This window comes from Gemmatimonadota bacterium, from assembly GCA_041390125.1.
In the GTDB taxonomy this organism is placed as follows: Bacteria; Gemmatimonadota; Gemmatimonadetes; order Longimicrobiales; family Gaopeijiaceae; genus JAGQIF01.
This window is the reverse complement of the sequence record JAWKQN010000014.1, coordinates 115006-172266: the sequence shown is the minus strand read 5'-3', so window position 1 is coordinate 172266 and position 57261 is coordinate 115006. Positions and strand designations below refer to the sequence as shown.

The following is a 57261-nucleotide window of genomic DNA, read 5'->3' as shown; positions in this document are numbered from 1 at the left end:
GCAACCCCGCGACCATCCAGGTGCTGCAGAAGACGTGAGCGGCATCGCCCGGAGCGCGCACGGCGTCTTCGACGCCTGCTTCGGTGGACAGGCGGCGGCCCATCCGGGCCGCCGTCTGCACGCCGCGCTCCTGGACGCGGTGGCGGATCCTGGCGAGCCGTGGGAGCGCAGACCTTCGCTCTGCCACGACGGCACGCCCCTCGTCTACTCGTTCAAGTCGGGCGGGCAGGGCGGGGGTCTGCGCATCCTGGTCGAGCCGGGTGCGCGCGCGGCACCGGTGAGCCGGCAGATCCCCGACGCGCTGAACACCGCGCGTACGTTGCTCACGCACGTCGAGGGTGAGGGCGTCGCGGAGCTGCTGCAGGAGATCGCGTCCGCGGCCTTGCCGGCGAGCCCGGAGGATCGGGACCGGCTGTGGGGCGGCATCTGGCTCGGTGCCGTGATCGGTGCCCAGCCCTCCGAGCTGCGTCTCTACGTGAACCTGCGGCACGGCACGCCGCTTCAGCGCTGGCAGCGCGTCGCGGATCTGCTGGCGCCACTGGCTCCGCGCGCGCTGGAGCCCGAGGTCGCACGCTGGATGCAGTGCCTGGCCCCGCATGCGCTCCCCGTGGGACTGGGAGTGGCCGTGCGCGGAGGACGCCTGCTGGCACTGCGCATCTATGCCGGCCACGCCGCGCCGACCCGCGCGTCCCTGACCGGGTCCTGCCGGCTGGGTGGGGAGGCCGCGTGTGTGTTGGAGGAGGTCGTCGCCGACTTCGAGCAGCGGTTCGGTGCGCTCCGTCCGCAGGCGGTGACCACCGGACACGATTTCGTGCTGGATGACGCGTCCCGGATCGTGTACTTCGGACGCTGCAAGGTGGACCTCTCGTGTCAGGCGGTGGCCGCGCCGGAGCGCTGTGCGCTGGAGGCGTGGGTGCACGGGGCGTTCGACGCGTTGACCGCGCCTGCGTCGGCGGAGATGAAAGACCGGCGCCGACCGACTCCCGCTGAGATCGCGGCGCGCACACCCTCCTCCTCCGCACCCGCTGCGTGGACGCTCGAGCGCTTCACCGCCGCGCTCCACACACACTGGGGCGGAGCGACCACCGAGTTCCTGAGTCTGGGCTTCGCCGACCAGACCCTCTCCCACGCCACGGTCTATGCCAAGCCCGGCCCTCGGCACTGACGTCGGGGTGGTGCACCGCGCCACGGACCGGTTGCTCGCGCTGCAGGAGCGCGACGGGAGCTGGCGGGACTACGATCTGGAGCCCGGCCGCTCGGACGCGTGGATCACGGCGGTGGCGGGGACCTGCCTCGCGTCCGTGTTCCCGGAGGACGAACGAGTCCACGCTGCGTGCGCGCGTGCCGCTGCGTTCCTGGAGGCGGAGCGTCGCGCCGCAGGCTGGGGCTACAACCGCAACGCTGCATGCGATGCGGATACTACCAGTTGGGTGGTCCGCTTCCTCGCACAGAGGGACCGCATCTCGCGGGCGGACGCCGAGTCGCTCCTGCGTCCCTTCTTCGATGCCGAGGGCCGGGCCCACACGTTCAATGCGGCCCGCTTCGGCAGCTGGGCCCACGCACATGAGGACGTCACCCCGAACGCCGGGCTGGCCCTGCTGGCCGCGGGTGTCCCGGTGGAGCAGCTACGCACGCTTCGCGAGACCCACCTCGCGGTCTTCCGACCCGGGACGGGCTGGACGTCCTTCTGGTGGAGCTCAGACAGCTACGCGAACGCGCTCAGCCTTGAGTTCCTGGACGCGAGCGGCGGCATCCCGGACCCCGTGCGGCACGGCCTCGTCCTCCCGGAGGGTGATCCGCCGAGCGCGTTCGAGGCGGCGCAGCGCCTGACGGTGCGCACGCTCCTGGGCCTGGACCCGGGTGACGAGATCGCCTGGCTGCACGCTGCCCAGCTTCCTGACGGATCGTGGTCGGGCGCGCCGGTCCTCCGGGTGCCGGACCAGAGCGATGGCGCGCGCTACTCGGAGCACGCGGATACGTCTGCCATCCTGACCACGGGTCTCGTGATCCGTGCGCTCCGGGGAGGCCGGACTCCGCCTGGATCCGTGGGAGAATGCGACCGATCTGCTCGGTCGTGACCCGGTGGGAGCTCCAGGTCCCCTGACTCCCTTGACCTCGACGCACAGACCATGCATGATGCATGCATGGCCACGAAGACCATCTCCCTGAAGCTCGAAGCCTACGAGCGGCTGCGTCGCGCCCGTCGCAGCCCGGATGAATCCTTCAGCGAGGTCGTCATGCGAGCGGAGTGGCCGGACGCGGCGCTGACCGGGCGCGAGCTGCTTGCCCGGGTGCGGGAGCGGGGGCCCACCTATCCGGCCGAGGCCCTCGACCAGGTCGACGCCAACGACCGGGAGGATGCGCCTCCTGGGGACAAGTGGTCCGGGCGGTGATTCTCGAGACCACGTTCCTCATCGACCTGGAGCGCGAACTCCGCCGGGGCGTCGAGGGGCCGGCGCACCGCTTTCTGGAGTCTCACGCGAAGACCCCGCTCTTCATCACCTTCACCATCGCGGGCGAGCTGGCAGCTGGGTTGCCGCCCGGCGATCGAAACCTGTGGATGGAGCTCATCCGCCCCTTCCGGATGCTCGACTGCACGCCCGAGGTGTGCTGGGAGTACGGGCAGGCGTACCGGTACCTGAAGGCCAACGGTCTGCTGATCGGGGCCAACGACCTGTGGATCGGTGCGACCGCGCTTGCCCACGGCCAGCCGGTGGTCACCCGGAACGTGCGCGAGTTCGGTCGCATCCCGGGGCTGCGGGTGGAGGCCTACGCGGAAGGTTAGCGGCCCGAGCGGATCCGCCCGGGCAGGCCGTAGCGCGCCACGCGCGTGCCCGCGCGATTGCGTCGGGCTCCGGCGCCGCTCATGCTTGCCGCCTCCCTTTTCCCGCGAGCGTCCATGCGTCCGTCCGCCCCCGAAGCCGGCATCACGATCCTGCTGGCGTTCCTGCCGGTGCTCTGCACCGCTTCGTCGATCAACGCCCAGGAGCCCACCCTGGCCATCGTGGGCGGGCGCGTGATCGACGGCTACGGCGGGCCCGTCCTCGAGAACGGCGTGGTGCTCGTGGCGGGCGAGCGCATCGTCGCGGTGGGCCCCGCGTCCGCGGTGACCATCCCGGCCGGCGTCCGGCGGGTGGACGCCAACGGCATGACCGTCCTCCCCGGCCTCTGCGACATGCACGTCCATCTCCAGCTCCTCGGCCACGGCGACTACGCGCGGTGGGACGAGCTGTACGGCGGTCGCGACGAGGAGATCATGGCCATCGGTGCGGCCCAGCTCCTCCAGGCCGGGGTGACCTGTGCGCGCGACCTGGGCGGTCCGCTGGACGAGCTGCTCGCGACGCGCCGGAAGATCGCTGCCGGCGAGATCCCGGGTCCGCGGCTCTTCATCTCGGGACCGTTCCTGCAGAAGGCGCCCTACGAGCCGTGGCAGGCGGAGTATCGGTGGGGGATCGACGGAGCGGCCGATGCGCGCGCCAAGACGCAGCGCCTGATCGATGCGGGGGTGGACGTCATCAAGCTCATCGACCAGGACCAGCTCACCCACGACGAGGTCGCGGCGGTCGTGACCACCGCGCACGCCGCCGGGAAGCCCGTGGTGGCCCATGCGCACCGCATGGACGAGATCCGCGTGGGGCTCGAACACGGCATCGACAACTTCGAGCACACGGGACTGGGGACCGCGCCGGGCTACGCGCCGGACGTGTTGCAGGCGCTGCGCGAGCGGAACTCCGCGCTCTGGTGGACGCCCACCATCTCGCCGCTGTACGTGATGCAGTACACGGGCGAGGTCTTCCCGGAGCGGTTGGATGATCCGTCCTGGCGCGCGGGGATGCCGTCCGAGATGGCGGACGAGATCCGCGCTTCGCTGGAGCACATTCCGTGGCTGCCGTACTACGCGCTCTTCCCCAGCCGGATCCCGCGCCTTCCGGACAAGTTCGCCGAGCTGCGCGAGACCGGCGTGCGGATGCTGATCGGCACCGACTCCGGCATCCCCAGCATGTTCCACACGGACAGCACCTGGCGGGAGATGGTGAAGTGGGTGGAGCTCGGCGTGCCGCCGATGGAGGTGATCCAGTCCGCGACCCTGTGGCCCGGCCGCTTCTTCCGGCGCGATGACCTGGGGACGCTGGCCCCGGGGAGTCTCGCCGACATCATCGCCGTGCGGGGGGACCCGCTCACGGACATGACGGTGCTGCGTTCGGTGGACGTGGTGGTGCGGGGAGGGGAGGTGGTGCGGGCGCCGCGCTGATGGGGTGCAGCGAACGAAGGCAAGGTGGCCCTAGGCCTCTCTCGCCTCGGCGCTGGCGCGTTCGAGCAGGTCGGCAACACCGAGTCGCGAGGCCCATTCGTCGAGCCGGGCACCATCCAATCCGGCACCTTGGACGCGGAGGATCGCGACGACGTCGCGCCATTGCCGTTCCGAGGCTTCGCCGCCGCGGCGATACCACTCGAGCTTGCGCAGGATCGTGTGTTCCGCGGTGTCAACGAACAGCCAGGCCGTCGGTTCGGCGGAGACTTGCAGCGGCTGCCGCATCCGGAGCCGCTCACGATCGAAGGCATCCGACCCGACGATGAAGACATCGATCTTCATGACGGTGTCGAGATGGATCAGGTTGAACGCGCCGCCGACACGCAGAGCCTGCTGGATGGCGACTTCGCTGAAGTAGTAGGAATCCCCCAGCGACTGCAACAGCGGACCGGCCTGCTGCGGCTGCAGATCCGCTACGATGTCGATGTCATTCGTCGAACGTGGTTCGCCGTGTGCCGAGCTGGCCAGGGACCCGGCTACGAGATAGGAAACCCCAAGTCGATCGAGAACCGCGGTGAAGGCGAGGGCAACCGCTATGGGGTCGAACGCGCCGTGCCCACTCACCGAGAGAGGAACGCATGAGGGAAGCAGAGATCGAAGACCTGCGCCCCCAGACGCTGACGCGCCAGGCGCAGCCGAAGCCGGTCGTCGTCCTCGCCCGGATGTCGCGACCGAAGGCCCGCCAAGGCCATGCGCTCGGCCGCACGTGTAAGTGCGCTCACGCGTCCCAGCTTCTCCGCGGGAGTCATCCCACGATAGAGCTGACTCATGTGGCCGAGCGTGTCGCGGTCCGTGTCGTCGGTCGTAGACCTCATTCGGGTACGATAGCGAGCCGATCCCGCCTCGGTCGAGTGTGCAGGACCGGGGCCGTTCGGCGCCGAGGGTCTCCGAGAAGCATGGATTCGGCCCAGCGCCCCGTCTCACCGCCGTCCACCAGCGCTGCGACCCCGCTTTGCCCAGGGGCTGTCCGGCCACCGGCAGGTGACCGATGCGTTCCTGCTGGCCCTGGTGGCTCAACAGGACGGGACCCTCGTGACGTTCGATCGGGGGCCTACACCCCCACCACGCTCAGGCCCATCGCTCGCGCCGCCGTACCCAGCGCCCGATCGTGCGTGGCCATGACGAGGTCGATCCGGTTCTCCTCGCGCCAGAGCAGGGCCGTGGCCAGGTGGATGGCGTCCAGCGTGCCCAGGGTGGTGGGCAGCGGTAGGGACGCACGGGCCAGCACGCCCCGGCTGGGATCGACGACGTGCATGGACTCGAAGAGCCGGTAGAGGGCGCTGCGCCTTTCCGCGAGCAGCTCATCGCCCAATCCTTCGAGGAGTCGGAGCCGATCCAGTGTGCGCAGGCACTCGACCTCCGCGAGAGCGCTGACCACTCCCGCCTCGATGTGCGTCCACTCGGGAAGGCGGTCCCGCTGCCCCAGCACCACGCGGAGCAGGACGGAGGCATCCACGTACGCGATCACCGCGTACCGCGCTCCTCCCTGAGAAGCTCGACGATGTCCCGCTCCACCGGCACCGGCTCCGGCAAGGGCACGTCCTTCAAGGCCGGGGCTCCCGCGAGCGGCTCCCGGACCGAGAGCCCCCGCCGCTGCTCGTAGGGCACCAGTCGCGCGACGGGTCGATCTCTCGCAACCACCGTGATGGACCGTCCTCCCCGCACCCGCCGGAGGAAGTGGCTGAGGCGGGCCTTGAGCTCTGCGACACCGGCTTCTTCGTCCATGACCATAAGATGGTCATGAGTGGTCATAAGGGACAGGCCGACTCCTGAACATGCCGGACCGGCCGGGGCGATGCGATGGCAGCAAGTGATCACCAGCCCTCGGTCCGTCGAGGGGATTTCACCTTGCAATCTCGGTATGTAGTGTCGAAATTTCATGGTAAGTCCCACAGGACTCCCCGAGGCCCGCCCGTCATGCTCCTTCCTCGTACGCGCCATGTCGCGGCCATCGCTGAGCTCCTGGAGCAGTTTCCGGTCGTTGCGATCACCGGAGCCCGGCAGGTGGGCAAGACCACCCTCGCCTCCATCCTCGAGCGCCACGCTCCCACGACCCCGGTCACCTGCTTCGACCTGGAGGATCCTCGGGACCGGTCGCGCCTGTCCGATCCGATCCTCGCCCTGGAGCCTCTGCGCGGTCTCGTGGTGCTGGACGAGATCCAGCGACTCCCGGACGTCTTCTCCGTGCTCCGGGTCCTGGCGGATCGGCCGAACGCTCCCGCGCGCTTCCTCGTGCTCGGAAGCGCGGGGCCCGCGCTCCTGCGCCAGGCGTCCGAGTCCCTTGCGGGGCGGATCGCCTATCACGAGCTGGGGCCGCTCGCCCTGGACGAGATCGACGCCGCAGACGCCGAGCGCCTGTGGATCCGAGGGGGCTTCCCCAGGTCCTTCCTCGCCGATTCCGAAGCCCACAGCGTTCGGTGGCGACGCGAGTTCGTGCGGACCTTCACCGAGCGCGACCTTCCGCAGTTGGGCGTGGGTGTCCCTTCGGAGACGATGCGCCGCTTCTGGACCATGCTGGCCCACATGCACGGCCATGTGCTCAATGCGTCGGCCATCGGTCGATCCTTCGGCGTATCGGATACCACCGTGCGTCGCTACCTGGACACCCTCGCTTCCGCGTTGGTCGTGCGGGTCTTGCCGCCCTGGCATGAGAACCTGCGCAAGCGACAGGTCAGGGCACCCAAGGTGTTCATCGCCGATACAGGCGTCCTGCATGCGCTGCTGGGGCTCGAATCTCGCGAGGCGATCGAGGGGCATCCGCAGGTCGGCGCCTCCTGGGAATCGTTCGCCCTCTGCAACGTCATGGAGCGGCTGGGGACCCGCTGGGGAGAGGACGCATTCTTCTGGGGCACGCACGGAGGCGCCGAGATCGACTTGGTGGTGATCCGTGGACCTCGACGGGTCGGGTTCGAGGTCAAGCGCACCACCGCGCCCACCGTCACGCCCTCCATGCGGATCGCGCTGGACGACCTCGGGCTGGAGCGCATCGACGTCCTCCACGCCGGCACCGACACCTATCCGCTGGGGGAACGGATCCGCGCGGTTTCGACCTACCGGATCTGGGAGGACGTGGAGGGGCTGTAGAAGCGGAGCGTCCGGACCGCTATCTGGGCACCAGGAACGACCCCGGAATCCCCTCATCCAACGTCACCAGGCGGGCGGAGCGGTGGGACGCCAGCGCCGAAAGATGGCCGTCGGTCGTCGCCGCGGGCGTGTCCGCCCATGCGGACAGCGCATCGACGCCCACCTCATCCGTCAGGCGCACGAAGGGCGGCCGCGTGACGCCGCGTATTTGCTCGAGCAGATGGCGCGCGGTTGCCACGTCCGGAGCGAGCCGAGCCTGCGGTGCGATCCGGACGAAGCCGAGCTCGGTGATGGAGCACGTGGCGAGCACATCGTCCTCTCCCAGCGTAGCGACCCAAGCCGCGACCCGATCGTGGTGGACGTGCGCCATGAACCCGAGCGCAATGAGGGCGTTCACGTCGAGCAGATGGGTCACGGGAAGTCCGCCATGAGCGCTCGGATCTGCTCCGATGACACGAGGCCGGGCCCCGGCGGGCCCTTCATGACGGGGAGCCCGGTCACCGGGTCCTCGGCGATCCGATAGTCGCCGGCAAGGTCGGACGGCGCGGCCGCCGCGGCGCGACGGCGCAGGAATTCCGACACCGTCAGGCCCTCGCGGCGGGCCAGCTCCCGGATGCGCGCCGCCTCGCGCGCCGACACCTTGAACGAGATCGTGGGCATGGTATTACGATAATACCACGCTGAGATCGGTGTCGAGCGCAGGGGCGGTCGGGGGATGCCTCCAGGGGGCCACGGCACGTACGTGCGCCTGGGCTCCACCAACCGCGCGGCAGACGCTGCCCTCAGGGCCGAGCTCTCGCGGCGTGTGGGTGCCGAGGGCTTCGACGAGGAGCCATTGACGGACCTGGACTCCGAAGCCATCGACTTCGGAGCTGCTTCGCAGTGTTTTGCCGAGCTCCGGGCGTTGAAGAAACAAGACCTGGAAACGCTGGGACTGGTCCGGCGGGTTCACAGGCGTACCGTGCCGACCGTCGGGGGCATCCTCCTCTTTGGTCGAGAGCGGCTCGACCGCTTTCCCGACGCCCACCTCCAGGCAGGTCGCTTCGCGGGGACGGATCGGACGACGCTGGCGGACCGGGCCGACCTGACCGGGTATCCGGTGCTGGCGATCGAAGAGGCGGTCGGGTTTGTGGAGCGGAACACGCGGCTGGGCATGACGGTGGGTCGCGTTCGCCGCCGCGACGTACCCGAGGTGCCGCCCGCGGCCTTACGCGAGGCCCTGATCAACGCCTTCGTCCACGCCGACTATGCGCAGCGCGGCGCTCCGATCCGCTTGGCGGTGTTCGATGACAGGGTCGAGGTTGAGAATCCGGGTATCCTGCTCCCGGGCCTCACGCTGGGCGACCTGCGCGACGGCGTCTCGCGCCTCCGCAACCGGGTCGTCGCCCGGGTGTTCAAGGAGCTGGGCCTGGTCGAGCAATGGGGCACCGGCGTGCAGCGAATGATCGCCGCCTGTACGTCGGCAGGCCTCCCCGAACCTGAGTTCGTAGAGCTTGGCTTCCGCTTCCGCGTCACGATCCGGACGGAACGCATCACGGAGCCAGAGCTGGACCCGGTCGAAGACCGGATCATGACGTTCATCCGAGAAGGAGAAGGACGTTCGACGGCCAACATTGCGAAGAAGGTCGGGCTTTCGACGCGCGCCACTCAACACCGCCTGGCCGCGCTGGCCGAGAGAGGCCTCATTGTGGTCGTCGGTTCCGGCCCGCGTGATCCCCGCCGCCGTTGGTTCGCAGCTGCAAAGGAAGGACAGTGATGAGCGGAAGCGGGTCGATTCCGGCTTCGCCTACTCCGCGGGACCGGGAAGTCTGGTTGAGGCGCTTCCCCGACGGCCCCGGCCTACCGCACAAGCCCCGTCTCCGAACCGCACCAGCCGCCCGCCGCGGGCTTCCACCTCCGGCCGCACCACCCGATCCAGGTCGAAGGACTGCCCGATCTCCCGGCCGTTCAGCACGACGTCAAGGTCCTGGGTGAGGAGGGGTTCGACCTCGTCCATCGCCTGGACGATGGCGTCCCAGATCCACCGCACGGGATTGCCGAAGACCCCGCCGCCGATCAGGGTCAGGACCACGCGTCTGCACCGGCCCTGGACCGCAGTGAGGAGCGTGCCGACGTAGGCCGCCGGCAGGAGCACCCGGGCGGCGCGCTCGAACCCGTCCGGGCCGAAGGCCCGAGCGCCACCGTATAGCCCTCCCGCCACGGTGGAGGTCAGGACCTGCGTGATGATGGGCGATGGACCATCCGGCAGCCCGCCGTCCCAGTCGGCGCCGAGCACCACCTCGGCCTCGCGGTGCACGCCGATGCGGATGCGATCCTGGTTCTGGGCCAACGCCTCCACGTAGGCCTGGGCGTCCATGCTCCCGGGTCCTTGGAGGTAGCCACCGCGCACACCGGAATCGGCTGCGACGTCGCCCAGCAGGTCGATCTGGGGACCGGCTGTGGTCTGCACGAAGCGGGAGCCGTCCGGACCTGGCGCCCGGTAGTGCCGGAGCAGGGCAGCCGGGAAGGCCCCGATGGCGGCCCGCGGTCCCTGGGTGGGATCGGTGAGGTACGTGTGGACCGGCGTCACGTAGGGGCCGGACGACTCCAGGCAGTTGAACTGCGACGCGACCTGGAACAGGCACCCCTCCGGCGCCGTGGCCTGCAACCAGCCGATGTCCGTGAGCGGACTGGACCCCTCGAGCACGAAGAAGCGGAGACGGCCGGGGCGGGGCTGCCGTTCCAGGGCGCTGAGCCGCGTCCGCAGCTCGGCGATGGACGGCGCCTCCAGGCGGCCGGCCCGCCAGGTGCCGGCGCTGACCTGCAGGGTGGCGGTCCCGTCCTCGTCGAAGGCGAAGCTGCCGGTGGGGTCACGGGCTACGTCTGCCTCCGCACGGGCGACGAGGGAGCGGTCGCCGCCGTGGCGGAGGGTTGGGAGTTGGGAGAGCGCGTCGAGTGCGGCGCGTTGGGCGCCGGGGTCGGAGTCGGCGAGGAGGAGGTGGGAGAGGAAGGCGGGCATGGGGGGGCTCCACGGAAGTGAGGGCGGCGATCGAGGCTGGCGCAAGATTGCCGCCACGCGCCGCCGACGGTGGAGGGGGAGGGACAGCATGACGGGATGTCGCGTCCTGTCATCCGGTCGCCCCTGGTGCGGTACGAGCCATCCGCGTCGCGGTCATCCCCAGCCGGAGGCCGCCACAGCGAGCAGTGGTCACCCAGTCATCAAGGGCATCAACGCCCAGCCGCGTAAGGTCACCAAGAAGCGCGGCGCCTCCGCAACGATGATAGGGTGCCCTATCTCGCCATCCCTGAAGGCCAGCGAGCGCTGGACCCCGTCCAGTGCAGTCCTGGCCGGGCCGACCTCAACCACCTCGCCTTCTTGTTTCCGGGCCGGGTGTGGGTTTCGCGGTCATTTGCACAGGATTCCGACAGTGCCGGTCGAAAGTATGAGGGGCCGGCCCCAACATGCACATCTATCTAGCGCCGTCCAATGAACTTCTGAAGCCGTCGTCGGTCGGGCCGATAGACTGTCTTCACAACCGAGCCATCGGTGATGACCGACGTACCAGTAATCTCTCAAGAAGTTGATCTCCCGCTTGCGTCTCCGAATCTCGCGGTCCGCATCCCCATTCGTGAGGGTGATAGCCTCACAGCCTTCCGTACCACAATCAAGAACCAACCGAACGTCTTCGGATCGGAAGCCACGCTGTGCCATCCTCACTCGAGCGTGAAGGCTTAGGTATGGCGCTCCAGGCACGACTGTCAGTCTCTTGCTCATTGCAGGCTAGCCGGGTCGATCGGTGAGGGTAGATCTTCGCTCGCGAAGCGCCGCTCACAGTTGGCTAGGACCATCTGCAGGAACTCCACTCCACCCAGTTGCACAGCTTCACGAAGAAGGCTGACCTCGCCAGAGGTAACCCCTATCGCCCGGATCTCCGCAGTGTCGTCGTGCACCGGGAAATCCACGACTCCTGTCTCCCCGGAGAGCCCGTCCTCATAGCACATGCCCGGATCGCAGAGTTGCTTCGCCATTCGTTCGGCGAGCGCTGCGAATGCGAACGTGGTGGGCCGCCCTGTGTTGACGATCTGAGCGCCCGCTCTACAGCCGCCAGTCGGATGAGGTGGAGGGCGTCCATGAGTGCGGCGGCGTCCTCTACGAGGCTCCGCTGCTCCTTCGACAGTCGAGTGCTGAAAGTCATCGACTCCCTCCAGTCCCCCGGATTCAGACTAGATCGGTCCTTCGTACTCGGCCTTCCGGCTCACGTTGCCCCCCCGCGGACGTCGCTGTGCATTGTGATGCATAGTACTGCAGCATGGACGTCAAGAGCCCCTATCCCTAGCCAGTCCGGTGGGGCTAGGCAACGTCATCCGGGGTGCGGTTCGATTTCGGGCCGGGACGTATCAGCCGCCGACTAGAGGTCATCTGGAGAGGGAGGCCGAGTCTGTGCGTGCACGCGTGGAAGCACGCCCTTGGGAAGCGACGGTCGCGGGAAGCGTCGAACTCCAACATGCGAATGAAGAACCGTGTGGGTGGGGATCGCCATCCAAGAGGCCGAGGGTTGCATAGCCGGTCTGCGGACGGCGGTGTGCCGCTCGGCAGTGCGACGGAGTTGGCGGGTGATCTCGATGGGCGCTCGGTTCTGGGAGGGCAGCTGCACTGGGCGACCCAGTCCAGATCCGGATTGTATCACCTCACTTCAGGAGAAAACGTCCACCGACGTCCAGCCCCCTTCACAGCCCCTCCCACGGCCCCGCTGGACCCTTCCCCACCCAAGTCGCGGCAGGCAGCCGCACCTGCCCGCGGACCGTGACCTCTACTACGCCGGACGGGGGCCATCGAAACTGCTCGAAGGGCAGGAAGGTTCCGGCCCCCGTGGGCTCTTCTTGCCCCCGGAGCAGCGCGGAGACCCGAGTTAACCGACAGAGTTCGGACTGCGGGCGACTCAGAAGCAGGTCCGCGGTCCGACACCGGAGCAGAACCGGCTCGGACGCGTACCGGGCGAAATGCCGAAGCCCGCGTAGTCGATGGGGCCCGTCCCCTTCGTCCCACAGAAGAAGACTCCGGAGCGTTGAGCTGTGGACCAGGTCCTCAAAGGACCACGCGCCTCCCAGGACGACGTTGCCCCGATGAAGCGGGTCCTGATCCCCGCAGCACCACGGTCTTCCTGTTGATCTCCACCGCCAGCGACCGCGGCGCGGATGCGTGGTTAGGAACCAGGCCTGCGAGCCGCAAAGTGTGTTGGCCGGATCCAACACCCGCGTCCGCTGGATCCGCGGCAGGTTCCTCCGAGCGGTCAGGTGGTAGAGGTATGGCCGTAGCCGGATGAGGGCGCGGGGTTCTTCGAGCGGCAGGGGACGTCCCTCGGGTCTGGGGGCAGGACGAATTGCCGACAATGCGGCTGATTGGCTTCGGCGGCAACCGGCGGACGCCGCGCCCGGCGCGGTGGCGGCCGAGAAGCTCGAGCAGCGGGCGCGACGCCAAACCTCCCTGTCTCACCGCCCCCTACCCGCCCGACGAATGGACCCCGCTGCCATCCAGCGCCCGCCGTGGCACAATTCCGCCCCGGCCCCTGCTGGCCTGAACACCCGACGCCGCTGGAGCGGCCCATCCCGCCAACCCCCAGACCCATGCCCTGAGGCCCCACCTCTGAAGCCTGTCTCGATCACGGCGGTCGCCACCTGGGAAGACCGCTACCGGGTGGGCGCGGCCCTCCTGAGGCCGACGACCGCTCGGGCGCACGGCGACTTTCCACCACCTGGTCCGCGACCTGATGGAGCCTCCGGAAGATGGGTGCGGGACTGGCCCTGGAGGGAGTTGGTAGAGGAATGGCCCAAGGGCGCTCGAGGAGGCAGGAAGAGGGGAGGATAATGCGTCATACAAAGGGAGGATGTGCTGCTTGCTGAGCCCGGCGGCTCACAAGGTAACGCTGGCACCCACCTGCGCGTCCTGCCAGTACTGTGGATGCATAGTGCGCTTGGCACGGCTCGAGAGCCACGTCGCCAAGAGGTGCCCAAAGGCGCCGCTCCATGTGCGCGGGCTCGACGCCCCACCCCATCAGCAGCCAGACGGGCACGATTCGAGAAGAAGGCGGCTCGACGATCGAACTCCGGAGGACCGAGTGGGAACGCGTTCAGCACCTGTCGCTTCTGTGAAGCACCGGTGACGTATCGCCGATGTCTGGCTCCTGCAACTCTGACTTACAGGCGAGCCTCACCGGCGATCCGCTCGTCCCGTCGCCCCGTCATCCGCCCTTCGGAAGCGGGAAGGAAAGTCCACTAATGAACGACCAATGACGAGACTGAAGTTCGAATGTATGATCTCGCGCCTCCAAGGCGGCTCACCTGGCGCCCTCGTCCCGGTAGCTCGCAGCCGCCCCGCGGGCGCCGGGCTGGCAATTCGCGGGTGGGATAGGGGCAAGGCTGGACCGATGGCCCCCCTCCATCCGGCGGAATGGCGCGATGTCCCTGAGCGCCTTTTGGTTGCCCGCCCCCGTTACGAAACTGGGTCTCGCAAGCCTACAGGGGCCAGCGATGCCTGACCGTCCTCGCTCGTCACCGCCCGGAAGGTCCCTCAGGAGACGGGCTGCCAACTGTGGATGAGCCAGGAGGTTCACAGTCCCTTGGCCTTCCCTGGCCTCGCGGCTCCGGGAGTTCGCCCGAGAGCGCGACTGGGAGCAGTTCCATACTCCCAAGAACCTCTCCATGGCACTCGCCGTCGAGGCCGCTGAGCTCATGGAGTTGTTCCAATGGGCGGAGGGTGGCCACACCGAACTGTCCGACGATGAGAGGGCTCGGGCTTCACAGGAGATGGCCGATGTCCTGATCTACCTTGTCCGGATGGCCGACGTTCTCGATGTCGATCTCATCGCGGCCGCGGCTATGAAGATCGCGGCCAATGCCTTGAAGTATCCAGCCGACCGCGTGCGTGGTCGCTCGCAGAAATACGATCGCTACGAGCTATGAAGAACATCTTCGTGTTTACGGCAGGCAACGCTGACGCTCGATCCCATCTTGATGATTCCATCATCAACTCGATTCCGTCCGACTTGGTGTATGCCCTGGCACCGGAGTCGCGCACGGACATGCTGCGGAAGATCGAAGCCGAGGTTGGAGGCTTCTACGCGTGGGGCGCCGAACCCGGCCCGCAGAACCAGAGTCGATGGCACTCCATGTATCCAGAGGACCTGGTCTTCTGCGTCTACGAGAACCGCTATCACTTCGTCGCAAGGGTGATGGGAAAGATGCGCAACGCCACACTGGCGGAGCGCATCTGGGGGCGGAACGAATCATCGGGTCAGACGTGGGAGTTTATGTACTTCCTCACGAAGCCAGAGGCCGTCTCTCGATCGGTCGACGAGCTCTCGGACGTCCTTAACAACCGTTATATGGGCTTCACGCGTATCGGCGAAGATCGAACGGCCGCGATTTTCAGTCAGTACGGGTCCCTGGAGGCCTTTGTGGCTCAGCGCGTCCGGTCGAGCCGGGAGGTCGGCCCACGGGACGACCTCTTCCCGGTCCTGAGGCGGTACCTGAGAGACCACATCGTCTTTCGCAGTCCCGCGCAAGGGAGCCGCTACCTGGTGGATTCCATCCAAGACGGCCGTGCGAGACTTCTTCGCCTGGATGGGGGCGAGGAAGACCATGTGGACCTGAGTCACTACGCCGCGCTCAGGAAGTCGCTCGAACCGGATGTCGCGCTGCCGCTGAGGGACCTGCCCGGTAGCCGCATACGAAAGGTGGCCATGGCACAGGCCGAGAGCCTCGCGTTGACCGCGGACGGTGCGAGCATCGTCGTTGTGGACGACGCCGATGCCGCGTTGGCCCTTCTGGTGGCTGCGGTGCGGGAGCTGTCCGTCTCGAAGCAGGGAGGCGAGGAGCGGATCTACAAGCCTGCCATGCTCGCCGCGGTCCTGGAGGGCATACACGAGGGCCATGTGAAGAACAACCGGATCACGTTCGATGCGATCGTGCCCCAGTTCCTGAAGCGAGCCGGGGGATCGGCGTCGGCGGTTTCGCGGCAGCAGGCCGCTTATGCCTTCTTCCACCTTGCGAGTGAGCCCTTCTGGATGCTCGCATACCGTGACAGAGCCCACGCGACTGCCCCGGCTCCTGGGGCCGTCACGCCCTCCTACCTGATGAACAGCATCTCTCATGCGACGCTCAAAGGCATCTTCTGGAACCTGCTGCAGAAGCCGGAGGCACGGGCCGCGGTGATGGCCGAACTGGAGTCAAGATGGCTTGGCCGAGCTCCTTCGACAGAGGAGGAGGAGCCAGGCCCCGACCTTGCGGCTGTAGTGCATGAGTTTGCAGGTGGCCTGACTCGATGTGGTCTCGGCTTTGGGGCGCGCCACCAGGAGCTGGTGCGGACGTTCATCGTGAGTCTCGCGACCAAGCGGTTCGCCCTGCTGACGGGGCTTTCGGGTTCTGGAAAGACGCAGATCGCGTTGCGATTCGGGGAGTGGCTGGGCGGAGGGCCGCGGGTGCTGGTGGAGCCCGTCAGGCCCGACTGGACTGGACCGGAGCCACTGCTCGGCTACGAAGATGGTCTCCGCAGCCGCGATGCATCGGGCCGCCCGGCGTGGATGGCCCCTCGCCCCCTCCGCTTCATGCTCTCGGCGGCTCGGGATCCTGGCCGCCCCCACCTGTTGATTCTGGACGAGATGAACCTGGCGCATGTGGAACGCTACTTTGCCGACGTGTTGTCGGGAATGGAGTCGGAGGCGCCGTGCATCCCCAACCTGGAGCGGGACGAGGAAGGGGTATGGCGCCCGGTGTCGGACGGGTCCGAGCGCATCCCTGTTCCCCCGAATCTGCTGGTGGTCGGGACCGTCAACGTGGACGAGACCACCTACATGTTTTCGCCGAAGGTCCTGGATCGGGCGAACACCTTCGAGTTCCGCGTGCTCACGGAGGATCTGCAGCCGTCGTCTCAGAGGCCCCGACCATGCGAACCGACTCTGGACCGCCTCGTGGCGGCCTTTCTCTCTGCCACGGCCCGTCCCGCCCCACCGGCCGAACCGGAGTTCTACGACGCGCTCCGCAGTGTCCATCGACTGCTTCTGGAAGGCGGATTCGAGTTCGGCCATCGCGTGTTCTTCGAAGCCGGAAGGTTCGCGGGTCTGTGGGCCGCCGCTGGTGGTGAGGGGTGGCACGCGGCGTTGGACCTGCAGATCCTCCAGAAGGTCCTTCCGCGGCTGCACGGGGCCCGGCGAAGGCTCGAGCCCACGCTCTGCGCGCTCGGCGAGTTCTGTGCGACAGGGAGCTTCGAGGAAGGGGCCGTGCGGGCGGGCCGTGCCGCGTTCGATCCCCTCGAAGTCGGGTCGGACGCGGCGATCTATCCCCGCTCTTTGGACAAGGTCCAGCGCATGACCGCAATCCTGCGGGCTCAGCAGTTTGCGAGCTTCACCGGATGACAATCGGGGTATCGACGGTCACCGTTCCGTTGAGGGAAGCGGATGGCCGGGAACTCGGAAGCTTGACCATCTCGCAGCTACCCCGCACGTCGTCCCGCGGTGGCCCCCCCTCTCTCCTGGACCTGCGGGGCTCGTCCTCCCAGGAGCCTGGATGCGCGCCTGTCCAGCTTCTGGAGGGTGCGGAGTATGTGTTCCACATCCGCACAGCCGACGCGGATGCTACGGTTTCTACGAATCTCCCTGAGGTCTTCGAATGTGACTCGGCGGATGGCCGTCGAGGCCGCCTCCGCCCACGATCGTACACCGGGACCCTGACGGCCCGTGTTCAGATTGGAGAACGGCGTCGCGCTGAAGTGTCCCTCGAGGTCCGCTCACGGAAGCTCGACTACCTGTCCCAGTACCGTTGGATGCTTCGAGACGTCGCGGACGTGGCCGGAGAGTTGGTGCTGTCCTCCTTCGCGCCCGCGGCTACCCCATTGTCGCAGGATCCTGCCCTGGATTCCGAGACGCTCTACCTGCGCATCGCGTTCCTGCGCGCGCTGATCGAATCGGAGGAGTTTCAGTCCGCGGTCGCTCTCGTGATCGCGCGTCCATACCACGTTTGGAGGATCGAGGAGCAGGACAGGCCGCCTGGCGCTGGAGTACCTGGTGCAGGCGGACTGGCGAGGCAGATCGCGCGCCCAGGCCCCCGTGCGCCGTCTGGTTCCGGGGCAGACGGTGACTCTCCGACTTGGCTGCCACGGCTGATGACCGTGCACCGGCACGAATCGACCCTGGACAACCTCCCGAATCGGTTCATTGTCTTCGCCCTTGGGCGCTTTCTCGAGATCTGTCGGCAGTTCAGAGAGGCATTGGACCGACGCCCCGATACTCCGTCGCGCCGTCGCGGGGCAGAGGAGAGTCGGGCGCTCGAGGCCTATCTCGAGCAAGTGCTGGCAGCGGAGTCGTTCCGCGGGGTCGGGGCCCTCGATCGATATGTCGGCGCGAACCAGGTCCTGGAGAAGCGAGATGGCTATCGCCAGGTGAGGGCGGCTACGGAGCAGGTCGATCTCGCCGCGCGACTCAGCTGGGGAGCGGTCGCCGAGAGCTACGGCGCGGGGCAGCGGGACGTAGCTACTCTGTACGAGTACTGGGTCTACCTGAAGTTGGTAGAGCTTCTCAACTCCCTCTGCGATGCCGGTTCGAGGCTCGAAGACCTGGTCGAAGTCTCCGCTGACAAGGTGGAGCTGGATCTGCGTCGAGGCGTTCCCAAGGTCTTCAGGGGAGCTTCGTACCGGCTGGGTCGCCGTCTCGATGTGGAGTTCTGGTTCAATCGCAGGTTCGGACCGGGCGTTGAGGGCTCATGGACGACTCCCTACGTCCCGACTACTCCCTTCGCATCTCCGTATCGGACGCCGGCTCCCCCCGGCCTCCCAAGGTCCTGTGGATCTTCTTCGACGCCAAGTACCGGATCGATTCGATCAAGGAAGTCTTTTCCGCTGGAGATGATGCGGAGGAGTCGGAGGGCGTGGTTGTGGCGGATGCGCAGGCCGTGACCGGCCGCGCGGTGCGGAGCGACTTGTTGAAGATGCACGCCTACCGCGACGCGATTCGAAGGTCCGCTGGAGCATACGTCCTCTATCCGGGCACCGAAGACGCGGAGGTCTTTCGAGCCTACCACGAGCTCCTTCCCGGACTCGGTGCGTTCGCACTCCGCCCCACGGAGGATGGTTCGGCGCAAGGCGGAGACATCGTGCGGGCCTTCATCGACGACGTTCTCGACCACGCCGCGTCCCAGTTGTCACAGCATGAGCGGGCAAGCTACTGGGAAGGGGTCTCCTATGCCCGGGACAACACCGTGGCGGCGCCTCGAGACGCACTACCCATCCTGAGTCGACCTCCGGCGGACACGCCGGTGCTCCTGGGCTATGTGAAGAGCGCAGCCCACCTGGAGTGGATCCTCTCCGCCGGTCTCTACAACATGCGCGCCGACGGTAGGACAGGGTCGATCGGCCTCACAGGTCCCGAGCTGGGAGTAGAGTTGGTGGTGCTGTACGGGAGCCCGCTAGCGGAGAGTCGACTGCTGACCGTCTCCGGTCCCGCGGCCGTCATGACGCAAGACCAACTGCGTGCGACGGGGTATCCTAACCCGCAGGGCAAACTGTATTTTTGTCTGCCGGTGGCTCGACCGCAGGCTCTCGTCGCACCACTCCCGGGCGCCGGCATCAGGCAAGTTGTGCGGCGTGTAGGCGAGGCGAAGGCTGTTGGTGCACCGCTAGTTGTAAGCTGGAAGGATCTGCTAGAATAGCCAGTCCTGCTCATGCCAACCCATGCGGACCCCTCTCGTGCTCTGCAGCGAGTTGGCTGGATCTACCGGGGGGCAGAGAAGCGGAAGCGTGGTGCACAGCCGGCCAAAGTTTTTGCTACCCCACTCGGCTCGTCGCCAGCCGGTACTCGCTCAAGAGGTGGTCCGCCAGTAGCGCGATATCCTTCGAGGTGTTCTGGATCTCGTTCCATCGCCGCCGCTCACCATTCCGGAACTGCCAGTAGCCATCCATCCAGGCACACGAATCCTCCAGCGGCGCGAGTTCCCCCGAGAAGGCCTCGCGATCAGGCAATCCTTGCCGCCGAAAGCCTTCAGCGATGGAATCCATCAGCATTCCCATGGAAACGATCCCGGCACCGTGGGTGAGTCGGGACCGCCGGGGCACTTCCTCCCAAGCCTCAGGGAAAAGGTCGCTAACGCTCCACCAGAAGTCTTTGACGACCTTCAACATCTTCTTCGGTTCACCGGCGCCCGTGTGCGGATCGCGTAGCCAATAAAGGATGCCGTCCGTCAAGCTGTTCTCTAGCATTCGCAGCACTGAGTTGTCGCGGACGACCCCATCGATCGACGTCGGCGTGCGAATCTTCCGGTGAAACGGCGACTTCCTATCTTGGTTCAATTCTGCCAACAGCGCTGCAGGGAACCGCTTTTTCCCAAGGGTCGACGGGAGCCGCGTCTTTGTCATTGGCAACAGTTCATAGATCAGGCCCTTGGGCAGCGGCTTGGTGGCATTCACAAGGATGAACTGCTCTCTTTGCTCCTCATCGCTCCGCGCCACGAAACCGATCACAAAGACCGGAAAGGCATCCAACGCGGAGCGCTCGATGGCTGCGGCACGTTGCTGTCCATCGACGATCCAACCGGGTCGAACATCATTGGCGCTCTTGGCAACGGGCACAACGAGTGTTCCGTGCCTTCCAACGGCGCCGCGGGGGCGCCGGCCGCGGCTGGGCTCGAAGTGTACCGAAGTATCAAAAGCCACGACGATAGCGTTGGGCAAGATCGGCTCTGAAGACTCCAAGTACTTCTGAATCTCCGTTATGTGGGCCTGAACCTCTGGGCGTTGGTAGCCACGAAGCTCCGCGTCGCCTTCGCGGCGGATACGCGAGACGGACGCGACCTTCGGAAGATCTTTGCCGTCCATCGCAAAGGAATACAACGGCCTAGCGCCGCTCTGGCGCAACTCGATCGCGGGGAGTCGGAGCGTCCTCGGCTGGCGTGTGAGTGGCTTACTTGGCACGGCGCATCCGCACAGTCTTGGGTGTGAGTGGAGCCACCGCGTCTGCCAGAGAGCGGTAGAACTGATGGAGGTTGTGGAAGCCCCGCCGGCGATTCCGCTCGGCGCCGCGGAAGAGGATGACGTGTATGCCCAAAGCCTCGCAGATCTCACAATCGCAGCGCTTCCAGGGGCGCTCCATGAGGACTTGCCTGTACTGAGCCTCTCGATCTGAGTTGGGGTCGAAAAGGGCCTCATACTCAAGCACCGCAGCTAGGGTGTCGGTCACCGGAGCAGCGTCTCGATCGAAGTCATTCAAGAGCGCGAGCACCCGCTGTTCGAGTCGCCGCGCTGAATCGGACCGCACCTCACCGGCCAAGACCCGGCGCTTCAGTTTCGGGTTTCCGTCAACTTGGGGGACGCGGATGGCCGGGAAGGTTCGGTCTCCCAGGTAGTAGTTCTTGTCCTTGTCCTTGAAGGCGCGCATGAGCGGTGCCGTACTATCGAAGGAAGTCGCGCCAAGCCTAGCAAAGTCCCTGATCACGTCGAGGCGGGTGACGCCCAGTAGGTGGAGCTTGGTGTCCTTATGGCGTACCTTGCTCACCGCCTTCAAGACGTCCAAGATCTCGGGCGTCTTCAGGGGCACCAGTCCGCCGATGCCCACCGTGCGGTACCCCATCTTCTGTAGCTCAGAGACGGAATGGGCAATGGACCTCGGACTCCATCCTTGAGCTACGCCAACGGGTTGGAAGCGGGGGCGATCTGAGTGGCACAACCTGAGAAACTCTCCCGCCGCCTCGATCGTGATCTCCTGCCGGCGCTTCCACTTCTCGACCTCAGACCCGAGGTCGGGCAGCGGGATCACCGAATCAAAGTCGGGTCGAAAGACTGGTATTACATGGTCAACCGACAGACCGTAGTCGAAGCCGGCACTCTCGTAGAACTCGAACACCTCAGCAGCCGTGAAAGGGGGATGCGTCTCCTTCCAATAGCTGAAAGCGCCGCAGTCTCCAAACGTTTCGAGCCGGGGTGAAGCTTGCAGACGGAAGAACTCCCGAACACCGCACCGAAGGAAGCGCTGCCGCTGGGCGATCGAATACTTCCCTGTTCCAACCCCGTAGCCGCTCACGATCGCCATGGAGACGAGCAAGCCGTCGTATGGCGGAGTGGCGAAGATCTCGTGCGGGTAGAGATCGTCCCGCTGACGGACTCGAGTCGGTGACCGCTCCTCGGTGACCAAGTCGAATGAAGGGTCCACGAAGTCCTGGCTGTCGGGGAAGAAGAACTTCATGCCTCGACCCCGGCACGAGCGAGGCTTGGCGACAGGCGCTCTTCCGCGGCAGCCTGCTCATAGAGGCTTCGGAAGCGCCCTTGCTCGCAGGCCCGGCCCAAGTCCCTCCACTGACGCAGCAACGGCGTGGCGCGAGCCGAGGGATTCCTCTGCAGGGCTTCGCGGATGAAGCTAAGGATCTCACCATCGGGTGCGGGCGTGCGCTCGTAGCGTGGAAGCGTGTCGCCTCTGAGAAGCTCGGCAACGCGCCGCCGCAGGGTCGGTAGAGAGAGGTCGTCGCCGGAAAGAGCTTCGGTCGCCACCCTAATGCTGAGGCTGACCTCGGAACCCCCTACCATCGACTGTGCCCGGCTGTCGAGAGCGATCGAGGCACTGCTCCATGACGACAAGGAGTTGGGGAGGCTGGGAGCAAAGATCGCTACACCGCGGCCCCGACGTTGACACAGCAGCCGCTCCAGATCCTCGCCAACAGCTTGGAGGTACCGGTGAGACGCTGCGATTGCGATAAGGTCATCAGGGTAGCACTGCCCCAACTGCTCAAGGCTCCGCGGCGCGCCACCGGGAAGCGGTCGGTCGGCAAGCAGACGCCACCAGGCGGCAGTGGCGCCGCGCGAAGGAGGCGGGCATACATAATCGGGGCTATTGGGGGTGAAGGTGGCATCGTACGCAGGTACGGGTGTATCAACGGTGATCAGCCCTAGGCCGGCGGAGAGCACCCACCCCGAACGAGAGTCCGGGGGGCCGGCCTTCAGGGCCGACAAGAACGCAACCCAATGCTCGCCGGCGTAGAGGGACCGGGCCGCCCACCGAGGCGCTTTGACCTCCTCAAGTCGGGCCCACCATTCGCCGGCGCGCTCCTCCATACCGACGGACCGCAGCTCGCGAATCCGACACCTCTCGGTTGCCGCACGCTTCTTGCGGTTGGTACAGGACGTGACAAGCTGCACGCGCACCCGGCTATCGCTCCGGCCTGCTCCAGCGGATCTCTGCGAACGCGCTGTGGTTGTGAATGCTCTCCAGGTTCTCGGCTGCGACGGAGAACCAAGCTACTCGGGCGTCGTCCCGGATCCGGCCAGCGACCTCCCTTACCAAGTCCTCCACGAACCGAGGGTTATCGTAGGCTTGCATGGTCACGTGGCGCTCGTCCGGCCGCTTGAGGAGAGGGTAGACCGGCGCAGAGGCCGAGGACTCGACCCAGTCAATAACCTCCTCGATCCAGACAAGGTCCTCGAGTGACGACGAAGTGGTCCCCACCTCCACGGTCACGTAACCTCGCTGGTTGTGAGCTCCGTAATCGCTGATCTCTTTTGAGCAAGGACACAGGGTCGAAACAGGTACGGTCGTGCGTAGAGAGAATGCCTCCCCCTTGGCGTCCACCCGCCCACGAAACGCGCACGCATAGTCCATCATGGCTGACCGCCCCGTCACTGGGGCACGTCGCTCAACGAAGTATGGGAAAGCCACTTCGATCTGAGCGGCTTCTGCCGACAGGCGGGCCCGAAGCTCCTCCAGGAGACCGGGGAGCGTCCGGATCGTCATCTCACCGCGGTGGTGCTCAAAGACCTCAATGAAGCGAGACATGTGTGTCCCGCGTTGATCGTGGGGAAGGCTAACGGCGAGCGTGATCTGGCCGACGGTCTGCTGTCTCCCGGCATGACGATCCAAGACAGAGATTGGGTCTGACAAACCGCTCACACCCACCCGGTCAATGTGAAGGCCTCGTGTGTCGGATTCCGCCTGAACGTCGTGCAGGAGCGCTGCCGCGGACGAGGTAGCTGGAGTCATTGTGGGCCTCTGTAGGTGCAGCCTGACGTGCAGGTCTCACGGACGACGACGCGCGAGAGGTTGGGTAGGGTCCTTTCTAGTTGAGTCCAGATCCACATCGCAATGTTCTCGCTTGTGGGATTCTCTAGACCCTCGATGTCGTTCAGGTACTGGTGGTCCAGCTTCTGCTCCAGGTGCTTGAAGGCGGCCTTGATGTCGGCGAAGTCGAGGACCCAGCCCAGTGTCGAGTCAACCGGGCCGTCGACGTAGATCCGAGCCCGGAAGCTATGACCATGGAGACGTGCGCACTTGTGGTCGTCGGGGAGGTTCGGCAAGCGATGCGCGGCTTCGAATGTGAAGTCCTTCCAGATCTCCATTTTCCCGCCTATGAGATGCCGAGGGCCTTATGGGTTTGCACGCTCAATCTCCACTGGGGAGACCGCAGACAATACTGGATCGCCTGGGCAGTGTTGGCCGCCACATCCGGACCGTCCATCGGCTGAAGAAAGAAATGCTCGAACTCGAGATGCTCGAACGCCTCTGGCATGGCGCCGGGTTGCGGGAAGACCAATTTCAGCTCACTGCCACAGACGAGCTGCAAGGGGGCCCCGGCTTTTGGGCTGACGCAGATCCAATCGAGCCCAGGAGGAGCGGCCTGCGTGCCGTTTGTCTCAACAGCAATGGTGAAGTCTTCTTGGTGGAGAGCTTCGAGAAGGGGGGCGTCCACCTGGAGGAGGGGCTCGCCCCCCGTACAAACGACGAATCTGTGCTGACTATCGGTGGTTCCAGCCTTCCACACTCTGAGAACGGCCTCGACGACCTCAGCGGCGGTCGAGAATCGGCCCCCGTTCGGGCCGTCCGTCCCGATGAAGTCGGTATCGCAGAATTGACAGACTGCCTTGTGCCGATCGCGCTCGCGGCCCGTCCACAGGTTACACCCTGAGAACCTGAGAAAGACGGCTGAGCGCCCTGTGTGGGCGCCCTCTCCCTGCAGGGTGTAATAGATCTCCTTGACCGAATACATCAGAGGGCGATCCGGCTCGTCTCGTTGGGGAGGTAGGTAGCGGGATCAACAAGCCCCGCTTCGGCGAAACCTCGGAGCCGAAGCAGGCAGGAATCGCAGAGGCCACAGGCGACCCCGTCGTCCGTTGGGTCGTAGCACGACACGGTTAGGCCGTAGTCGACGCCCAGCCGGGAGCCCAGTTGGACGATCTCCGATTTCCGGAGAGAGATGAGAGGCGTGTGAAGCTTGAAACGAGCCCCCTCCACGCCCGCCTTGGTAGCCAGGTTGGCCAGGTGCTCAAACGCGGAGATGAACTCCGGGCGGCAATCGGGATAGCCGCTGTAGTCGAGGGCGTTTACTCCAAGAAACACATCCATCGCGCCGAGAACTTCCGCCCAAGCGAGGGCAAACGAGAGGAAGATCGTGTTGCGGGCCGGGACATACGTGACCGGGATGCCCTCACTGATCACCTCCAAGCCCCTGCCCTTGGGCACGGGGATGTCAGCGGTCAACGCCGACCCCCCGAAGAGTCGTAGGTCAATCGGGGCGATGACATGGTCAGCGGCTCCAAGCGCCGCAGCCACCCGAGCGGCGGCGCGAAGTTCGACGGCATGCCGCTGCCCGTAGCGAAAGCTAAGGGCAAAGGGGACATAGCCTTGGCTCTTGGCTACCGCCAGCGTGGTCGTGGAATCCAAGCCCCCACTGAGGAGAACGACGGCCTTTCGATCGGTCATGGGCGCGCCCCGCTCGTCTTGAATAGTCCAAGTTGCGATGGATCAACACTTTCGATCGGTTCAAGGCGATTGGCGTAGGCCTTGGCACGCTCAAGCTCCGCAGCCGTGAATAACACCTCGCGTCCCCTGAACTTCCGCCCCTGAGGGATCTTTCCCTCACTTCGCCAGCGCCAGAGCGTCTCGCGGCGAATTCCAAGTTCTTCCGCTACTTCATTTTGCGAGTAGTAGAGGACGTCTTCGACCGATAGTGGCATGATGCGCGACCCGTGTGGCAACCAGTCCTCACTTCCGGTCACATGATGCAACTCGGGGCCCTCGCGGCGCAACTAACCGTAGAACCAGAGGGAGTAAGTGCGGGCCTAGGCTCATGTCCCCACCAACTCCGGTCCTGCCGGGTCCCACTGCCGGACGGCCCCGTGTCGCCCGTCGCACAGCATCCGTTGGGCATTGTTTGGAGGGACGCCGGCGCGGCCCAGCAGGCTATTGCGCATCATCGTCCTCGTCCGCACGATTCGGCCGGACCTTCGTGGAATCCTCCGCATCGCACGCTAACGCGACACCTGCTCGGGAGTTCGAGTGAATGCGAGTTTTTACCTACGACGTCCTTGCCTTTCGACAACGCGCTGCAGCACCGATTCAAGTTGCTTTCGTGGCACACGCTGGTGAGGTACTGACGTGGGCGGGGATTCCGAGGAAGTCGGACGAACTCTTGAGCGGCTACCAGCGCTTCTTGGACGAGCGTCGGGTCGATTCGGACATCGTTCCGTTCTTTCAGGATGCGGAGAACTGCAGCCCCACGGCGGTTATCCTAGCCCTGCGACGACAAGCGAGTCTTGGGTCCTGTCGGCTGGAGCCTGCCGACGTCGCACCGGAGACCGTCGTTATGGCGAAGCTGACGGTGAGCTTGGACGAGGACCGACTAGAAACCGCAGACGTATTCACGGCTGCTCAGGCGTATGTGCGGGATCGCTTTGCTGCGGCAGGCGAAGCGGGCGAGGGGAGCTCTGACGCCGACGACGAGGCAGACGAAGACGAAGAGGATTCGGAAGATTCCGAGGATGGCGAGGAGCAAGACGCCCCTATTACCCATTTGGGAACTGTCACGTTGCAGCGTATGAGAGAACTGCTGGACGATGAATCGAATTGGAGCAACGACGGCTTCCGCAAGGCGATCGGCGACTTTGTGAAGCCGGCATTCCTCATCGACGGACAGCATCGTATCGCTGCTGCTGCCCGTTTTGGCGAGAAAGGGCTCCCCTTCATGGTATGCGGGCTATTCGATCCGCCCTGGGAAGAACAAGTCTTCCAGTTCACCGTCGTCAACCTCAAACCCAAGCGCATACCGCCCGCCCTGATCACCTCTATTGCCGGACTTAGTCTAACAAGAGGCGAACAGGATAAGGTTGAGGAGCGCCTTGCCAGAGCCGGCGTACCCATGGCCGAGGTGACGATCATGAGCCTCGTCGCCTACGATGGCGCCAGCCCCTTCGCTGAGAAGCTGGACATGGCTGTCGGCGGCCGGAATCGCAACCCGGATCTGCTGGGCTACGGAGCGATAAAGCGGCTCGCGAAAGTCTGGTACCGTGCGTCTAGGGTGTCCCTCACAACGATAGCGAAGCGCCTATACGCAACCAATAGTGCAAGCACGGCCCGGAAGCGCTGGCGAGACGATCGGACGTGGTTTGAGTTCTTCTGCGCCTTCTGGTCAGCAATCAACGGCCACTACCCTGCAGATCTCTGGGAGAAGTCATCGGGGAGCCGCCTTATGAGAGGGGCTCACCTCTGGGCCCTGCAGGAGGTCCTGCTCGGAGCAGCGGACGGGCAAGTGGTATCGGTCTGGGACGTTTCCGGAGAGCCAGATGAAGACGCCCGCAAGGCTCGCCTGATGGAGAAATTGCTGGAGGTGCTGCATCAGACCCTCCCATATTTTCCTGAAGAGCTGTGGCGCTCGGCCTGGGCACGCAGCAGTCAGGACACAAACGCAGGTCGGGAAGAGCTCGTAGAGTTCTTTCAGGAGTTTGTTACGGAAGGCAAGAAGAGTGGGCGCGTGTGGAAGGGGTGGCGAGCTAGTACATGGATCCAGCCATCCGCGGATGAATGAGTGCCCCGTCAAGCCGATCGGCCGAACTGCACGCGCTCGTGCGGGACACCTTACTTGGAGGACGCTACTTCTTGTCAGGTGTTCACAACCTATCGGATTCGACTGGAGCACTGTTAAGTGCCGTCACCCAATGGTGCCAAGCGGGAGGGCGCTCGGTCGACGAGGTGCTGGCAAGCGTTGAACCGTGCCTTCGGCAAAGCATTCTAATGAGCCTTCTTCCGGCTCGCGGCGTGGATCCGGACTACAGGGGCAGCTTGGATGTTGCTATCGACGACCACCTGCGAAATCTCGGCTTGGCTTTGACGCGCCCTGAGAAAGACGTTCTGAGAGACATCTGCATTAGCGTCCGGAAATTGCACGGCCTCAGCCGCAAGGAGGCTCGAGGGAAGACAGCGTCGCTCGGGAACATCCGCGCTTTGGGTCTATACCGTCGGCTGGCAAAAGAGCAGAACGAGAGGTGCCTCTGGTGTGGAGTCAGCCTTGATGCGCCAGGGGTCTGCGTGACCTTAGAGCACGTCGCTCCCAAGCATCTGGGAGACGACACTAAAGGCAACTGGGCCCTGGCTTGTGCTACATGCAACCAAGGGAAGGGAGAGAGCTTGGCATGGGCGGCTTCGAAGAACGCCTTTGACTACCTCGAGCGATCTGAACTGGGCTCACCGCATAGCATCGGCCAGCGGCAACGCTGGTCGGTGATAATGCGACAGCGTTCCTGCGACAGGTGTGCGGGGACAGCACGAAGCCACGAGTTGTGGGTGTATCGCCGTGTCAGCACTGGGTTGGCGGTGCCGTCGAACTGCTCGGTGAGTTGCTCAGGATGCGCCGCCAATTACGCCCTAGACTTGCTTCTCCCGTTGTGGGCTACGAGTGAGTCGGAGCGCGGCTTGCCACTGCGGCGGTGAACGTCCGGCATCGGCACTTCTGGTTGGATGGCCGCAGCCGCGGCGTTGCGGCTGATCCTGCGAGTGCGGCGGCCAGGAGTGGGATGCTGGCGGGCACGTGATCGTCGGGGACGGCGGAACGTCGATGGGCGCCCTCTTGAGGTGGCTCTGGCTGTGAAACCGAGGACGTTGTTTCGAGGGGCGCGAAGGGCGGACGGAAGGCGAGACCGGAGTGCTCCCGGTGATGGTTGTGATAGCGTTGTGAGCGGCGGAGCGCACGAGTCCCCCCCTAGGACCAAGGGCAAGGCGGAAGCTTTATCCAGACTGGGCTCCGAGAGTTGGCCCCGCCGCCGCTTTGCGGACCGCGAGCGCATATGGGGGATGCGGAGACGAGAGAGCGTGTGGGCGCAGGCCGGCGGCCAGATAGCACGAGCCGTTGTCGCTCATGACGCCCTCGATCCCGGTCACGGTGGGTAGGCCCCGAAGCCTCTAGACATCGGGACGGCCGGTTTGTCCTCGTCGGCGGAGCCCGAAGCGTCCCTGGTAGCTGGGCCCAACCACGGCCGGGTTGGGCTCCGGTCGCCCTGACGGGCGATCCTCGCTCGGCTCGCGTAAGACCACCTGCGGCCCTATCAGGGAGGCCCAGACCGGCGCATCGCCCCGAACCGGCGACCCGTTCGCTTCGCTCACCGGTCGCCAGCCCGCACCCGGCCTTCCGGACATGAGAAAACGCCCAGAGGCCTGATGGCCCCTGGACGTTTCCCAATCGGGACGGCCGGATTCGAACCGGCGACCCCCTGAACCCCATTCAGGTGCGCTACCGGACTGCGCCACGTCCCGTAAACATCAGCACAAAAGAGACTTACACACCGCTCACCCGAGTTCGGAGGCGCGCCCCGAACCTGGCAGGAGGTCCGATATCAGCGGCCGGGCGGCGGGGCCCACAAGATAGGGCCCGGGGCATTCGGCGGGTAGTCCAAACCCTGCGGGAGGCCGGGCGAGCCCCAGGCGGGAAGGGGCGAATCCCCGGCGATGTTCGTGGTTCATGAACTTTGGACACCGCTCAGGCCGCTCCCCGCGACGTCCCAGCCCCGCCTGAGCCGGACCTCCTCGCGAGTCGGGGATCGGGCGCCGCGTCACGACGGAGCAGAAGGGCCGACCGTCCCCTCGGGAGCCTCTGCCGCCCTTGCGCATCATTTCACGTCATGAAATAATATCCACCACGACGTGAAACATCGCGCAGATCGCTGGGTCCGGGTGAACGAGCATGACGCCAGAGCCCTCTTTCCTCCCCCGGCTCGCCTCCGAAGCCATGGAGCGCTCCCTCCGGGTCTTCCCGGTCACGGTGCTGATGGGGCCCCGCCAGACCGGAAAGACCACGCTGGCGCGGCACCTCTCGGCGGGGACGGATCGGCTCTACCTGACCCTGGATGATCTGGAGGTCCGCGAGCAGGCCCGCACCGATCCGGCGGGCCTCCTGGCGCGAGCTCCACGGCTGGTGCTGGACGAGGTCCAGCGGGCGCCCGACCTCCTGCTCGAGATCAAGCGGGCGGTGGACGCGGGCCCGGATCGGAAACCGGGGCGGTTCATTCTGACGGGGTCGGCGAACCTTCTCCTGATGGACCGCGTCTCGGAGTCGCTGGCGGGACGAGCCGGCTACGTCACCTTGTGGCCGATGACCCGGGGCGAGCTGGAAGGACGAGCCAGTGCCGGCGCCTGGAACACCCTTCTCGACGAGCCTCCCGGCCGATGGATGGAGGTGTTGCCGGAACCGCGAGCCCACGCCGACTGGCGGGCGCTGGCGAAGCGAGGCGGTTACCCGGTCCCCGCGCACCAACTCGTCTCGGAGGTCGATCGGACGACCTGGTTCGCAGGGTACGTGCGCACGTATCTGGAGCGGGATGTCCAGCAGCTGGCAGCGATCGAACAACTGGGTGACTTCCGTCTCTTGATGACGCTCGTCAGCCTTCGGCTGGGCGGGGTCCTGAACCAGGCTGAGCTCGCTCGTGACGCCGCGCTTTCGCACGCAACGGCGCACCGCTACCTGAACCTCATGGAGACGTCGTTCCAGACCTTCCGGCTCCAGCCCTTCGCAGGTAGCCGCACCAAACGTCACGTGAAGAGCCCCAAGCTCTACTGGACGGATACCGCGCTTGCGCTCCACATCGCTCGCGAGGCCGAGCCGACCGGCGCGCACCTGGAAAACCTCGTGCTGGCCGATCTGCTCTCGTGGCAGGAGAGCCGTGCCGAACGGCCTGAGATCCTGTACTGGCGGACGTACGACGGCACGGAGGTGGACGTGGTTCTCGCCGTCGGCGGGCGGCTGCTGGCCGTCGAGATCAAGGCGACGACCAAGCCCCGGTTCGGGGACGCGGATGGACTGCGCGCCTTCCGCGACGTGGCGGGTCCGCGCTTCCACGGGGGCGTCCTGCTTCACGACGGAACCGAAACCCGAACGCTCTCGGAGGACATCATCGCCGTGCCCTGGTGGCGCATCCTCTGAGAGCGGAGAGTCCCGTTCAACTCCGCCCGGGCGAGTCCACGGCGATGACGTCACTCGCCTCCCACGACCTGGCGCTCTTTCCCCCGGGCACGAGCATGACGTCAGAGCCCACGCCGACTGGCGGGTCCACGCCCTCCCCTTACTCCTCCGCGATCCGCTTCCGCACGATCTGCAGGAACTCCTCGACCGGCGCCAGCCGGTCCAACGCCTGAAGCACCAGTTCGTAGTCGATCCCCACGTACTCGTGAACGAGGACGTTCCGGAAGCCGGGCAGGCGGGCCAGCGCCTCCACGAGCTCCGGCGGGAAGTCGTCGAACCAGGCCAGATTGCGGACCGCCGTCGTGTAGTCCTCGAACCGGTGTCCCGCGCGGGCGGACAGCTCACCCGCGACATCGATGACCACCTGGGCCACCGTCAGCAAGGAGAACAGGACGTCGTTGTGGAGGGAGAGGTCGCTTGCCAGCGCCCGAGCATCGGCGACGCGAGGTCGGAGCGCTTGGAGGTGGTCGAGGTGCCTGCGGAGCTCGACCAGGCGCTCGACGAGAAACGTCATCGCGCGAGCGCCTCCAGCTTCAGGCGTCTCGCCCGACGGAGGAACGGCTGCAGCTCCGCGGCTCGGAGTTGGACACTCCGGCGGAAGTCGAAGTCCGCCTCGTCGTCGAAGCAGACGAGTCGCTCGCCGTCCAGGACGATGGCACGGGCCAGGCCAGGAGGAAGGTCGTTGAGCACGACCAGGTCGATGGCGTTCTCGCCGGTGGCCGCAATCAACGCCGCACCCAGCGTCACACGAAGATCGGCCCGTGTGGCCCTGCTCGCGGTGGGCGAGCTGTGCAGCAACACCCCGATGTCGAGATCGCTCTCCGCGTGGCGCTCCCTCCGGGCTGCGCTCCCGAAGAGGTAGACCGAGACCACACCGAGGTCGGCCCGGTCGCGGAAGAACGCGCGGATGCGGTCACGGAGCGCAGCATCATCCCCAGAGGACCGCAGGTCGCGGAGACGCACGTCGAGCCGCTGCCCGGCGGCGTCCAACAGTTGCTCGAGGGTGCTGACCCGGGGACTCGCCGTCCCCGCTTCGATGCGCGCCACCACCGACTGCGCGGTGCCCGCCCGCTCGGCGAGCGCGCGCTGGGAGAGCCCCGCGCGGCGGCGGGCTTCCCGCAGGAGATCCCCGGCGGTGGGATCGGCGTTCGGACGGGACCTGGCCATGAGTGATGATAGCGTTTGCGCTATCAAAGGGCCAGACTGGCCGGCGGGCCAGCGCCCGCATCGGGTCCCCTCCACCTGCCCCTCGGGAGGATCTCGTCCGCTACCCCTCCACCGGCGAACCGTGGTCTGGGATCCGCCCGATCAGGCCAGGTCCCACCAGGTGTGCACGCGGAAGCCCTGACGACGATACGCGCGGTCTCCTCCATGGACGAGATGACCGGGGGCGGTGTCGGGCGCCAGGTCCTCCCAGTAGCGGAGGCCGTTGAGGAAGTCGTCTGCGAACGTCCTCCCCGACTTCGCTTCCACAGCCACCAACCGGCCCTCGCGCTCGATTACGAAGTCGACCTCATGGCCCGTCGAATCGCGCCAGAAGTAGACGAGTGGGTCGCGTCCTGCGTGGTAGCTGCTCTTCAGGATCTCGGAGAGAACCAGCGTCTCGAACACCGCTCCTCGCGACGCGTGCGAGAGGAGATCACTCGGCGAGCCGATCCCGAGCAGGTAGCACAACAGTCCGGGATCCAGGAAGTACAGCTTCGGTGACTTGATGAGTCGCTTGCTGAAATTGCGGTGATGCGGCCGCAGCAGCGTGATGAGGAAGCTGCTCTCGAGGAGGGATAGCCATCGGCGTACTGTGGAATGCGAGACCCCGGCGTCGTTTCCGAGCGCGGTCGCATTCAGAAGCTGACCGTTGCGGCCGGCGCACAGCCTCACGAACCGCGAGAAGAGCTCGAGGTCGCCCACGTTCGTGAGGCTGCGGACGTCTCGCTCTACGTACGTGCGGTAGTAGTTCGCGTACCAGTCCCCTGGCTCGACGTCCACAGACGGGTCGTGCACGCGCGGGTAGAAGCCGCGGTAGAGCGCTTCTTCGAGCGTGAACGGGGGAGGGGGAGCTGCAGGGCGATCCTCCTGTCCGAACAGCGGCGTCGGAGGTTGCCTCAGCAGTTCCCGGAGCGAGAGCGGAAGCAGATGGAGCACGGCCGCGCGGCCAGCCAGGGATTGGCGGACCGACTCCAGCAGGAGGAAGTTCTGCGAGCCGCTGAGGATGAACTGCCCGGGTCGACCGGTCTCGTCCGCCCGGGTCTGGAGGTAGGAGAAGAGGTCCGGCGCGCGCTGGACCTCGTCCAGGATCGCGGGGCCCGTGAACCGCTCCAGGAAGGACCGAGGGTCCTCGAGGGCGAACCGCCGTTCGTCGGGGTCCTCGAGCGAGACATAGGCGTGGGTCGGAAAGGCCGCTCGCACCAGAGTCGTCTTCCCCGACTGACGCGGGCCTGTCACGGTGACGATCGGGTATGCGCCTGCCGCCCGCTCGAGCGCCCTGTCCAGCATCCGAGGAATAATCCTTGCAAATTGAACATTCGATATTCAATCTGCAACCAGCCTCGGCGTTCCCCCTCGGGACGCCCCTCTCCGTGCCCCGCCCAACCCCCCTCACTCCTCCCCCAGCACCGCCCGGAGCATCCCCTCCGCGTCCGGCTGCTGATAGACGGTCTTCAAGGTGTAGGCGTCCTTCCAGCCGCCCGCCGCCGCCACGTCCACGTCCGGGAGCGCTTTGCGCGCCGTGGCCCACCCGCGCCGGTAGGCGTGCCAGAGGCTGCCGGGCTGGGGCTCGACCCCGGCCCGCCGCTCCGCCCTCCGCAGCCAGTCGTCGGCCAGATGACGGGACACCGGCCGCAGGCGATCCGTGGGCGAGGGGAAGAGCGGTCTGGGCCCCGACCCCGGCCGCTCACGCAGCACCCGCTCCACCGCGGCCCGGGCCCCGGGCGAGAGCGGCACCACCATCTCCCGACGGCCCTTGTCCGTGGCTGCGGGCCAGCGGATGGACCCGTGCGGCCCCACCCCCGGTCGCAGGTCCTCGTACGTGAGCGCGCAGATGGCCGACAGCCGCCGGCCCGTGTGGTGGGCGAGGTCCAGGATCTCGGACAGGTGGGAGCGGGCGCACTCGCGCCGCCCACGCCAGCGGATCTCCATGGGGATCTGGTCCGAGACCGCCCGGATGCGGCGGTAGCGCTCCGCCTGCGCCGTGGGGCGCCTCGGGTTCCGCTCCCTCGGGGCCTTGAGTCCCGCCAGCGGGTTCTCCTCCAGCAGCCGCTCGCCCGCCTCGTCCCGCCAGGTCGATGCCCACCGCAGCACACCGTTCAGCCAGAAGCAGTCGGCCTGGACGGTCCGCGGCCGGACGGCTCGCCGTGCGCCGGGCACGACCGGCTGCCCCCGCGGACCCACCGCGCCGGACCCGCGCGCCTCCACGAACGAGTCCCAGTCCCGTCGCGAAAGCGTCGCGACCGTTCGTTCCGGCCCCAACACGCGCGCCCACAGCTCGGCACGCCGGGCGTCCTCCGCCCGCGCCGGCGCGCCCTTGGAGGGCGAGGCGTGGCGCAGATAGAGGGCGAGGAGACGCTGGAGCGGCAACACCCGGGAACGCGAACGGAGAGTGGGTGGACGACCGGGCGGGACGCGACCCGAGACGCCGGATCGGTCCGTGAGGCCATCGAATCGATCGCACCGGGCGCGGGGCGAGGGGATGGCAGGCGGGGTCCCGCGGGAGCCAGCCATCGAGCCGCATCGAGGGAGAGGAAGACGGAGCCGCGGCTGGCCGAGCCGTTCCTGCAAAGTGGCGGTGCTTCCGCCATTTTGCGCCTCAAAATGGAACCGGCCCCGCGATTCCGACCGGTCCGCCACGTCGATACGTCCTGGCCGGGTCGAGTGCGCGAAAGCTCCGCCGGGGTGGCGTCGACCTGCTCGGGGGTCGCGCCGTTCTCCGCACCCTCCATCCCACGCCCTGCAGAAGGGCCCCGTGCGCTGTCTGCCCGTCGAGGAATTCCTGCTCGCGTTGGGACCGGACCGTCCCCTGACCTGACCGCAGCAGCAATCGTCCGGCCGTTGAAGCAGCGGCTCCGGTCCGGACCGCCGCCCCTCCTACGGCTCGTCCGCGGTCGGCCCGTAGACCTGCGGCACGGGCACGTCCAGCAGGCGCAGGTACACGGTGAGCTGTCCGCGGTGGTGCGCCTGATGCCGCATCACGAACGCGTCGAACGCACCCGCGCGCGGCAACTGCAGCAGCGTGGCCCCGCCATGCTTGAGCGTCCACGGCTGCCGGAAGCGCTCGAGGCTGGTGCCCCGCAGCATGTCCGCCACCGGCGCCACGTTGCCGTCCCAGCGCGTCAGGAGCTCGTCGTGCGACTGCACGATCGCGGGCGGCGGTAGCGGCGTCCCACCCGGGGGATGCAGGTCCAGCTCGTCCTGCTCGAGGATGAAGCGTCCCCACACGGGCAGATTGCTCACGTGCGTGGCCAGCTCCCCCGCCGTCCAGCTCTTCGCGTGCGGCCGCCACCCGAGCTTGTCGTCGGGGATGCGCTCCAGCACGCGACGCGTCACCGCCGTCTCCTCCAGGAAATCGCGTGCGCGGATCTCGGCCAGGTCCATCGTTCCCTCCGGTTGGAGCGCGTTCGCGGGCCGCTACCGCGTGAGGTAGCCGCCATCGATGGGAATGTACGCGCCCGTGAGGAAGTCCGGCGCCTCGTCGAGCAGCCATCCCACCAGCGCGGCCACTTCTTCGGCGCGCCCCAGGCGGCCCACCGGGTGGAGCCCCACGAGCTGCTCCATCGTCTCGGGACCCAGATCCGGATTGTCGGTGAGCAGCGGCGTCTCGATGAACCCGGGCCCGACGGCGTTGACGCGGATGCCTTCGCCGGCGTGCTCGAGGGCCGCGTTCTGCGTCAGACCTACCACCGCATGCTTGGCGGCCACGTAGGCGGGGGAGCCGGCGAAGCCGACCATGCTCAGGATCGAGCCCATGTTCACGATGCGCCCTCCGCCCCGCTCGGCCATCGCCGGGATCTGCCAGCGCAGGCCGTGGAAGACGCCGTCCAGATTGACGTCGAGCACCTTGCGCCACGCATCCAGCGGGTACGCCCCCGTGGGTGCGGCCGGACCGCCGATGCCGGCGTTGTTGACCGCCGCATCGAGACCTCCGAGGTCACGGGTCACCGACCGGACGAGCTGCTCCACGGCGTTCGCGTCCGAGACGTCCGCGGCGTAGAAGGCGTGGCCGTCTCCGTCCAGGGACTCCGCCACGCTCCGCCCGCGCTCCTCGGCCACGTCGCTGACCGCGACCCGGAAGCCCCGCTCCGCCAGCTCCACCGCGGTGGCCTCGCCGATACCCGAAGCTCCGCCCGTCACCAGGGCAACCCGTCTCCTGCTCATACATCCTCCTGCGCTGGATGGTCGACTGTCACGCCAGGGCCGGGGGACGCCGCGCACACGGGCCAGGTCGCCTCGGTGGCGTGCGCGGGGGTGGGGCGAAGCGTCGGACGCCGGGCCCCATCCTCAGTACTCCGCGCCCGGCGGCGGGTGCGAGCCCGCACCTCACCCGACCGTCCCGGCGGCTGCGGAACCTGGCGCGCCGGAGGTTGGTCCATAGAGGACGGGTGGAGCGCCGCGCGTGTCCTGGAAGGCCGCACGGCCGAAGGGGGAGCCGGGGTCGTCGGGAGGCGGAATCGGACGTGCGCGGATGTCGACGCGCGGTCCATGCTTCGCGGGGACGCTCGCCCCGCGCTCCGGGCCGGGGCTGGGGCGTTTCGATGCGGATTCCGGACCCGATTCGGGGCCGATTTTCCGGGTTGACACCCCCTCCCGCGAGGAGTAAACTACCCGTTCTTGCTGCGGGGTGGAGCAGTCTGGTAGCTCGTCGGGCTCATAACCCGAAGGTCGCGGGTTCAAATCCCGCCCCCGCTATTCGTGGAAGCGTCGCCGAAGGGCGGCGCTTCCGGCTGTAGGAAGGCTCGATCTCGGCCGGGATCGGCATCAACAGGGCCGCTGGAATTGACGAGACTCCTCCAAACGAGCACGCGCCGGCGCAACGACGCCTGGGCGGAAGTCTCCTGGGGGACCTCGACGAACCCGTGGCTTTGGCGAGCCGAGGGGGCGGGGAGCGCGGGCCGGTAGCGACGCAGCCGGCAACGAGCCAGGAACCCGCCCGAGTCGGAGAGGACTGGGGTGGGTTTTTTTGTCGGGGCCAGGTAGCTCAGTTGGTAGAGCACGTGACTGAAAATCACGGTGTCGGCGGTTCGATTCCGTCCCTGGCCACTGCGGACCTCCCGACAGGGAGTGAAGCGCTAGGTCCGTAGCTCAAGTGGTAGAGCACCGGTCTCCAAAACCGGGGGTTGGGGGTTCGAGTCCCTCCGGGCCTGCTGAAGGGAGGATGAGCCCCCATCGTCTATCGGTTAGGACACCACTCTTTCAAGGTGGAGAGCGGGGTTCGATTCCCCGTGGGGGCATAGGGCAACACAAGGGGCTGTAGCTCAGTCGGTTAGAGTGCCGGTCTGTCACACCGGAGGTCGCGGGTTCGAGTCCCGTCAGCCCCGTTGCCGTGCTTGTTGAAAATTCGGGTCGTGTTCGAGTTGGGGCCGTAGCTCAGTTGGGAGAGCGCCTGAATGGCATTCAGGAGGTCAGGGGTTCGACTCCCCTCGGCTCCATCATGGAACTCGTGAGCTTCGCGCTCGGGTGGCGGAATTGGCAGACGCGCAGGATTCAGGATCCTGTGGGGGATAACCCCGTGAGGGTTCGAGTCCCTCCCCGAGCATGACCCTCCCACCCGGGAGGAAAGCCTGGCGAGCGTGGAGCTCACCCCGTGCATGATGGAAGACGCCCACGTGCTGGAATTGGTAGACAGGCTGGTTTGAGGGACCAGTGCCGGAAACGGCGTACAGGTTCGAGTCCTGTCGTGGGCACTTTTTCAGCGGCAGGCCGGCTCATTGGTCGACGATGAACGGCGTGGCTGGGTACGCGCCCGTAGCTCAATTGGATAGAGCGCTTGACTACGGATCAAGAGGTTGGGGGTTCAAGTCCTCCCGGGCGCATGTTGGGCGCATAGCTCAGTTGGTTAGAGCGCCACGTTGACATCGTGGAGGTCAGAGGTTCGAGTCCTCTTGCGCCCACTCGCAGACGGTGGAACCAGGGCCTTGAACTTGCATAAACGGGGTTCCCGGCCAGATTGGCAGAAAGAGCGGGATTTTGGGGCCGTAGCTCAGCTGGGAGAGCGCTAGAATCGCACTCTAGAGGTCAGGGGTTCGATCCCCCTCGGCTCCACTGTGGTCGCCACCATAGCTCAGCTGGTAGAGCACGTCACTCGTAATGACGGGGTCGTCGGTTCAAGTCCGACTGGTGGCTCTGGTCCCAATGGGACATTCCCGGAGCGATCCGGATCAGCGTTCTTCTGGAAGGGATGCGGATCGCGAGGGAGGCTTCTTGAAACGGTGTTGGTCCTGCGGTGAGACGAAACCGCTGGATGCGTATCCCAGGAACCGGGCTCGCCCGGATGGGCGCGGCAGCACCTGCCGGCCGTGCCACCGTGATCTGTGCCGGTCCTGGTACCGCGCGAATCGCGATGAGGCCCGGGAGCGGGCGCATGACGGACGCATCCGGCGCCGCAGCGAAGGGTTCGACCGGATCAGGGCGTACCTGGTCCAGCATCCTTGTGTGGACTGTGGAGAATCCGATCCCGACGTGCTCGGGTTCGATCACCGGAGGTTGGAGGACAAGTCCTTCAACATCTCGACGTTGCTGAGTGCCGGCTATTCCTGGGACAAGGTGCTCGCAGAGATCCGCAAGTGCGACGTCCGCTGCGCGAACTGTCATCAGCGCCGAACGGCGCAGCAATTCGAGTGGCCTCGAGCGAAGCAGTAAGCTTGCCCCGTGGTGTAATGGCAACACGTCCGGCTCTGGACCGGAAGACTCTAGGTTCGAGTCCTAGCGGGGCAACTTTGGAGGGGTGGCCGAGTGGCTTAAGGCGGCGCCCTGCTAAGGCGTTGGTCCGAAAGGACCTCGTGGGTTCGAATCCCACCCCCTCCGTTGGGTCGCGACGGTGGTGAGAGCCGCGAGGATCGCGACAACGAACGCATGCGCCTGCCCGTTCATTCGGTGGGCACGGCCGCACGGGACGGGTGGCCGAGTGGCTTAAGGCGCACGATTGGAAATCGTGTGGGCTCACGCCCGCGTGGGTTCGAATCCCACCCCGTCCGTTTGAAATCGGCGTGGGTTCAGGGCCTTCGGCCCTATATCGCGTAGGGCGTGTGGATCTGCGAGGTCGGGCCGGCGCATTGGTTCGACCCGATGCGCCACAAGTATGGGGTCGAAGATCTCAACGACGTACGCGAGGTCGCTGGCCCGCAGGGCCAGCAATCCCACCCCGTCGGATGATCAGACCCTATGGTTCTGAGGTCCGGTGCCTTCGCAGACCAGAAGCGGCATCTGCGAGCGCTTGCGAAGCAAGCCGCTCGCGACACCGGTCTCGATAGACCACACCAGGCCTGAACGGAGCGCTTGCGAAGCAAGCCGCTCGCTCCCGTGGTCTCGATAGACCCCATCCGTCTTGCTCGGCCCCAGTCCCCCTGTGGCCTGCTTCACACGTCTGTTCGGGGCGTGGCTCAGTCCGGTAGAGCGCTGCGTTCGGGTCGCAGAGGTCCCCGGTTCGAATCCGGGCGCCCCGATTTAGGTTTGGTGGGTGGTCTTGGATGGAAGCCGAGCGCCGGTCTGCACCCGAGCAGGACCGGCGCGGCGGGCGGCCCGCTCCCTGCATGGGACGGAGGGCGCCGATGCGGACGAGGGCCGATGCGAACGATGCAGGAGCCCCGCGAGCCGAACGCACAGCGAGCCAAGGTCCCGCGGAGCCGCCCCGACGTTTCCGCTGAAACGCGCGGGCGATTCCATGAAGGTGTGGGACGGCGCAGCCGTCCGGCGCCACGCCCTGAGGCCGCACGATGGGACGGCCTCTGGAATGGGGAGGCGTAGTCTAACTGGTAAGGCACCGCACTCGAAATGCGGCGGGCGCAAGCCCTTGGGGGTTCGAGTCCCTCCGCCTCCGTTGCGAACGAACACGACCTGAAGCTTGAAGGGCCCGGCGGGGGAAACCCCGTCGGGCCCTTCGTGTTTGTGGGTACTCCTGCGTTGCAGGCACTCCTGCATTTCACCGTCTGATGCGTACACGACTCTGGACATCTCCGCGCGCCGCCCACGCGCGCCCGCCCAGCTCCGGCAGCACCAGCCCTACTCCGGGAACACCAGCGTGTCCGGCCCGCTGTAGAGGCGCACATGACAGCGGCAGCCGTCGGTCCCCACCACGAAGTCCGATGCGACCTCATCGGTCCCGTTGCTCGCCACGAAGCGGACGACCTCCCCGCTGGGGCGCAGGCGAAGGGTTGGTGTGTCCACGACCGGGTAGACGCCTGCCTGAAGGCCCCAGCTCGGTGCTCTCCAGCACCACACCGTCTCGTGCGCGCCGGACGGTCACCTCCAGGCCGGGTACCGGAGCGCCCGTGCTGTCCCACACGACCGTGACGGTGATGATCCGGAAGTCCGCAGTGCATGCGCACTCCCTGGTGCTGAACAGGTCCCCGTCGCATGCGGACATCGCCGTGCTCGCCAACCCGATGAGCATGAGGAGGAACCCCATGGCCATCCTCCACCCTGGTGCAGCGCCGCGGTGCGCATCCGTTCCTCTCCCTCGTTCGACTCGTTCTCCCGAGGTGAAGCGACGCACTGATACGGACAGCAGCGGCGCGGTCCGGGCGCGCGACCCGACCCTCGCGACCGTCCGCCCGGCGTCGCGCCCGTCCGCTGCGCCCGTCCACTGCGCCCGAGCCGCGCGGCGGCCCGTACCCCACCGGCACCCCTGCGGTACCCGACGCGCTACGACCCCGGCACTGCCTCCGCCGCGTCGGGCCACCCTCCGTCCAGGAACGTCCGGGCGGCCTGCGTGAAGTCCAGTGGCATCTCCAGGAACGGGAAGTGCCCGGCCGGCGTGAGGACCAGGAGGCGAGCATCGCGGGCTCCGGCCACCCAGGCGCGCCCGCCGGCCAGCGGGATGCCGTCCTCGCGGCCGTGGATCACCAGGGTACGCACCGGGGAGGCCCGGAACGCCGGTCCATGATCGAACGTGCCGAACGAGTCCAGCAGGGCGCCGAACCAGGGGTACAAGCGCTCCGGCCACTCGTTGGGGTGCACGCAGACGTCGGGAACCAGGGCGGACAGCGCGCCGTCCGCGAGGCTGGCGGCGTACAGCAGTCCGTTCTCGGCACGACAGGCGGCGGCCGTATCCCCCGCGAACGCACCGGCGGCGCGTTCGGCCTGGAGTTGCTCGTAGGCTGCGCCGTCCAGCTTGTCGTCCCGCGAGGGGATCCCGTCCTCCAGCGGGTAGGCGCTCGACGCCGGGCCCACCGGCGAGATCAGCAGGAGGCCGCTCACGCGCTCCGGGTGCTCGATGGCGTAGCGCGCCACCAGCTTCCCCGGTCCCGACCACCCGATCAGCCCCATCCGCTCGAGCCCCAGGTGTCGCCGCAGCGCCTCCAGGTCGCGCAGCTGACGATCCTCGGAGAGACGCTCCAACGGAATCGCGTCGGACGCGCCCCGCCCCAGTGGGTCGTAGAACACGAGGCGGCGTCCGCGCGCCAGCGGACCCAGGGCGTCCTTCAGGAAGACGTCCATGGGGACCACCCACGTCTCCGGGCCCGTCCCCACGGCGCGGGCGCGCATCCGCAGTCCATCCTCCGTCGGGATCCAGAGGGACTCCTCTACGACTCCCGCGTCTGGGGCCGCCACGTACGTGGCTCGCGCGAACTCGGCGAGAGCTCCGTCGCGCCAGACGGAGTCGGCGACCTCGACCCGCCCGTTCCCGGGGCGGTACACCGTGCGCCCCTGCTCCGAGGAGGCCGTCCAGTCCACGCGCAGCAGGTCTTCCTCGACCGAGATCCCCAGCAGCAGGCGCTCGCCCCGGGAGTCGAACCACCAGCCGTCGGCGGGCGGCCCGGACGTGCCGCCGTGAGGGGCAGGGCCGACCCTCGGCTCCGCATCTCCCGCGGTGGCGTCCTCCCCCGGCGCGCCCCGGATCGGATAGAAGGCCACCGCCTCCAGGATCGGTGTGGTCGCTCCATCGGGACCCACGAACCCGTTGCGGAACTCCAGCCGCGCCCAGCGGCCGTCCGCGAGACGGGTCCAGCGCATGTGGAAGCGGCCCGGACGTCCGAGCAACGTGCCCTCGCCCTCCCACGACCCCGCGAGTCGGTCGAAGAGGGTGGGCGTGGCCGCGACGCCGGCCGAGGCGTCGGGCGCGGGGCCGCAGGCGGAAGGGCCGCAGGCGGCCGCACCGGCCAGGATCACGAGGGCCGGCAGTCGAGGCCTGCATGGGACGGGACGCATATCGTGGGCTCCGGTGCTGGGAACGCGAACCAGGAATGCGCACTACGCCCCTGCGTCGCGATGGGCGCGGCCCGTGGCGTCGATACGGACCCGGGTCCCCTCTCGTTTCCGGTAGCCCGGGGCGCGGGGCGGCGTAGGTAGAGGGGTCGGCGGCGCACCCGGCCCCGGTCGATCCGTCCCATCCCACTAGACCTCCCGCCCCGACCCGGTGACCCGGACGCGGCTTCCGGGGTATACTGCGCTCCACTCCCGCTCTTCCAGGATCGCTGGACCCATGGACATGTCTCCGCGAGGACGCACCGCCGCTGCCCTGCTGCTGGGGGCCTTCACGCTCGCCGGCTGCCGGAGCGCAGGCGCACCCCCGCCGGGCGCCGGGAGCGGCTCCCTGGCCGAGCTCGAGGCCCTGTACCAGGCGCGCATGGACAGCACCCGTCTGTCCGTCCACCCGGCGGACGTGGCGTTCATGACCGGCATGATCGGCCACCACGCGCAGGCGCTCGTCATGTCGGCCTGGGCGCCCGTCAACGGCGCCAACGAATCGGTGCAGACCCTGGCCGCGCGCATCATCAACGCGCAGAAGGACGAGATCGGACTGATGCAGCGTTGGCTCGGTGAGCGTGAGCAGCCGGTCCCCCAGGTCGATCCGAGCGGCCGCATGGCGGACGCCGGCGGGCACGACATGCAGGGCATGCATGGCGACCACGCGATGATGCCCGGGATGCTGAGCCAGGCGCAGCTGGACGAGCTGGAGCAGGCGCGCGGCTCCGCGTTCGATCGATTGTTCCTGACGTACATGATCCAGCACCACAAGGGAGCCATCACCATGGTGCACGACCTGTTCGAACAGGACGGGGCGGCCCAGGACGACTTCGTCTTCAAGCTGGCTTCCGACATCCAGGTGGATCAGACCACCGAGGTCGCGCGCATGCAGCGCATGCTGGACGCGATGACCGGCACCGGCTCTTGATTCGGACCCTACACGACCCGAGGAACCCGCACATGCGATCTGACTTCCCTCCGCGCTCCTTCCTGCGCTCCACCGGGCTGCTCGCCCTGACCGCCGGCCTGGCCGCGGTCGGCGGCTGCGCGTCCGGCTCCTCCGACACGGGCTCCGCCTCCGGCGCCATGGCGCCCTCCGGCGAGCTTCGGCCGCTGCAGATCACGCCGCCGAGCCCCGACCCGCGCGTCGGCCTCCGGCCGGGCCTGTTCGATGCGGGCGAGGCCATCTGGAACCTGCGGAAGGTGTCCACCACGCCGCCGCCGGAGGAGTTCGTGGGCATCACGAACTCCGACCTGGCATTCAAGGACAACTACGTCTTCCAGGGCAACTACAACGGCGTGCAGGTCTGGGACATCTCCAACCCCCAGCGTCCCACGTCCGTGGTGACCCATGTGTGCCCGGCCTCGCAGAGCGACGTCTCCGTCTACCAGAACCTGCTGTTCGTATCGGGCGAAGGGCTGGGAGGACGTCTCGATTGCGGCACGGAGGGGGTGAACCAGGCGGTGAGCCATGACCGTCTGCGCGGCATCCGCATCTTCGACATCAGCGACATCCGCAATCCCGAGTATGTCGCCAACGTACAGACCTGCCGGGGCTCGCACACGCACACGGTGCTCGAGGATCCGAACGATCGCGACAACGTCTACATCTACGTGTCCGGCTCCGCTCCGGTCCGGCCGGAGGAGGAGCTGCCCGGCTGCTCGAGCGCGTTGCCGAGCGAGGATCCGAACTCCGCGCTGTTCCGCATCGAGGTGATCCGCGTGCCGCTGGCCAACCCCGCAGCCGCAGCGATCGTGAGCTCGCCGCGCATCTTCAACGACCTGGTCGCCCCGCCCGAGCACGGTCTGGCGCCGGCCGACCTGGCCGCGCTCGAGGAGGCCCGCGCCAGTGGCGCCTTCATCCTGGAGTTCGGCGGCCAGTTCCAGGTGCTCCCGGACCGCTACGCGCAGGTGATGCTGGACAGCATCGTGGCGGCGCGCGGCGGCAGCGGCGCGGCCACGGCGGCGGACTCGGCGGCGCTGCGCGACTACCTGCCGCGCTTCGTGGAGGCGATGGTCGGCGGCGGCGACGAGGGCGCCAACCTCGGGCCCACGCAGTGCCACGACATCACGGTGTATCCCGAGATCGGCCTCGCCGGCGGGGCGTGTGAGGGCTACGGCCTGCTGCTCGACATCCGCAATCCGACCGATCCGAAGCGGCTGTCCGCGGTCGCGGATTCCAACTTCAGCTACTGGCACTCCGCCACGTTCAACAACGACGGCTCCAAGATCCTGTTCACCGACGAGTGGGGCGGTGGGGGCGCGCCCAAGTGCCGGCCCACGGATCCGCGCGCGTGGGGCGCGAACGCCATCTTCACCATCGACGGTGAGGACATGGACTTCCAGACGTACTACAAGCTGCCCGCGCCGCAGACCCCGCTCGAGAACTGCGTGGCCCACAACGGCTCGCTGATCCCGATCCCGGGGCGCGACGTGATGGTGCAGGGCTGGTACCAGGGCGGCATCTCGATCTTCGACTGGACGGATCCGATGAACCCGGTGGAGATCGCCTTCCACGATCGCGGTCCGGTCGATCCCAACCAGATGAACATGGGCGGGAGCTGGTCGGTCTACTGGTACAACGGCATGATCGTGAACTCCGAGATCGCGCGTGGCCTGGACATCTTCGAGCTCGTGCCCAGCCCGGCGCTGACGCAGAACGAGATCGATGCGGCCAACACCGTCGTGCTCGACCACCTGAACTCGCAGGGCCAGCCGCGCTACGTGTGGCCCAACACGTTCGTGCTGGCGCGTGCCTACCTGGATCAGCTCGAGCGCTCGCGCGGCCTGTCGGGCCAGCGGGTGGAGCAGGCGCGCGGCATGCTGACCCAGGCCGAGCAGGCCTCGGGCGGGGCACGGCGCAGCACGCTGAACGAGCTCGCCGCCATCCTGGACGCCGATGCGGGCCGCTCGCCCGCGGCGGCCAAGATCCGCACCCTTTCCGGGGTGGTGCGGGCCCTGGGCGAGGGGCGCTGAGGGAGCCGACCCGAAGCGGTCGCGCGGATGCGGGGGGCACGCCCCCGGCCGCGGGGACCGCGGGGTAGGGCAAGAAGCAGAGGGAGGCGTCGTCCGCGTGAGCGGACGGCGCCTCTTCTTCGTTCAGCCGCCCGCGGCCACCACGTGCTCCGGTACCACCTCCTGGCCGAAGTGACGGCCCAGGTCGCGAAGGTAGGAGTCCATGGTGCCGTGGTAGCCCAGGAGGAACCGGGAGACCACGCGGAAGACCGGGTTGTAGATCTCCCCGGCCTCGGTGATGGTCAGACGGCTGCCGCCCGGTGCCGGCTCCACCTCGTAGATCCACCGCCCCCCGAACGGCAGACCCTCCCCGATGCGGGTGACGAGCCGACGGGGCGGATCGTCCTCCTCGATATGGATCATCAGCGTGCCCACCCGGGGCCCCGACTGCACCCAGGTCTCGAGCCCGGCCAGGGCCGGGTCGGCCTCCCCGACGACGGCGGCGCCCCCGCCCGCTCCGGCCCGCTCGGCCGACTCCAGGTCGGACCACCATTCGGGATAGCGGCCCATGTCGCGAACCGCCGCCCATACGGCGGAATCCGGTTGGGTGAAGTCGGCCCGGCTCACGGCCTGGTGGTCCACGGGGAGGAGGAACCCCACCCCGATGGCCAGGAGAGCCAGCCCCACGACGGACAGGAGCCCATAGAGCAGCCAACGGCGCATGGATCCAACTAAGGCCCTCGGGCCCCTATGCGAAACCCCCGGTGACCCGAGGGGCCACCGGGGGATCCGGGGGTTCGAGCGCAGGCGGGGCGGGCCCCGCGGGGCTCAGCGCCCGCCGCGCGGCTTGGCCTTGCGCTGCGTGTCCGTACGGGTGCCCGACCCGGAGCTCGGCGGGGCGGCCGTGCTGCTGCCGCTGCCGCCGGAGCGCCGGAAGTCCCCGCCACCACCGGACGAGCCGCTGCTCCCGCGGCTGTACCCCCGTCCACGGATCACGCGGCCGTGGGGGGCCGACCCCTGGGGCTGCACCACGACCACCGTGGGCCGGTAGCCCCAGTAGCCGTACCCGCCGTAGCCGAAGCCGCCGTAGCCCCCGTACCCGTAGCCGTAGAGGCCGCGGTAGTAGGACAGCGGCGACCAGTACCCGAACGGGCCCCAGCCGAAGCCCAGCATGCCCGCGTAGGGGCCGCGGCCCCGCCGATCGTAGCGGTCGCCCTGGCTGGGGATGGCCTCGGCGGAACGATCGCCCCGCGGGCCGGTCGCGACCGAGAAGCGCTCGGGGTAGCTGGTGGCCACCACCATGTCGATGACCTCCTCCTCGATGCCCGCGTCCGCCAGGCGGACCAGGGCGTCGCCGTCCAGCTCGAAGCCGTTGCCGCTCTCGACGATCCAGGCCGTCAGCGCAGCCGGATCCACGGTGCCGCTCGCGGCGATCACGTCGTTCACGTCCAGCGGCTGGGAGGCGGAGATCCGCGCCATGCGCACCGCCCGCTCCCGGTCCCCCGTCAGCGAGCCGTATCCGGCGGCGGCCGCGGTCTCGGCGTCCACCAGCTCGTAGCGCATCACGGCCGTCAGGGGATCGCCGCCGTCGCGCACCACCTGTACGTGGATCCATTCGAAGGGGCTCACCATGGCCAGCAGCCCGTTGGCGCTGCCCTCCGTGCCGCCCTCGCACGTGTAGCGCGAGGTCGATGTCACCCAGTGGCCGCTGGTGGGGAAGGCGTACGTCTCGACCGTCTCGCAGCCCTCGTCACGGATGGTGCGCGCGCGCCCGTCGGCGATCAGCGTCTGCGTGGCGGTCACCTCGCCCTCCGTGATGCTGCGCAGCTCGACGCCGTCGCCGGTCGGCACGACGCAGACCAGCGAGGGCTGCTCCTCGGCGCGCTGCTCCAACGGCTGCCAGCAGCCGGTGAAGGCCACCCACCGAGCGGAGCCGTCCTGCGCGAGAGCGGGGGACGCGCCGGCGGACAGGGCGAGCGCCAGCAGGCCTCCACCGGTCCAGCCGATCCGATTCAGGGTTGTCATGTCAGTCGTCCCTCTCGACGGGGTCGAGGTCTCTAGAAGCGGAAGCGCAGACCGACGGTGGCCTGCATGCCCGAGAGGTCCAGCTTGTCGAAGCCCAGGAAGTCGGGCCCCATGTCGCCCTTGGCGTACTGATAGCGGGCCTCGCCGTTCAGCACCACCCGGGGGGTCAGCGTGTAGTCCAGGCCGGCCAGCGCGTGCACCGAGGTGGCCGTGCCGTCCGAGACGAAGCGGTCCCCGAAGATGTCGAGCGTGTCGAAATCGACGAAGTCGCCCACCTGCTCGAAATGGTACCAGGTCACGCCCGCGCCGGCGCCCACGTACGCGTTCCAGGTGGCAGGAACCCACGCCAGCGAGGAGATGCGCCGGCCCCGATCCATCAGGTGGTAGCGGATCGTGGCCGCGAGCGGCATGCGCTGGAACTGCGTCACCTGCTCGATGGGGAGATCGTTCGTGTCCGTCCAGTCGCGGAATTCCGACCGCGTCTCCGTGTTGCTGTAGGAGAAGTCCACCCCGACGTCCACGCGGTCGGTCACGTGCACCGCGATCTCGCCGCCCAGGGACGGCCCGCGGAAGTCGCTCGTCTCCAACGTCAACTCGTCGCGGACGAAGTCGAAGACCTGGCTGCCCGCCATGGGGGCGGCGTAGCCGATGCGGAACGCCACCGAGCCGTGCGGGGAGCCGAACAGGAACCCGTCGGGCGTCTGGCCGGCGACGGGCGCGGCGGCCAGGAGCGCAGGCAGGGCCGCCGTAGCGGCGAGCGAGCGGATGCGGATACGGGTCCAGGTCTTCACGGCGCCTCCCTGCAAGGTTCGACACCCTGTGGATGCGCAAGGTCCGGACCGGCGCAAACCGGCGCAAATCCAGCGTTTCCGCCCGCCGGAGCCCCCGGACGGGGACAGCGGGCGTCTACCAGCGAGGACAGCCGGGCGCGGCGGGCGGTGGGGAGGCCGCGGACCCGAGGACGCCCGCCCCGCCTGGGAATCCGCGAAACCCCCGCCCCGCCTACCCGGATCCGCGACCCCCGACCCGTCCCCTACTCGGACCGCAGCGCCCGCACGGGCTGCACCCCCGCGGCCCGGCGGGCCGGGAGCAGCACCGCCAGCGCGGCCACCCCGATCAGCACGGTCGGGACGCCCACGAAGGCCACCACGTCCAGGCCTCCGCTCCCGTAGAGCAGCCCGGCCACGGCCCGGCTGGCGAAGAACGCGCCCACCAGCCCCAGGACGGACCCCACCAGCACCAGGCGGAGGCCTTCGCGCATGACCATGGCCACCACGGTGCCGCGCCGGGCGCCCAGCGCCATGCGGATGCCGATCTCGCGCCGGCGCTGGGACACCGAATAGGCCATCACGCCGTAGATGCCCACCGCCGCCAGCGTGAGGCCCAGCAGCCCGAACAGCCCCAGCACGGACCCGCCCAGACGGGCGGGCATCAGCGCGATGCCCATGTGGTCCTGCAGCGTGCGCAGGTCGTAGAGCGGCAGGTCTGGATCGAGCCCCCGCACGATGTCCCGCAGGCGGCCCAGCGCCGCGTTGGGATCGCCGGTGGTGCGGACCACGACGCTCATGTTGGAGCGGAACAGCTCGCGCTGGGGCAGGAACATGAACTCGGTGGGGTCTTCGCCCAGGCTGCGGTACTTCCCGGTCTCGACGATGCCCACCACGGTGCGGTCCTCGCCGGCGGTGCGCACGGTCTTGCCCAGCCCCGACTCCCCGGGCCAGAAGCGGTTGCGGAACGCCTCGTTGACGATGATGACGGGCGCACCGGCTTCGTCGTCGCGCTGCTCGAACGTACGCCCCTCGACCAGACGCACGCCCGCGGCCTCCAGGTAGCCCTCCGACACGATCGCGGTCATGAGGCTCCGGAGCTCCCCTTCGGCGAACTCGTACCCGGGGACCTCCACGCTCCGGTCCGACCCGTCCAGGCCGAGGGGCAGCGCATCGGTCATGCCGGCCGCGGTGATCCCGGGCTCGGCGCGCAGCTCGCCCAGCAACCGGTCGAAGAGCGCGCGCGACTGCTCGGGCCCGTACGACAGCAGCGCGGGATCGAGCGACGCCGTCACCAGGTTCTGCGGCTCGGCGATCCCGGGATCGATCTCCGACGCGCGCTGCAGGCTGCGCAGGAAGAGGCCGGAGCTGATGAGGAGCAGCAGCGAAAGCGCCATCTGCACCACCACCAGGGCGCGGCTCGCGCGCGACTTGCCCGGGCGGGCGGCCGATTCGCCCTTCACGGCCACCGAAAGGTGGGGGTTGGCGGACTGCAGCGCGGGCGCGAGACCGAAGATCAGGCCGGACGCCATCGCAATGCCGAACGTGAACAGCAGCACCGTGCGGTCCATGCCGAGATTGAAGTCCCAGGGCCCGTCCATGGGAGGCCGGATGTCGCCCAGGAAGTGCAGGGCCACGGCCGCCAGGCCCAGACCGGCGACGCCGCCCAGCAGCCCGAACAGGAGGCTCTCGGTCAACAGTTGCCGTACGATATGCCACCGGCCGGCGCCCAGGCTCAGACGGATGCCCATCTCCTTGCGCCGATCCTGCGCGCGGGCCAGGAACAGGTTGGCCACGTTGACGCACGCGATCAGGAGCAGCAGGGCCACCACCGCGAGGATCACCTTGGAGAGACCGAACTGCGCGTCGCGCACCGTGGGGTGGAATCCGGCCTCGTTCTGCCAGACCACGCTGGTGCCGAGCTGCTCCTCGTAGTCACCCGGCAGCTCGTCGCGCATCTCACCGAGGAAGGCCGCCAGGCGCTGCTCGGCCTGTTCCAGTGACACGCCCGGGCGCAGCCGCGCGACCACGTTCAGGCTGTTGCTCCCGCGCGCCTGCAGCATGTCGAAGCCGGGGTTCAGCTCGCGCTGCATCATGAGGGGCGCGTAGAACGGCATGTTGGCGAACGTGGCCGGCCCCCGGAACTCCGGGTTGGCGACGCCGACCACCTCGAAGGGATGGCCGTTGATCTCCAGCGTGCGGCCCACGATGGCCGGGTCGCCGCCGAAGCGGGACTGCCAGAACGTGTGTCCCAGCACGATCACGGGATGCGCGCCCGGCCCCGTATCCTCCGTGCCCGGGATGAAGGCCCGGCCCAGCTGCATCTCCGCGCCCAGCGTCTGGAAGAAGTTGGCGCTGACCATGAGCCCCATGAGCCGCTCGGGGCGGCCGTCCACGGACAGGGCGCTCTGCACGAACCCCCAGGCGGCCACGTTGCTGAAGACCCCGCCCGTGCGGTCGCGCAGGTCCTGGAAGTGCGGCACCGACGTGGAGCCGTAGTCCATCCCCGGCCACTTGCGGTAGAGCTGCACCAGCTCCTCGGGATGGTCCGTGCCTCCCAACGGCCGCAGCATGATGCCGCGCACGGCCGAGAAGGTGGCCGCGTTCAGCCCGATCCCCAGCGCCAGCGTCACCACCGCGGCCAGGGTGAAGACCGGGCTCTTGGTCAGCATGCGGACGCTGAAGCGGAGGTCGCGGAGCAGGTCGCCCATGGGTGGATCGCTCGGGGTGCGAGGTCGAAAGGCCCGTGGCTCCGGACGCCTCGTGGGGGCGCCGGGACGGGAAGCGCGTGCGTCCCCCGGGCCTACGGGCGCGGGGGGCGGGCGGATTCACGGGGGGCTTCCGTCCGGGTCGGTCCCGCCCGGGACGTTGGCCGGGCGCCGTCGGGGCGATACCGTCGTGATCCGACGCCTCGGTCCCCCGCAGCCCACACGGAGCATGCGCCCGCTCCCTCGCCGCCCCCGGACGATCCCACCGCAGGACCGGCACTCCCGGCCCGGGGCCGCCCGTGCGCCCGCCCCTGCGCGCCTGCCGCTCGGGCCCTCCGCCCCCGGTGCGCCCGCCCCTGCGCGCCTGCCGCTCGGGCCCTCCGCCCCCGGTGCGCTCGGGCGCTGCGGCCTGACTGCGCTCGCCGCGGCGGCCCTGGCGGCGTGCGGGGACGGCGCTTCGCGTTCGGGCACCCCCGCCGACCCGTTCTGCGCACGTGTCCTGCCGGCCGTCGAGTCCTTCCTGGCCGCGGCACCCGGCCCCCCTGCCGATCCGCGTCGCGGCGGTCGGGTGGTGGTGGGGGGCATCGCCGAGCTGCCCGGGGGGCTCGATCCGAGCCGCGCGTCGGACTACGTGGCGGTCCAGCACCAGCAGTTCGTGGGCGGGATGACCCTGCTGGCCTACGACGAGGCGCTCCAGCCCGTGCCTCGCCTGGCCGAATCCTGGACGATCGCGCCCGACACCACGTGGATCGAGTTCCGGCTGCGCGACGACGTCCCCTGGCACGATGGGGAGATCACCGATGCGGCGGACGTGGCCTTCACGTGGCGCGTGCTCACGGACCCGGCCACCGAGTTTCCCAACGCTGCCTACTGGGATCACTACGAGCGCGGGCCCGACGGGGTGGAGATCATCGATGCGCGTACGGTGCGCCTCCATCTGCGGCCGCACGCGGAGTTCCTGGATCCGTGGAGGACGGTGGCCATCCTGCCCGAGCACCTCCTGGCGGACGTGGCGCCCGCGGAGCTGCGTACGCATCCGTGGGGCACCCGGTGCCCGGTCGGCAACGGCCCCTTCGTGTTCCGCGAACACGTGGAGCAGGAGCGCTGGGTCTTCCAGGCCAATCCGGCCTTTCCCGCCGCGTTGGGCGGCCCGCCGCTGCTGGAGGAGTACGTCTACCGCATCATACCCGACGAGAACACGCTCCTGCTCGAGCTGACGTCCGGGGACGTGGACGTCTACATCGCCCCGCAGACCGAGCAGGCCAGGGTCATTGCGGCCGACCCGGCGTTGGAGCTGCAGCGCTTCCCGTTCCGCAACGTGACCTTCGTCGCCTGGAACACGCGCCGGCCGCAGCTCGCCGACGTCCGTGTCCGGCGGGCGCTCGCGCTGGGAAGCGACCGCGACGCGCTCGTGGACGCGCTGCTGGACGGGTTCGGCTCCGTAGCCCATGGCACGGTGCCTCCCTTCCACTGGGCGTTCGCACCGGAGGCGGGTCGCGTCCCGTACGCGCCGGACGAGGCCCGCCGCCTGCTGGAGGAAGCGGGGTGGCGGGACCGGGACGGCGACGGAGTGCGTGAGAATGCGGACGGGGTGGCGCTGGCGCTCACGCTGCAGTCGAACCAGGGGAACCCCCGCCTCGAGCGCGCGGCCACCATCCTCCAGGCGCAATGGCGTGAGCTCGGCGTGGACGTCTCCGTGCGCATCCTGGAATGGGCCAGCATGATCGGCGCGGTGACGGATCCGGGCCGTCGGGACTTCGACGGTGTGCTGCTTTCCTGGGTGAGCGAGTTCAAGGTCGACGACACCGACCTCTTCCACTCCAGCCGCGCCGACCAACCGTACGGATTCGCGGGGCTGCGCTCCGCGCGGGTCGATTCGCTGCTCGTGCGGCTCGCGGCGACGGGAGACCGCGCCGCGACCGAGCCGCTCTGGCGGGACTATCAGGCCGCGATCGGAGAGGAGCAGCCGTTCCTGTTCCTGTACTATCCCGACCGCCTGGACGGCGTGCGCCGGCGCGTGCGGGGCGTGAGGATGGACGCGCGCGGGGAATGGGTGGACGTCGCGCGCTGGTGGGTGGAGACGGGCACCCGCTGAGATGCCGATGGGGCGGCTCCCCCCAGCGGGAAGCCGCCCCGACCTGCGGGCACCCCGGCCGGATCAGTCGTCCGTCTCGGCCTTGAGGGTCGACGCCATCCACGTCCCGTCCTGCTGCTGCGTGGCGCGCCCCTCCACCTTCACCGGACGGCCTGCCGTCAGCGCGTCCACGATCCGCTGGAAGGTTCTCAGGTCTCCGTCCTGGGCGATGGTGGTGCCGGTCTCGCGCACGTCGACGATCCAGATGCGGCCCTTGTCGTTCGCCTCCAGGCGCAGCACCCGCTCCGGGGCCGTCCCCGTCACGGAGATCAGGCGGGCGTCGCCGTCGTACTCCTGGCCCACGCCCGGGTTGTCGTCCTTGCCCTTCCCGCTGTCGTCGTTGCCGTCGTCGTCGGAGTCCGTCTCCGCCTTCAGGCTCACCGCCTGCCAGGTCCCATCCTCACGACGGCTGGCACGGCCCTCCATCTCCACGCGCACGCCCGCGCCCAACGCCTCCACGATGCGGTCGAACGTCACCAGGTCGCCGAGTACGTGGATCGTGGTCTGGCCTTCGACGATCTCGAGGTCGACGTCGGTCAGGTCGTCATCGTCGTCGTCGCGGTCCAGGTGCACGCGCAGCGTGCGCGCCGGCGCCTGACCGTCCACCGCGAGGAGCCGTCCGATGCCGTCGAACTCCACCGTGCGCGACGAGCCCGAGCCCGTCAGCACCGCGCTGGAACCGCTCACGTTCACGGTGATGGTCAGGACGGTGCCGGGCTCGACCCCCTCGAGCTGGATGGACACGTCCGTGGAGCCCTTCCGGAAGCGCAGCCGTACGCGGCCGTCGTCGGACGTGGCCTCCACGCGGAAGGTGCCACTCGCGTCGGTGGTGTCGGCGGAGGCGCCGCCTTCCACGCTGACGAGGTACCCGTCCATGCCCGTCCCGCCGGCGCCCACGGCGGCGGCGGCCTGGAGCTGGCCCTGGATGACCGTGGGAGCAAGAGGAGGCGCCGTGGGGTCCCCGTCACAGGCGGCGAGCGCCAGGAGGGAGGTGAGGAGCAGGCCGGGGATGAGCGCCCGGCGGCGGTGTGCGCTGGTCATGGCAGAGTCCATCCGACGTTTGAAAGGAGTGCGTCGCTTCGGTGGTGCGCCGGAGGGAAAGGCAACGGGGATGCCGAAGATGCCGGGTGTCTCCCTTCGCCCGTAAGTCTATGTTGGACTTTCATTTACGGAGGTGCGGCGAGGGGACCGGCTCCGCTCGTGCACCCTGGGTCACACTCAACCAGTGCATGCGAAAAAGGGCGTGCACCGAAGTGGTGCACGCCCTGGGGGTCGACGACCGGGACCGCCCCACGGAGGGGCCGGGTCGGGTCCGCCTACCGCACCACGACCCCGATGGCGTTCGCGAAGACGGCGGGGTCCACGACATGGGTGTCCGGATCCACGGCCTCCAGCCACGTCGCCGCGTTGAGGTCCACCAGGAGTGCCACGCGCTGATCCGCGTCCACCTCGAGGTCCAGCGGCTTGATCACCGGCAACGACCCCTCGATCTCGACGTCCACGGCGCCCAGGATCGGCACGCCGTCGATGACCAGGCCCGCGTCGATCTCCACCTCGATCTCGTCGAAGACGATCCGCAGCCCGGTGTAGCGGGTGGCCGGTACCTGACGGCTGACCGCGTCCGCCTCGATGTCGCCTTCCACGTCCAGCTCGACCTCGATGAGGGTGTCGGAGAGCGGGACGCTGCTGCCGTCCGCCGCCTCGAGGAAGAGCAGGAACTCCAGCTTGATCTCGCCTTCGGGGTCGTTGTCGCGCCCGCTGCGCTCGGCAGCCCGGACCAGCGGGACGCGCGCGTCCGCTCCGCCCGTGCCGGCTGCGTCGCCCGAGAACGCGACATCCGCCTGACCGGACAGCCCGCCCGCCGTCAGGTTGCCCCCGCACCCCGCCACGAACGCCAGGAGGCTGGCGAGCAGGCCCCCGGCCAGGAGCAGCGTACCCGCCGTATGCGTGCGGTGCGTCCGGTGTCGTCGTCGATGCATCATGGCTCGTCTCGTTCGGGGAGAGGGGCGGACGGGGCGCCGTCATAGACATCCACCCACGGCTGCCGCAGGGCTTCGATGCCCACGCTGCGGTAGAGGGCACGTGCGGTTTCCAGGAGCTGGGCGGCCGCGGCCTCTTCGCCGCGGGCCTGCTCTGCCTCCGCGTAGGCCTGGAGGGTGTGCGCCTCCTCCAACGCCGGGAGCCGGCGCTCGCGGATGAGCTCCAGCGCGTGCTCGAAGAGCACGAACGCGTCGCCATGGCCTCGACTGGCCGCGATCCGCCCCAGCAGCCGGTACACTTCGGGGAGCTTGGCGGCGAGTCCGGTCGCGAGCGCCTCCCGCTCGGCGTGCCGGGCTTCCTCCGCGGCGTCCAGCGCCCGCCCCTGCGCCAGCAGGGCTTCGGCCAGGTTCAGGCGGATGGTGACGCGTGCCGCGGGGTGACCCGCAGCGGCCACGGCGTCGCGGAACTGCGCCTCGGCGTCGGCACTGCGCCCCTGCACCGCAGCCAGCTGGCCGCGCGCATTCCCCAGGAACGAAGCGGCCGACGTGTCGCCGATGCGCTCGGCCACGTCGGTGGCCGCGTCCAGGAGCGGCAGGCTCTCCTCCACGGCCCCGCGTGAGCGCAGCACGATGTGCAGGTTGAGCAGCGCGTGCCAGCGTTCGGGCGCCGGCGGCCCGGATTCCCCGAGCTGGGAAAGCGCCTCGCGATAGATGCGCTCGGCCGCATCCCAGCGTCCCTGCTGTTCGAGCACGTTGCCCTCTCCGATCCGCGCTTCCGCCGCACCGCGGGCGTCATCGATCGCGAGGGAGATGTCCAGCGCCTCGCGGTACAGGCGCCGCGCTTCCTCGAGGTCGCCGGTGGTGCGGACCGCGCGGGCCCACCGGCGCAGCGCGCGGCCCGCCGTGGAGCGGTCCGGCGCGTCCCGGGTGACCAGCCAGGCGGCCCGCGCCCACGCGGCCGCGCGTCCCGCCCGGCCGGCGGTCTCCTCGAGCCGCGCCGCCTCCAGGAAGGCATCTCCGCAGCCGGTGACGTCGGAGCGCTCCAGCGCGGCCAGGCCGTCCGCGACGAGCCCGTAGAGGGCGCGCAGCTCCTCGGCGCGAGCCCGGGCGAGCTGGGCGGCGCCGTCCGCGAGCGCACCTGCGGCCACGTGCCGCCCGGCGTCCGTGCCCAGCTCCCCGGAGGCGCTCCAGCGCTGCAGGGGATCGGGCACCGAGCGGGCGCGCAGCAGGTCGAGGACGGGCTCGAGCTCGTCCAGGGCGGGCAGCACGCGCATGACGTCGTCGATCTTGAGCGGGGTCATCTCGGGTCGGGGTCCCGGTCCGGTCCATCCGGGAGGGGGGTTCGGACCGGGAGCAGGAGCAGGGACCGTGCGCGCCGCCCGACCGGCCCTTCCCGGGTCGGAAGCGGCGGAACGGCGCCCTTCGTGGGCGATGGGGAGCCGGCCTCCGGCGGCCTCGCCTGCCTCGATCCTGGGCGAGGCGACGGCGGTTGCACCATTCCTGGGCGTGCGCGTCGCGGCCCGGATCCCGCCTCGCTCGGGCCGATGGACGGGCTCGCCGGGGCGCGGGGCGGGTCCGCCGCGGTCGCCGTCATGCCTGCTCTCCCCGGGGTTGGAGCCCGTACTCCTGGACCTTGCGGGTGAGCGTGTTGCGGTGGATGCCCAGCCCCTCGGCGGCCCGACCCATGTGGCCGCCCACGGAATCCAGGACCCGGCGGATGTGTTCGGCCTCGACCTCCGCGAGCGACAGGCTGACCGGATAGGCCCCGGCTTCCGGTCCGGAGCGCGGAGCGGCGGTGGGTGCCCCGGCGCCCAGGCGCAGGTCCCCGGCGCGCACGACGCCATCGCTCGCCATCAAGACGGCGCGGTCCAGGACGTTGCGCAGCTCGCGGACGTTGCCGGGCCACGTGTGGGCGGCCAGGCGCTCCAGCGCCTGCTCGGTGATGCCCTGGACGGGCCGGCCGTAGCGCTCCCCGAAGATGCCGAGGAAGTGCAGCGTGAGCTCGCGCAGGTCGTCCCCCCGCTCCCGCAGGGGAGGCAGGGCCAGCTCCACGACGGCGAGGCGATAGAAGAGGTCTTCGCGGAAGCGTCCCTCCCTCGTCCGCTCCCGGAGCGGCTGGTGGGTGGCGGCGACCAGGCGCACGTCGAGATCCAGCGCTCGCTCGCCGCCGACGCGCTCCAGGCGGCGCTCCTCCAGCACGCGGAGGATCTTGGCCTGGAGGACCAGGCTCATGTCGCCGATCTCGTCCAGGAAGAGGGTGCCGCCCTGGGCCCGCTCGAAGCGGCCGGTGCGGCTGGCCACGGCTCCGGTGAAGGCGCCGCGCTCGTGACCGAACAGCTCCGACTCGAGCAGGTGCTCGGGGATGGCCGCGCAGTTGACGGCCACGAAGGGCCGGGCGCGACGGTCGCTGGCCCAGTGCAGCGCCTGCGCCACCACCTCCTTCCCCGTCCCCGACTCGCCCGTGATCAGCACCGTGCTGGGGGTGCGCGCCACCCGCGCGATCCCCTCGAAGACCGTGGCCATGGCCGGGCCACTCCCCAGCAGGCGCGGCCGATCGGGGTCGCCGCCTCCGGCCGGCGGCACCACCACCTGCGTCCCCTCGTCGACGACCGCGCGCAGTCGCTCGGCGAAAGGCTCGGCCTCGAGGGGCTCGCGCAGCAGCGCGAGGGCCCCCACC

At 68.3% G+C, this 57261-nt stretch carries 46 protein-coding genes and 18 tRNA genes (2 of these 64 cut by a window edge); 34 read left to right on the top strand and 30 right to left on the bottom strand.

Annotated features, from left to right (window positions below):
• From R3E98_16430 to R3E98_16405, 6 genes are all read left to right on the top strand, one after another.
• Positions 1 to 38 carry the 3' portion of a hypothetical protein gene (locus R3E98_16430; GenBank protein MEZ4424983.1) on the top strand. 715 nt of this gene lie to the left of the window's left edge, so 38 of the gene's 753 nt are visible here — the last part of the coding sequence; its start codon lies beyond the left edge, outside the window; the stop codon is at positions 36 to 38.
• Complete coding sequence (locus R3E98_16425) at positions 35 to 1165, top strand: hypothetical protein (protein MEZ4424982.1); 1131 nt, start codon at positions 35 to 37, stop codon at positions 1163 to 1165. The genes R3E98_16430 and R3E98_16425 overlap by 4 nt, the downstream gene beginning before the upstream one ends.
• A gap of 10 nt (positions 1166 to 1175) precedes the next feature.
• A complete protein-coding gene (locus R3E98_16420) occupies positions 1176 to 2078 on the top strand; it encodes a hypothetical protein (GenBank protein MEZ4424981.1) in 903 nt (300 codons plus the stop codon).
• Positions 2079 to 2144: 66 nt separating this feature from the next.
• Positions 2145 to 2393, top strand: coding sequence for an antitoxin VapB family protein (locus tag R3E98_16415; protein MEZ4424980.1), 249 nt, complete (start codon positions 2145 to 2147; stop codon positions 2391 to 2393).
• Positions 2390 to 2785 (top strand): type II toxin-antitoxin system VapC family toxin, encoded by a 396-nt coding sequence (locus R3E98_16410; protein ID MEZ4424979.1) that lies wholly within the window; start codon positions 2390 to 2392, stop codon positions 2783 to 2785. The genes R3E98_16415 and R3E98_16410 overlap by 4 nt, the downstream gene beginning before the upstream one ends.
• Before the next feature lie 114 nt (positions 2786 to 2899).
• Positions 2900 to 4252: an amidohydrolase family protein gene (locus R3E98_16405; GenBank protein ID MEZ4424978.1), complete on the top strand. Its 1353-nt coding sequence runs from the start codon at positions 2900 to 2902 to the stop codon at positions 4250 to 4252.
• 30 nt (positions 4253 to 4282) lie between these two features.
• Here R3E98_16405 and R3E98_16400 read toward each other — a convergent pair whose 3' ends face one another.
• The 4 genes from R3E98_16400 to R3E98_16385 form a co-directional block, all read right to left on the bottom strand.
• Positions 4283 to 4876, bottom strand: a complete 594-nt coding sequence (locus tag R3E98_16400) for a hypothetical protein (GenBank protein MEZ4424977.1) — start codon at positions 4874 to 4876, stop codon at positions 4283 to 4285.
• Complete coding sequence (locus R3E98_16395; GenBank protein MEZ4424976.1) at positions 4873 to 5127, bottom strand: hypothetical protein; 255 nt, start codon at positions 5125 to 5127, stop codon at positions 4873 to 4875. Before R3E98_16395 ends, R3E98_16400 begins: the two co-directional genes overlap by 4 nt.
• Positions 5128 to 5363: 236 nt before the next feature.
• A complete protein-coding gene (locus R3E98_16390; protein ID MEZ4424975.1) occupies positions 5364 to 5780 on the bottom strand; it encodes a PIN domain-containing protein in 417 nt (138 codons plus the stop codon).
• A complete protein-coding gene (locus R3E98_16385) occupies positions 5777 to 6037 on the bottom strand; it encodes a type II toxin-antitoxin system prevent-host-death family antitoxin (GenBank protein ID MEZ4424974.1) in 261 nt (86 codons plus the stop codon). The genes R3E98_16390 and R3E98_16385 overlap by 4 nt, the downstream gene beginning before the upstream one ends.
• Before the next feature lie 192 nt (positions 6038 to 6229).
• Here R3E98_16385 and R3E98_16380 point away from each other — a divergent pair, with 192 nt between their 5' ends.
• Positions 6230 to 7396 (top strand): ATP-binding protein, encoded by a 1167-nt coding sequence (locus R3E98_16380; GenBank protein MEZ4424973.1) that lies wholly within the window; start codon positions 6230 to 6232, stop codon positions 7394 to 7396.
• Between the two features lie 19 nt (positions 7397 to 7415).
• Here R3E98_16380 and R3E98_16375 read toward each other — a convergent pair whose 3' ends face one another.
• Together R3E98_16375 and R3E98_16370 are read right to left on the bottom strand one after the other, a co-directional pair.
• A complete protein-coding gene (locus tag R3E98_16375; GenBank protein MEZ4424972.1) occupies positions 7416 to 7811 on the bottom strand; it encodes a TA system VapC family ribonuclease toxin in 396 nt (131 codons plus the stop codon).
• A complete protein-coding gene (locus R3E98_16370) occupies positions 7808 to 8056 on the bottom strand; it encodes a ribbon-helix-helix protein, CopG family (protein ID MEZ4424971.1) in 249 nt (82 codons plus the stop codon). Before R3E98_16370 ends, R3E98_16375 begins: the two co-directional genes overlap by 4 nt.
• Positions 8057 to 8201: 145 nt before the next feature.
• Between R3E98_16370 and R3E98_16365 the strand changes: the two genes are divergently transcribed.
• Positions 8202 to 9152 carry an ATP-binding protein gene (locus tag R3E98_16365; GenBank protein ID MEZ4424970.1) on the top strand — a complete coding sequence of 317 codons (951 nt, stop codon included), beginning with the start codon at positions 8202 to 8204 and terminating at the stop codon, positions 9150 to 9152.
• Between the two features lie 30 nt (positions 9153 to 9182).
• Here the strand turns inward: R3E98_16365 and R3E98_16360 are convergent, their stop codons facing one another.
• A complete protein-coding gene (locus R3E98_16360) occupies positions 9183 to 10394 on the bottom strand; it encodes a hypothetical protein (GenBank protein MEZ4424969.1) in 1212 nt (403 codons plus the stop codon).
• Between the two features lie 3608 nt (positions 10395 to 14002).
• Here R3E98_16360 and R3E98_16355 point away from each other — a divergent pair.
• The 3 genes from R3E98_16355 to R3E98_16345 all read left to right on the top strand — a co-directional run bounded on the left by R3E98_16355 (position 14003) and on the right by R3E98_16345 (position 19072).
• Positions 14003 to 14335, top strand: coding sequence for a nucleotide pyrophosphohydrolase (locus R3E98_16355; GenBank protein MEZ4424968.1), 333 nt, complete (start codon positions 14003 to 14005; stop codon positions 14333 to 14335).
• A complete protein-coding gene (locus R3E98_16350) occupies positions 14332 to 16785 on the top strand; it encodes a hypothetical protein (protein MEZ4424967.1) in 2454 nt (817 codons plus the stop codon). Before R3E98_16355 ends, R3E98_16350 begins: the two co-directional genes overlap by 4 nt.
• Positions 16786 to 18127: 1342 nt before the next feature.
• Entirely contained in the window at positions 18128 to 19072 is a 945-nt protein-coding gene (locus R3E98_16345; GenBank protein ID MEZ4424966.1) for a nuclease domain-containing protein, read from the top strand.
• A 115-nt stretch (positions 19073 to 19187) separates the two neighbouring features.
• Here the strand turns inward: R3E98_16345 and dbpB are convergent, their stop codons facing one another.
• From dbpB to queC, 6 genes are all read right to left on the bottom strand, one after another.
• A complete protein-coding gene (gene dbpB, locus R3E98_16340; GenBank protein ID MEZ4424965.1) occupies positions 19188 to 20330 on the bottom strand; it encodes a DGQHR domain-containing protein DpdB in 1143 nt (380 codons plus the stop codon).
• Complete coding sequence (dpdA, locus tag R3E98_16335) at positions 20320 to 21597, bottom strand: tRNA-guanine transglycosylase DpdA (protein ID MEZ4424964.1); 1278 nt, start codon at positions 21595 to 21597, stop codon at positions 20320 to 20322. Before dpdA ends, dbpB begins: the two co-directional genes overlap by 11 nt.
• Positions 21598 to 22554: 957 nt before the next feature.
• A complete protein-coding gene (gene folE2, locus R3E98_16330; GenBank protein MEZ4424963.1) occupies positions 22555 to 23382 on the bottom strand; it encodes a GTP cyclohydrolase FolE2 in 828 nt (275 codons plus the stop codon).
• On the bottom strand, positions 23379 to 23738 hold the full coding sequence (gene queD, locus R3E98_16325; GenBank protein ID MEZ4424962.1) for a 6-carboxytetrahydropterin synthase QueD: 360 nt from the start codon (positions 23736 to 23738) through the stop codon (positions 23379 to 23381). The genes folE2 and queD overlap by 4 nt, the downstream gene beginning before the upstream one ends.
• Before the next feature lie 8 nt (positions 23739 to 23746).
• A complete protein-coding gene (gene queE / locus R3E98_16320) occupies positions 23747 to 24385 on the bottom strand; it encodes a 7-carboxy-7-deazaguanine synthase (protein ID MEZ4424961.1) in 639 nt (212 codons plus the stop codon).
• Entirely contained in the window at positions 24385 to 25098 is a 714-nt protein-coding gene (gene queC / locus R3E98_16315) for a 7-cyano-7-deazaguanine synthase QueC (GenBank protein ID MEZ4424960.1), read from the bottom strand. The genes queE and queC overlap by 1 nt, the downstream gene beginning before the upstream one ends.
• A gap of 883 nt (positions 25099 to 25981) precedes the next feature.
• On the opposite strand from queC, the gene R3E98_16310 reads away from it, so the two are divergent.
• Complete coding sequence (locus tag R3E98_16310) at positions 25982 to 27199, top strand: hypothetical protein (GenBank protein MEZ4424959.1); 1218 nt, start codon at positions 25982 to 25984, stop codon at positions 27197 to 27199.
• Between the two features lie 1647 nt (positions 27200 to 28846).
• Here the strand turns inward: R3E98_16310 and R3E98_16305 are convergent.
• Positions 28847 to 28920: transfer RNA gene (locus tag R3E98_16305), tRNA-Pro, on the bottom strand.
• 472 nt (positions 28921 to 29392) lie between these two features.
• Between R3E98_16305 and R3E98_16300 the strand changes: the two genes are divergently transcribed.
• Positions 29393 to 30583 (top strand): ATP-binding protein, encoded by a 1191-nt coding sequence (locus tag R3E98_16300; GenBank protein ID MEZ4424958.1) that lies wholly within the window; start codon positions 29393 to 29395, stop codon positions 30581 to 30583.
• A gap of 139 nt (positions 30584 to 30722) precedes the next feature.
• On the opposite strand, the gene R3E98_16295 is transcribed toward R3E98_16300, so the two are convergent.
• The 6 genes from R3E98_16295 to R3E98_16270 form a co-directional block, all read right to left on the bottom strand.
• Positions 30723 to 31136 carry a HepT-like ribonuclease domain-containing protein gene (locus R3E98_16295; protein ID MEZ4424957.1) on the bottom strand — a complete coding sequence of 138 codons (414 nt, stop codon included), beginning with the start codon at positions 31134 to 31136 and terminating at the stop codon, positions 30723 to 30725.
• Positions 31133 to 31789: a helix-turn-helix domain-containing protein gene (locus R3E98_16290; protein ID MEZ4424956.1), complete on the bottom strand. Its 657-nt coding sequence runs from the start codon at positions 31787 to 31789 to the stop codon at positions 31133 to 31135. Before R3E98_16290 ends, R3E98_16295 begins: the two co-directional genes overlap by 4 nt.
• Before the next feature lie 141 nt (positions 31790 to 31930).
• Positions 31931 to 33115: an ATP-binding protein gene (locus tag R3E98_16285; GenBank protein MEZ4424955.1), complete on the bottom strand. Its 1185-nt coding sequence runs from the start codon at positions 33113 to 33115 to the stop codon at positions 31931 to 31933.
• A gap of 102 nt (positions 33116 to 33217) precedes the next feature.
• Positions 33218 to 34198: a site-specific integrase gene (locus tag R3E98_16280; GenBank protein MEZ4424954.1), complete on the bottom strand. Its 981-nt coding sequence runs from the start codon at positions 34196 to 34198 to the stop codon at positions 33218 to 33220.
• 504 nt (positions 34199 to 34702) lie between these two features.
• Entirely contained in the window at positions 34703 to 35209 is a 507-nt protein-coding gene (locus R3E98_16275) for a DinB family protein (GenBank protein ID MEZ4424953.1), read from the bottom strand.
• A gap of 33 nt (positions 35210 to 35242) precedes the next feature.
• Positions 35243 to 35989, bottom strand: a complete 747-nt coding sequence (locus R3E98_16270) for an SDR family NAD(P)-dependent oxidoreductase (protein ID MEZ4424952.1) — start codon at positions 35987 to 35989, stop codon at positions 35243 to 35245.
• 457 nt (positions 35990 to 36446) lie between these two features.
• Between R3E98_16270 and R3E98_16265 the strand changes: the two genes are divergently transcribed.
• The 18 genes from R3E98_16265 to R3E98_16180 all read left to right on the top strand — a co-directional run bounded on the left by R3E98_16265 (position 36447) and on the right by R3E98_16180 (position 39647).
• Positions 36447 to 36520, top strand: a tRNA-Met gene (locus tag R3E98_16265).
• A gap of 278 nt (positions 36521 to 36798) precedes the next feature.
• Positions 36799 to 36871 (top strand) — tRNA-Phe (locus tag R3E98_16260).
• A 31-nt stretch (positions 36872 to 36902) separates the two neighbouring features.
• Positions 36903 to 36975 (top strand) — tRNA-Trp (locus R3E98_16255).
• A gap of 15 nt (positions 36976 to 36990) precedes the next feature.
• Positions 36991 to 37062, top strand: a tRNA-Glu gene (locus R3E98_16250).
• A 13-nt stretch (positions 37063 to 37075) separates the two neighbouring features.
• Positions 37076 to 37149 (top strand) — tRNA-Asp (locus R3E98_16245).
• 38 nt (positions 37150 to 37187) lie between these two features.
• A tRNA-Ala gene (locus R3E98_16240) sits at positions 37188 to 37260 on the top strand.
• Between the two features lie 22 nt (positions 37261 to 37282).
• A tRNA-Leu gene (locus tag R3E98_16235) sits at positions 37283 to 37367 on the top strand.
• Positions 37368 to 37431: 64 nt separating this feature from the next.
• Positions 37432 to 37515: transfer RNA gene (locus R3E98_16230), tRNA-Leu, on the top strand.
• 55 nt (positions 37516 to 37570) lie between these two features.
• Positions 37571 to 37644, top strand: a tRNA-Arg gene (locus R3E98_16225).
• A gap of 4 nt (positions 37645 to 37648) precedes the next feature.
• A tRNA-Val gene (locus R3E98_16220) sits at positions 37649 to 37722 on the top strand.
• A gap of 78 nt (positions 37723 to 37800) precedes the next feature.
• Positions 37801 to 37873: transfer RNA gene (locus R3E98_16215), tRNA-Ala, on the top strand.
• Positions 37874 to 37881: 8 nt separating this feature from the next.
• Positions 37882 to 37954 (top strand) — tRNA-Thr (locus R3E98_16210).
• Positions 37955 to 38263: 309 nt separating this feature from the next.
• A complete protein-coding gene (locus tag R3E98_16205; protein MEZ4424951.1) occupies positions 38264 to 38470 on the top strand; it encodes a hypothetical protein in 207 nt (68 codons plus the stop codon).
• A gap of 3 nt (positions 38471 to 38473) precedes the next feature.
• Positions 38474 to 38545: transfer RNA gene (locus tag R3E98_16200), tRNA-Gln, on the top strand.
• 4 nt (positions 38546 to 38549) lie between these two features.
• Positions 38550 to 38635 (top strand) — tRNA-Ser (locus R3E98_16195).
• Between the two features lie 86 nt (positions 38636 to 38721).
• Positions 38722 to 38805: transfer RNA gene (locus R3E98_16190), tRNA-Ser, on the top strand.
• 394 nt (positions 38806 to 39199) lie between these two features.
• Positions 39200 to 39273 (top strand) — tRNA-Pro (locus tag R3E98_16185).
• Positions 39274 to 39564: 291 nt separating this feature from the next.
• Positions 39565 to 39647, top strand: a tRNA-Ser gene (locus R3E98_16180).
• 182 nt (positions 39648 to 39829) lie between these two features.
• On the opposite strand, the gene R3E98_16175 is transcribed toward R3E98_16180, so the two are convergent.
• On the bottom strand, positions 39830 to 39994 hold the full coding sequence (locus R3E98_16175) for a hypothetical protein (GenBank protein ID MEZ4424950.1): 165 nt from the start codon (positions 39992 to 39994) through the stop codon (positions 39830 to 39832).
• 477 nt (positions 39995 to 40471) lie between these two features.
• A complete protein-coding gene (locus R3E98_16170) occupies positions 40472 to 41977 on the bottom strand; it encodes an alpha/beta hydrolase (protein MEZ4424949.1) in 1506 nt (501 codons plus the stop codon).
• Between the two features lie 274 nt (positions 41978 to 42251).
• Here R3E98_16170 and R3E98_16165 point away from each other — a divergent pair, with 274 nt between their 5' ends.
• Both R3E98_16165 and R3E98_16160 read left to right on the top strand, forming a co-directional pair.
• Entirely contained in the window at positions 42252 to 42944 is a 693-nt protein-coding gene (locus tag R3E98_16165; GenBank protein ID MEZ4424948.1) for a DUF305 domain-containing protein, read from the top strand.
• Between the two features lie 32 nt (positions 42945 to 42976).
• Positions 42977 to 44992, top strand: coding sequence for a hypothetical protein (locus R3E98_16160; protein MEZ4424947.1), 2016 nt, complete (start codon positions 42977 to 42979; stop codon positions 44990 to 44992).
• A 123-nt stretch (positions 44993 to 45115) separates the two neighbouring features.
• Here the strand turns inward: R3E98_16160 and R3E98_16155 are convergent, their stop codons facing one another.
• The 4 genes from R3E98_16155 to R3E98_16140 all read right to left on the bottom strand — a co-directional run bounded on the left by R3E98_16155 (position 45116) and on the right by R3E98_16140 (position 50474).
• Entirely contained in the window at positions 45116 to 45694 is a 579-nt protein-coding gene (locus R3E98_16155; protein ID MEZ4424946.1) for an SRPBCC family protein, read from the bottom strand.
• Positions 45695 to 45799: 105 nt separating this feature from the next.
• The gene (locus R3E98_16150; GenBank protein MEZ4424945.1) at positions 45800 to 46996 is read right to left on the bottom strand and encodes a hypothetical protein; all 1197 of its coding nucleotides are present in this window, start codon (positions 46994 to 46996) and stop codon (positions 45800 to 45802) included.
• A 32-nt stretch (positions 46997 to 47028) separates the two neighbouring features.
• The gene (locus R3E98_16145) at positions 47029 to 47787 is read right to left on the bottom strand and encodes an outer membrane beta-barrel protein (GenBank protein MEZ4424944.1); all 759 of its coding nucleotides are present in this window, start codon (positions 47785 to 47787) and stop codon (positions 47029 to 47031) included.
• Between the two features lie 242 nt (positions 47788 to 48029).
• On the bottom strand, positions 48030 to 50474 hold the full coding sequence (locus tag R3E98_16140; GenBank protein ID MEZ4424943.1) for an ABC transporter permease: 2445 nt from the start codon (positions 50472 to 50474) through the stop codon (positions 48030 to 48032).
• Between the two features lie 226 nt (positions 50475 to 50700).
• Between R3E98_16140 and R3E98_16135 the strand changes: the two genes are divergently transcribed.
• Positions 50701 to 52566 carry an ABC transporter substrate-binding protein gene (locus R3E98_16135; protein ID MEZ4424942.1) on the top strand — a complete coding sequence of 622 codons (1866 nt, stop codon included), beginning with the start codon at positions 50701 to 50703 and terminating at the stop codon, positions 52564 to 52566.
• Positions 52567 to 52629: 63 nt separating this feature from the next.
• Here the strand turns inward: R3E98_16135 and R3E98_16130 are convergent, their stop codons facing one another.
• From R3E98_16130 to R3E98_16115, 4 genes are all read right to left on the bottom strand, one after another.
• Positions 52630 to 53646, bottom strand: a complete 1017-nt coding sequence (locus R3E98_16130) for a hypothetical protein (GenBank protein MEZ4424941.1) — start codon at positions 53644 to 53646, stop codon at positions 52630 to 52632.
• Positions 53647 to 53921: 275 nt separating this feature from the next.
• Positions 53922 to 54587 carry a hypothetical protein gene (locus tag R3E98_16125; protein ID MEZ4424940.1) on the bottom strand — a complete coding sequence of 222 codons (666 nt, stop codon included), beginning with the start codon at positions 54585 to 54587 and terminating at the stop codon, positions 53922 to 53924.
• The gene (locus R3E98_16120; protein MEZ4424939.1) at positions 54584 to 55885 is read right to left on the bottom strand and encodes a tetratricopeptide repeat protein; all 1302 of its coding nucleotides are present in this window, start codon (positions 55883 to 55885) and stop codon (positions 54584 to 54586) included. Before R3E98_16120 ends, R3E98_16125 begins: the two co-directional genes overlap by 4 nt.
• A gap of 289 nt (positions 55886 to 56174) precedes the next feature.
• A protein-coding gene (locus R3E98_16115; GenBank protein ID MEZ4424938.1) for a sigma-54 dependent transcriptional regulator crosses the window boundary here: on the bottom strand, positions 56175 to 57261 show its 3' portion. It continues 293 nt past the right edge of the window; only the last 1087 of its 1380 coding nucleotides appear in the window; its start codon lies off the right edge, out of view; the stop codon is at positions 56175 to 56177.

Bases quoted from the DNA above. Each gene is read 5' to 3' on its own strand.
- R3E98_16415 (MEZ4424980.1), top strand. From the start codon at position 2,145: ATGGCCACGAAGACCATCTCCCTGAAGCTCGAAGCCTACGAGCGGCTG.
- R3E98_16295 (MEZ4424957.1), bottom strand. From the start codon at position 31,136: ATGACGTTTCTCGTCGAGCGCCTGGTCGAGCTCCGCAGGCACCTCGAC.
- R3E98_16135 (MEZ4424942.1), top strand. From the start codon at position 50,701: ATGCGCCCGCTCCCTCGCCGCCCCCGGACGATCCCACCGCAGGACCGG.
- R3E98_16350 (MEZ4424967.1), top strand. From the start codon at position 14,332: ATGAAGAACATCTTCGTGTTTACGGCAGGCAACGCTGACGCTCGATCC.
- R3E98_16395 (MEZ4424976.1), bottom strand. From the start codon at position 5,127: ATGAGGTCTACGACCGACGACACGGACCGCGACACGCTCGGCCACATG.
- R3E98_16270 (MEZ4424952.1), bottom strand. From the start codon at position 35,989: ATGAGCAGGAGACGGGTTGCCCTGGTGACGGGCGGAGCTTCGGGTATC.
- R3E98_16130 (MEZ4424941.1), bottom strand. From the start codon at position 53,646: ATGACCAGCGCACACCGCCGCCGGGCGCTCATCCCCGGCCTGCTCCTC.
- folE2 (MEZ4424963.1), bottom strand. From the start codon at position 23,382: ATGACTCCAGCTACCTCGTCCGCGGCAGCGCTCCTGCACGACGTTCAG.
- R3E98_16155 (MEZ4424946.1), bottom strand. From the start codon at position 45,694: ATGCGCCGTTGGCTGCTCTATGGGCTCCTGTCCGTCGTGGGGCTGGCT.
- R3E98_16165 (MEZ4424948.1), top strand. From the start codon at position 42,252: ATGGACATGTCTCCGCGAGGACGCACCGCCGCTGCCCTGCTGCTGGGG.
- R3E98_16345 (MEZ4424966.1), top strand. From the start codon at position 18,128: ATGGACGACTCCCTACGTCCCGACTACTCCCTTCGCATCTCCGTATCG.
- dpdA (MEZ4424964.1), bottom strand. From the start codon at position 21,597: ATGAAGTTCTTCTTCCCCGACAGCCAGGACTTCGTGGACCCTTCATTC.
- queC (MEZ4424960.1), bottom strand. From the start codon at position 25,098: ATGACCGATCGAAAGGCCGTCGTTCTCCTCAGTGGGGGCTTGGATTCC.
- R3E98_16290 (MEZ4424956.1), bottom strand. From the start codon at position 31,789: ATGGCCAGGTCCCGTCCGAACGCCGATCCCACCGCCGGGGATCTCCTG.
- R3E98_16380 (MEZ4424973.1), top strand. From the start codon at position 6,230: ATGCTCCTTCCTCGTACGCGCCATGTCGCGGCCATCGCTGAGCTCCTG.
- R3E98_16275 (MEZ4424953.1), bottom strand. From the start codon at position 35,209: ATGGACCTGGCCGAGATCCGCGCACGCGATTTCCTGGAGGAGACGGCG.
- R3E98_16120 (MEZ4424939.1), bottom strand. From the start codon at position 55,885: ATGACCCCGCTCAAGATCGACGACGTCATGCGCGTGCTGCCCGCCCTG.
- R3E98_16300 (MEZ4424958.1), top strand. From the start codon at position 29,393: ATGGAGCGCTCCCTCCGGGTCTTCCCGGTCACGGTGCTGATGGGGCCC.
- R3E98_16170 (MEZ4424949.1), bottom strand. From the start codon at position 41,977: ATGCGTCCCGTCCCATGCAGGCCTCGACTGCCGGCCCTCGTGATCCTG.
- R3E98_16125 (MEZ4424940.1), bottom strand. From the start codon at position 54,587: ATGATGCATCGACGACGACACCGGACGCACCGCACGCATACGGCGGGT.
- R3E98_16310 (MEZ4424959.1), top strand. From the start codon at position 25,982: ATGGCGAAGCTGACGGTGAGCTTGGACGAGGACCGACTAGAAACCGCA.
- R3E98_16150 (MEZ4424945.1), bottom strand. From the start codon at position 46,996: ATGACAACCCTGAATCGGATCGGCTGGACCGGTGGAGGCCTGCTGGCG.
- R3E98_16140 (MEZ4424943.1), bottom strand. From the start codon at position 50,474: ATGGGCGACCTGCTCCGCGACCTCCGCTTCAGCGTCCGCATGCTGACC.
- R3E98_16370 (MEZ4424971.1), bottom strand. From the start codon at position 8,056: ATGCCCACGATCTCGTTCAAGGTGTCGGCGCGCGAGGCGGCGCGCATC.
- queE (MEZ4424961.1), bottom strand. From the start codon at position 24,385: ATGTATTCGGTCAAGGAGATCTATTACACCCTGCAGGGAGAGGGCGCC.
- R3E98_16385 (MEZ4424974.1), bottom strand. From the start codon at position 6,037: ATGGACGAAGAAGCCGGTGTCGCAGAGCTCAAGGCCCGCCTCAGCCAC.
- R3E98_16405 (MEZ4424978.1), top strand. From the start codon at position 2,900: ATGCGTCCGTCCGCCCCCGAAGCCGGCATCACGATCCTGCTGGCGTTC.
- queD (MEZ4424962.1), bottom strand. From the start codon at position 23,738: ATGGAGATCTGGAAGGACTTCACATTCGAAGCCGCGCATCGCTTGCCG.
- R3E98_16360 (MEZ4424969.1), bottom strand. From the start codon at position 10,394: ATGCCCGCCTTCCTCTCCCACCTCCTCCTCGCCGACTCCGACCCCGGC.
- R3E98_16285 (MEZ4424955.1), bottom strand. From the start codon at position 33,115: ATGCTGGACAGGGCGCTCGAGCGGGCGGCAGGCGCATACCCGATCGTC.
- R3E98_16160 (MEZ4424947.1), top strand. From the start codon at position 42,977: ATGCGATCTGACTTCCCTCCGCGCTCCTTCCTGCGCTCCACCGGGCTG.